The organism is Dactylosporangium sp. CA-233914, assembly GCF_050942935.1.
Taxonomy (GTDB): Bacteria; Actinomycetota; Actinomycetes; order Mycobacteriales; family Micromonosporaceae; genus Dactylosporangium.
The window spans coordinates 10782121-10838516 of record NZ_CP192030.1 but is presented as its reverse complement, the minus strand read 5'-3'; the positions used below and the strand labels follow the sequence as shown (position 1 = coordinate 10838516).

53 protein-coding genes and 4 tRNA genes (2 of these 57 only partly in view) are annotated in these 56396 nt (G+C 69.1%); 28 read left to right on the top strand and 29 right to left on the bottom strand.

Annotated features, from left to right (window positions below):
* On the bottom strand, nt 1-350 hold the 5' portion of the coding sequence (locus tag ACQPY0_RS48165) for a histidine kinase dimerization/phospho-acceptor domain-containing protein (protein WP_432976963.1). The gene continues 304 nt to the left of window position 1, outside the view; the window shows 350 of its 654 coding nt (coding positions 1-350); it begins with the start codon at nt 348-350; its stop codon lies off the left edge, out of view.
* A 137-nt stretch (nt 351-487) separates the two neighbouring features.
* On the opposite strand from ACQPY0_RS48165, the gene ACQPY0_RS48160 reads away from it, so the two are divergent.
* Nucleotides 488-1291 carry an ArsR/SmtB family transcription factor gene (locus ACQPY0_RS48160; RefSeq protein WP_432995695.1) on the top strand — a complete coding sequence of 268 codons (804 nt, stop codon included), beginning with the start codon at nt 488-490 and terminating at the stop codon, nt 1289-1291.
* A 118-nt stretch (nt 1292-1409) separates the two neighbouring features.
* Here ACQPY0_RS48160 and ACQPY0_RS48155 read toward each other — a convergent pair whose 3' ends face one another.
* The 5 genes from ACQPY0_RS48155 to ACQPY0_RS48135 form a co-directional block, all read right to left on the bottom strand.
* Complete coding sequence (locus tag ACQPY0_RS48155; protein ID WP_432976960.1) at nt 1410-1655, bottom strand: hypothetical protein; 246 nt, start codon at nt 1653-1655, stop codon at nt 1410-1412.
* 1347 nt (nt 1656-3002) lie between these two features.
* Nucleotides 3003-3860 (bottom strand): L,D-transpeptidase, encoded by an 858-nt coding sequence (locus ACQPY0_RS48150; protein WP_432976957.1) that lies wholly within the window; start codon nt 3858-3860, stop codon nt 3003-3005.
* A 36-nt stretch (nt 3861-3896) separates the two neighbouring features.
* The gene (locus tag ACQPY0_RS48145; RefSeq protein ID WP_432976954.1) at nt 3897-5306 is read right to left on the bottom strand and encodes a PLP-dependent aminotransferase family protein; all 1410 of its coding nucleotides are present in this window, start codon (nt 5304-5306) and stop codon (nt 3897-3899) included.
* A gap of 286 nt (nt 5307-5592) precedes the next feature.
* Nucleotides 5593-6036, bottom strand: coding sequence for a DUF5709 domain-containing protein (locus ACQPY0_RS48140; RefSeq protein WP_432976951.1), 444 nt, complete (start codon nt 6034-6036; stop codon nt 5593-5595).
* 70 nt (nt 6037-6106) lie between these two features.
* Nucleotides 6107-7456 carry a GH1 family beta-glucosidase gene (locus ACQPY0_RS48135; protein ID WP_432976948.1) on the bottom strand — a complete coding sequence of 450 codons (1350 nt, stop codon included), beginning with the start codon at nt 7454-7456 and terminating at the stop codon, nt 6107-6109.
* 327 nt (nt 7457-7783) lie between these two features.
* Here ACQPY0_RS48135 and ACQPY0_RS48130 point away from each other — a divergent pair, with 327 nt between their 5' ends.
* The 5 genes from ACQPY0_RS48130 (at nt 7784) to ACQPY0_RS48110 (ending at nt 12611) form a co-directional block, all read left to right on the top strand.
* Nucleotides 7784-8410: an ArsR/SmtB family transcription factor gene (locus ACQPY0_RS48130; RefSeq protein WP_432976945.1), complete on the top strand. Its 627-nt coding sequence runs from the start codon at nt 7784-7786 to the stop codon at nt 8408-8410.
* Nucleotide 8411: 1 nt separating this feature from the next.
* A complete protein-coding gene (locus ACQPY0_RS48125; protein WP_432976942.1) occupies nt 8412-9155 on the top strand; it encodes an SRPBCC family protein in 744 nt (247 codons plus the stop codon).
* 82 nt (nt 9156-9237) lie between these two features.
* Nucleotides 9238-10731 (top strand): MFS transporter, encoded by a 1494-nt coding sequence (locus tag ACQPY0_RS48120; protein ID WP_432976940.1) that lies wholly within the window; start codon nt 9238-9240, stop codon nt 10729-10731.
* Between the two features lie 231 nt (nt 10732-10962).
* Entirely contained in the window at nt 10963-11952 is a 990-nt protein-coding gene (locus tag ACQPY0_RS48115; protein WP_432976937.1) for a LacI family DNA-binding transcriptional regulator, read from the top strand.
* Between the two features lie 5 nt (nt 11953-11957).
* Nucleotides 11958-12611: a pentapeptide repeat-containing protein gene (locus ACQPY0_RS48110; RefSeq protein ID WP_432976934.1), complete on the top strand. Its 654-nt coding sequence runs from the start codon at nt 11958-11960 to the stop codon at nt 12609-12611.
* Between the two features lie 34 nt (nt 12612-12645).
* On the opposite strand, the gene ACQPY0_RS48105 is transcribed toward ACQPY0_RS48110, so the two are convergent.
* Nucleotides 12646-13761, bottom strand: a complete 1116-nt coding sequence (locus ACQPY0_RS48105; RefSeq protein ID WP_432976931.1) for a geranylgeranyl reductase family protein — start codon at nt 13759-13761, stop codon at nt 12646-12648.
* Nucleotides 13762-13846: 85 nt separating this feature from the next.
* On the opposite strand from ACQPY0_RS48105, the gene ACQPY0_RS48100 reads away from it, so the two are divergent.
* The gene (locus ACQPY0_RS48100) at nt 13847-14335 is read left to right on the top strand and encodes a beta-class carbonic anhydrase (protein WP_432976928.1); all 489 of its coding nucleotides are present in this window, start codon (nt 13847-13849) and stop codon (nt 14333-14335) included.
* Nucleotides 14336-14684: 349 nt separating this feature from the next.
* A complete protein-coding gene (locus ACQPY0_RS48095) occupies nt 14685-15326 on the top strand; it encodes a hypothetical protein (RefSeq protein ID WP_432976926.1) in 642 nt (213 codons plus the stop codon).
* Between the two features lie 94 nt (nt 15327-15420).
* On the opposite strand, the gene ACQPY0_RS48090 is transcribed toward ACQPY0_RS48095, so the two are convergent.
* From ACQPY0_RS48090 to ACQPY0_RS48080, 3 genes are all read right to left on the bottom strand, one after another.
* Entirely contained in the window at nt 15421-15849 is a 429-nt protein-coding gene (locus tag ACQPY0_RS48090; RefSeq protein ID WP_432976923.1) for a hypothetical protein, read from the bottom strand.
* A gap of 122 nt (nt 15850-15971) precedes the next feature.
* On the bottom strand, nt 15972-16781 hold the full coding sequence (locus tag ACQPY0_RS48085; RefSeq protein WP_432976920.1) for an isocitrate lyase/PEP mutase family protein: 810 nt from the start codon (nt 16779-16781) through the stop codon (nt 15972-15974).
* 103 nt (nt 16782-16884) lie between these two features.
* A complete protein-coding gene (locus ACQPY0_RS48080; protein ID WP_432976917.1) occupies nt 16885-17307 on the bottom strand; it encodes a hypothetical protein in 423 nt (140 codons plus the stop codon).
* A gap of 258 nt (nt 17308-17565) precedes the next feature.
* Between ACQPY0_RS48080 and ACQPY0_RS48075 the strand changes: the two genes are divergently transcribed.
* Complete coding sequence (locus tag ACQPY0_RS48075) at nt 17566-17907, top strand: DUF6980 family protein (RefSeq protein ID WP_432976914.1); 342 nt, start codon at nt 17566-17568, stop codon at nt 17905-17907.
* Here the strand turns inward: ACQPY0_RS48075 and ACQPY0_RS48070 are convergent.
* Entirely contained in the window at nt 17904-18314 is a 411-nt protein-coding gene (locus ACQPY0_RS48070) for a nitroreductase family deazaflavin-dependent oxidoreductase (RefSeq protein WP_432976911.1), read from the bottom strand. The genes ACQPY0_RS48075 and ACQPY0_RS48070 overlap by 4 nt on opposite strands.
* A 12-nt stretch (nt 18315-18326) precedes the next feature.
* Nucleotides 18327-19949 (bottom strand): RecQ family ATP-dependent DNA helicase, encoded by a 1623-nt coding sequence (locus ACQPY0_RS48065; protein ID WP_432995693.1) that lies wholly within the window; start codon nt 19947-19949, stop codon nt 18327-18329.
* Nucleotides 19950-20229: 280 nt separating this feature from the next.
* Here ACQPY0_RS48065 and ACQPY0_RS48060 point away from each other — a divergent pair, with 280 nt between their 5' ends.
* The 8 genes from ACQPY0_RS48060 to ACQPY0_RS48025 all read left to right on the top strand — a co-directional run bounded on the left by ACQPY0_RS48060 (nt 20230) and on the right by ACQPY0_RS48025 (nt 27516).
* Complete coding sequence (locus tag ACQPY0_RS48060; RefSeq protein ID WP_432976908.1) at nt 20230-21117, top strand: sigma-70 family RNA polymerase sigma factor; 888 nt, start codon at nt 20230-20232, stop codon at nt 21115-21117.
* A 97-nt stretch (nt 21118-21214) separates the two neighbouring features.
* Nucleotides 21215-21766, top strand: coding sequence for an RNA polymerase sigma factor (locus tag ACQPY0_RS48055; RefSeq protein ID WP_432976905.1), 552 nt, complete (start codon nt 21215-21217; stop codon nt 21764-21766).
* Nucleotides 21763-22551 carry a hypothetical protein gene (locus tag ACQPY0_RS48050; RefSeq protein ID WP_432976902.1) on the top strand — a complete coding sequence of 263 codons (789 nt, stop codon included), beginning with the start codon at nt 21763-21765 and terminating at the stop codon, nt 22549-22551. Before ACQPY0_RS48055 ends, ACQPY0_RS48050 begins: the two co-directional genes overlap by 4 nt.
* A complete protein-coding gene (locus tag ACQPY0_RS48045) occupies nt 22548-23243 on the top strand; it encodes a hypothetical protein (protein WP_432976899.1) in 696 nt (231 codons plus the stop codon). Before ACQPY0_RS48050 ends, ACQPY0_RS48045 begins: the two co-directional genes overlap by 4 nt.
* Nucleotides 23240-24070 carry a hypothetical protein gene (locus ACQPY0_RS48040; RefSeq protein ID WP_432976896.1) on the top strand — a complete coding sequence of 277 codons (831 nt, stop codon included), beginning with the start codon at nt 23240-23242 and terminating at the stop codon, nt 24068-24070. The genes ACQPY0_RS48045 and ACQPY0_RS48040 overlap by 4 nt, the downstream gene beginning before the upstream one ends.
* A gap of 14 nt (nt 24071-24084) precedes the next feature.
* Entirely contained in the window at nt 24085-24942 is an 858-nt protein-coding gene (locus tag ACQPY0_RS48035; RefSeq protein WP_432976893.1) for an ABC transporter ATP-binding protein, read from the top strand.
* An 89-nt stretch (nt 24943-25031) separates the two neighbouring features.
* The gene (locus tag ACQPY0_RS48030; protein ID WP_432976890.1) at nt 25032-25772 is read left to right on the top strand and encodes a YaaA family protein; all 741 of its coding nucleotides are present in this window, start codon (nt 25032-25034) and stop codon (nt 25770-25772) included.
* Nucleotides 25705-27516 carry a hypothetical protein gene (locus ACQPY0_RS48025; RefSeq protein ID WP_432976887.1) on the top strand — a complete coding sequence of 604 codons (1812 nt, stop codon included), beginning with the start codon at nt 25705-25707 and terminating at the stop codon, nt 27514-27516. Before ACQPY0_RS48030 ends, ACQPY0_RS48025 begins: the two co-directional genes overlap by 68 nt.
* 6 nt (nt 27517-27522) lie before the next feature.
* Here the strand turns inward: ACQPY0_RS48025 and ACQPY0_RS48020 are convergent.
* Nucleotides 27523-27595, bottom strand: a tRNA-Gly gene (locus ACQPY0_RS48020).
* 72 nt (nt 27596-27667) lie between these two features.
* On the opposite strand from ACQPY0_RS48020, the gene ACQPY0_RS48015 reads away from it, so the two are divergent.
* The 4 genes from ACQPY0_RS48015 to ACQPY0_RS48000 all read left to right on the top strand — a co-directional run bounded on the left by ACQPY0_RS48015 (nt 27668) and on the right by ACQPY0_RS48000 (nt 29098).
* Nucleotides 27668-28726, top strand: a complete 1059-nt coding sequence (locus tag ACQPY0_RS48015) for a CapA family protein (protein ID WP_432976884.1) — start codon at nt 27668-27670, stop codon at nt 28724-28726.
* Between the two features lie 105 nt (nt 28727-28831).
* Nucleotides 28832-28904: transfer RNA gene (locus ACQPY0_RS48010), tRNA-Gly, on the top strand.
* A gap of 15 nt (nt 28905-28919) precedes the next feature.
* Nucleotides 28920-28990 (top strand) — tRNA-Cys (locus ACQPY0_RS48005).
* A gap of 33 nt (nt 28991-29023) precedes the next feature.
* Nucleotides 29024-29098, top strand: a tRNA-Val gene (locus ACQPY0_RS48000).
* Between the two features lie 582 nt (nt 29099-29680).
* Here ACQPY0_RS48000 and ACQPY0_RS47995 read toward each other — a convergent pair.
* Nucleotides 29681-30064, bottom strand: a complete 384-nt coding sequence (locus tag ACQPY0_RS47995) for a hypothetical protein (protein ID WP_432976881.1) — start codon at nt 30062-30064, stop codon at nt 29681-29683.
* A gap of 14 nt (nt 30065-30078) precedes the next feature.
* Here ACQPY0_RS47995 and ACQPY0_RS47990 point away from each other — a divergent pair, with 14 nt between their 5' ends.
* The 4 genes from ACQPY0_RS47990 (at nt 30079) to ACQPY0_RS47975 (ending at nt 38494) form a co-directional block, all read left to right on the top strand.
* Entirely contained in the window at nt 30079-30303 is a 225-nt protein-coding gene (locus ACQPY0_RS47990) for a hypothetical protein (RefSeq protein WP_432976878.1), read from the top strand.
* A 414-nt stretch (nt 30304-30717) separates the two neighbouring features.
* Nucleotides 30718-32280 (top strand): hypothetical protein, encoded by a 1563-nt coding sequence (locus ACQPY0_RS47985; RefSeq protein WP_432976876.1) that lies wholly within the window; start codon nt 30718-30720, stop codon nt 32278-32280.
* Nucleotides 32277-33794, top strand: a complete 1518-nt coding sequence (locus ACQPY0_RS47980) for a hypothetical protein (RefSeq protein ID WP_432976873.1) — start codon at nt 32277-32279, stop codon at nt 33792-33794. Before ACQPY0_RS47985 ends, ACQPY0_RS47980 begins: the two co-directional genes overlap by 4 nt.
* A complete protein-coding gene (locus ACQPY0_RS47975) occupies nt 33791-38494 on the top strand; it encodes an ATP-binding protein (protein WP_432976871.1) in 4704 nt (1567 codons plus the stop codon). Before ACQPY0_RS47980 ends, ACQPY0_RS47975 begins: the two co-directional genes overlap by 4 nt.
* Nucleotides 38495-38498: 4 nt before the next feature.
* Here ACQPY0_RS47975 and ACQPY0_RS47970 read toward each other — a convergent pair whose 3' ends face one another.
* From ACQPY0_RS47970 to ACQPY0_RS47905, 14 genes are all read right to left on the bottom strand, one after another.
* Nucleotides 38499-40478, bottom strand: coding sequence for a Druantia anti-phage system protein DruA (locus ACQPY0_RS47970; protein WP_432976868.1), 1980 nt, complete (start codon nt 40476-40478; stop codon nt 38499-38501).
* A gap of 1 nt (nt 40479) precedes the next feature.
* Nucleotides 40480-42003 (bottom strand): ATP-binding protein, encoded by a 1524-nt coding sequence (locus tag ACQPY0_RS47965; RefSeq protein WP_432976865.1) that lies wholly within the window; start codon nt 42001-42003, stop codon nt 40480-40482.
* A 565-nt stretch (nt 42004-42568) separates the two neighbouring features.
* A complete protein-coding gene (locus ACQPY0_RS47960; protein WP_432976862.1) occupies nt 42569-45925 on the bottom strand; it encodes a LysM peptidoglycan-binding domain-containing protein in 3357 nt (1118 codons plus the stop codon).
* 228 nt (nt 45926-46153) lie between these two features.
* Nucleotides 46154-46582, bottom strand: coding sequence for a pilus assembly protein TadG-related protein (locus ACQPY0_RS47955; RefSeq protein ID WP_432976859.1), 429 nt, complete (start codon nt 46580-46582; stop codon nt 46154-46156).
* On the bottom strand, nt 46579-47025 hold the full coding sequence (locus ACQPY0_RS47950; protein WP_432976856.1) for a TadE/TadG family type IV pilus assembly protein: 447 nt from the start codon (nt 47023-47025) through the stop codon (nt 46579-46581). Before ACQPY0_RS47950 ends, ACQPY0_RS47955 begins: the two co-directional genes overlap by 4 nt.
* Nucleotides 47022-47360, bottom strand: coding sequence for a pilus assembly protein (locus ACQPY0_RS47945; RefSeq protein ID WP_432976853.1), 339 nt, complete (start codon nt 47358-47360; stop codon nt 47022-47024). Before ACQPY0_RS47945 ends, ACQPY0_RS47950 begins: the two co-directional genes overlap by 4 nt.
* Before the next feature lie 116 nt (nt 47361-47476).
* A complete protein-coding gene (locus tag ACQPY0_RS47940; RefSeq protein WP_432976850.1) occupies nt 47477-47659 on the bottom strand; it encodes a hypothetical protein in 183 nt (60 codons plus the stop codon).
* 41 nt (nt 47660-47700) lie between these two features.
* The gene (locus ACQPY0_RS47935; protein ID WP_432976847.1) at nt 47701-48540 is read right to left on the bottom strand and encodes a type II secretion system F family protein; all 840 of its coding nucleotides are present in this window, start codon (nt 48538-48540) and stop codon (nt 47701-47703) included.
* 23 nt (nt 48541-48563) lie between these two features.
* Nucleotides 48564-49508 carry a type II secretion system F family protein gene (locus ACQPY0_RS47930; RefSeq protein ID WP_432976844.1) on the bottom strand — a complete coding sequence of 315 codons (945 nt, stop codon included), beginning with the start codon at nt 49506-49508 and terminating at the stop codon, nt 48564-48566.
* Nucleotides 49505-50863, bottom strand: a complete 1359-nt coding sequence (locus ACQPY0_RS47925; RefSeq protein ID WP_432976841.1) for a CpaF family protein — start codon at nt 50861-50863, stop codon at nt 49505-49507. Before ACQPY0_RS47925 ends, ACQPY0_RS47930 begins: the two co-directional genes overlap by 4 nt.
* A 154-nt stretch (nt 50864-51017) precedes the next feature.
* Nucleotides 51018-51854 carry a ParA family protein gene (locus tag ACQPY0_RS47920; protein ID WP_432976838.1) on the bottom strand — a complete coding sequence of 279 codons (837 nt, stop codon included), beginning with the start codon at nt 51852-51854 and terminating at the stop codon, nt 51018-51020.
* 2 nt (nt 51855-51856) lie between these two features.
* Nucleotides 51857-52447, bottom strand: coding sequence for an SAF domain-containing protein (locus ACQPY0_RS47915; RefSeq protein ID WP_432976835.1), 591 nt, complete (start codon nt 52445-52447; stop codon nt 51857-51859).
* Nucleotides 52448-52542: 95 nt separating this feature from the next.
* Nucleotides 52543-53232, bottom strand: coding sequence for a hypothetical protein (locus ACQPY0_RS47910; RefSeq protein WP_432976832.1), 690 nt, complete (start codon nt 53230-53232; stop codon nt 52543-52545).
* Nucleotides 53233-53477: 245 nt separating this feature from the next.
* On the bottom strand, nt 53478-53696 hold the full coding sequence (locus ACQPY0_RS47905; protein WP_432976829.1) for a hypothetical protein: 219 nt from the start codon (nt 53694-53696) through the stop codon (nt 53478-53480).
* Nucleotides 53697-53849: 153 nt separating this feature from the next.
* On the opposite strand from ACQPY0_RS47905, the gene ACQPY0_RS47900 reads away from it, so the two are divergent.
* A complete protein-coding gene (locus ACQPY0_RS47900; protein ID WP_432976826.1) occupies nt 53850-54449 on the top strand; it encodes a hypothetical protein in 600 nt (199 codons plus the stop codon).
* 11 nt (nt 54450-54460) lie between these two features.
* Nucleotides 54461-55246 (top strand): transposase, encoded by a 786-nt coding sequence (locus ACQPY0_RS47895; protein WP_432976823.1) that lies wholly within the window; start codon nt 54461-54463, stop codon nt 55244-55246.
* Nucleotides 55247-55379: 133 nt separating this feature from the next.
* Here the strand turns inward: ACQPY0_RS47895 and ACQPY0_RS47890 are convergent, their stop codons facing one another.
* A complete protein-coding gene (locus tag ACQPY0_RS47890) occupies nt 55380-55574 on the bottom strand; it encodes a hypothetical protein (protein WP_432976820.1) in 195 nt (64 codons plus the stop codon).
* A gap of 639 nt (nt 55575-56213) precedes the next feature.
* On the opposite strand from ACQPY0_RS47890, the gene ACQPY0_RS47885 reads away from it, so the two are divergent.
* On the top strand, nt 56214-56396 hold the 5' portion of the coding sequence (locus ACQPY0_RS47885) for a hypothetical protein (protein ID WP_432976817.1). It continues 129 nt past the right edge of the window; only the first 183 of its 312 coding nucleotides appear in the window; it begins with the start codon at nt 56214-56216; its stop codon lies beyond the right edge, outside the window.

Genomic DNA, 56396 nt, shown 5'->3' with positions numbered 1-56396 from the left:
TCGACGGCGACGTGGGCGGCGTCGGGTACGTCCGCGTGCACGCTCACCGCGCCCGCCACCGCCACCCGCCGCGCCAGGTCCACCGCGTCGCGTACCACGCTGACGAGGTCCGTCGCGCCCTCGCGGCCGCTCGGCGGGCCGGTCGCGGCCAGGGGGAGGACCACGTTGTCGACGTACCGCTCCAGGCGCATGGCGTTGCGATCGATCGCGTCCAGGCAGGCCGCGCCGTCGCCGTGGGCGTCCGGCGTGAGGTCGTCGCGCAGCAGCCGGGTGTACGCCAGGATCGAGGTCAGCGGCGTGTGCAGCTCGTGCCGCATGCGGGCCGCGGGGTTATCACCGGTCGCGAACAAGGCAGGTCCTTCCCACTCACGGCGTCAAACCGGGCGCGCCGCCGCGAAGGTGCGCGTTTTCACTCGTTCGCGTTGACAGGCAGCTAAATGGCTGCCTAACATTGGCAACCGAAAGGCTGCATATTGGAGGCGTGCCGATGGGTGAGGCGGACGACGTGTTCCGGGCGCTGGCCGACGCCAGCCGGCGGGCGCTGCTCGACGGCCTCAACCGCGCCAACGGCCAGACCCTGCGCGAGCTGTGCGCGGGGCTGGACATGACCCGGCAGTCGGTCAGCAAGCACCTGGCGGTGCTGGAGGAGGCCGGGCTCGTGACCACGGTCCGCCGCGGCCGGGAGAAGCTGCACTACCTCAACGCCGCCCCGATCAGTGACATCGCCGAGCGCTGGATCAGCCGCTACGACCGGCGGCGGGTCGACGCGCTCGCCGACCTGAAGAAGGCCCTGGAGGGGACCCCGATGATCAAGCCCGAGTTCGTCTACACGACCTACATCCGCACCACGCCCGAGCAGCTGTGGCGGGGGATCACGGACCCGGCGTTCACCCGGCAGTACTGGGGGATCGAGTTCAACACCGACTGGCGCCCCGGCTCGACGATGACCTGGCAGCTGGTCAAGAGTGGCAGGCAGCTGGCGGACCCGGAGCAGGTGGTGCTCGAGGCGGAGCCCTACAAGCGCCTGTCCTACACCTGGCACACCTTGTCGCCCGAGTGGGCGAAGGCGTTCGACATCGACGAGGACTACCGGGCCAAGGCCGCGGCCGAGCCCCGCTCGAAGGTCACGTTCGCCATCGAGCCGCAGGGCGACCACGTGAAGCTCACCGTCGTACACGGCGGCTTCGAGCCGGACAGCGTGATCCTTCCAAGCCTGGGCGACGGCTGGCCGCACGTGATCGCGGGCCTGAAGACGCTGCTGGAGACCGGCGAGCCGATGACGACCGCCTGACCCGAAACCCGACGCGACGCCCGATAAGTCCGAACACTCCGTGTCCGGACTTATCGGATTTATGACCCGACAGGCGAAATATGGTGATCGTCGGTATCTGGGTCGCGGTTTCCCCTGGTCACCGGTTTTTGTCGTACCCCTGTTCTAGGTTCTTGTCATGGGCGAGGTGCTGACCGGGATCTCCGATTCGGAGTGGCGTGTTCGGTTGGATGCGATGCTGGCCGAGAGTCGTCGTCGTGTGGCCCACCGTCGCGCGGTTCGTGCCGAGTTCGCTGAGGCTCGCCGTCGTGGTTTGGAGGCGCGTCATGCCGAGCGGCTGGCCCGCTTGGACGCCGAGGCCCGCACTGCTGAGATCAGCGCTCATTGGGCTGAACAGGATGCCCGAGCCGCCCGCCGCCGTTCTCTGGCGACCCAGCCCAACCCGGACCGTCCGCCGACCCAGCCCAACTCCCGCCGTCTAGCCGCCCGGCCCGGCCCGGGCTGTCCGCCAGCCCAGCCCGCCTCCGGCGGTCCGGTGACTCAGCCCGATTCCCGCCGTCGGGCCGCCCGGCCCGACCCGGACTGTCCGTCGACCCGGCCCAATCCCCGCGGTTTGTCGACTCAAGCCGGCCCGGGCTGTCCGCCAGCCCAGCCCGCCTCCGGCGGTCCGGTGACTCAGCGCGAATCCCGCCTTCCGGGCCGCCCGGCCCAACCCGGGCTGTCCGCCCGTCCGGCCCGACTCTCGCCGTGCGGTGACTCAGCCCGACTCTCGACGTGCGTCGGCCCGGTCCAACCCGCGCTCCGATCCGTCCGCGCCCACCCCGCCCGGACCGTCTCGCCCGCATGACCTTGCCGCCCCGCCGGTGCAGCCCCCGCCGCCGACAGCTCGTACGCAGTCGCCGACGCCATCATCGCCGCCGACGTCCGTGCCATCGCCAGAGCCTTCGCCGGAACGTTCGTCAAGGCCTACGCCGTCGACGCATTCCCAGCCCGCACCGACAGCACCCCGCCCCCGACCAGTCCAATCACCGCACCCCCGACCGGTCCAGTCGTCGTGCTGTCGATCCGTAGCGCCGCCACCGCCGCACGGGCCAGATCGTTGCGACGACGCTGCGTTACCACCGCCGCAGCAGCGGGCGAGTCGTTCCGGCGACGCCGCGCCACCGCCCGCCGCCCCGGCCCCGGCATCCGCCACCGGTCGGCCCGCCGCCGCACTGGCGCAGCCCTTGCCGCCGCTGAGCCCCGCTGCGACCAGGCGGCGGCCGTGTGCTTCTTCCAGGCCGTGTCTACCTCGCCATCCGCGTACCCGATCTCGGCGGCCGTGGCCTTGGACCATCGGACGGCCTGGAGGCGGTCGCTGGACGTGCGGCTCTACGACATCGCCATGGCCGACGACGCCGGGTCGGTCGCGCCCCGTGTTCGCCGCCTCGGGTGGTAGGGGCCGAGCGGGAGTGGGAGCACGGTCGCCGCCGCCGTGGTCGTGGTGTCGTCACCGGGCGGGGTCGAGGCTCTGCTGTTGCCCTGGTTGCCGAGCCGGCCACCGGGCATCACCGGCCGATGAAAAGCCAGTTCATGCTGCGGGGCGTGAGCTGTCGCGACGCGGGCGGGCAAGCGCATGCAGGGCCTGTTTGCCGAGCTCCAAGTCGCCCGGCTGAGTTGATCGCGCTCGAAGTATTGAGCGACTTCGACAAGGGCGGGGTTCCATCGTCAATGGATCCCTTGAGAACACCGCCTATGGCAGCACTACCACGCTGGTGCCGGGGGTGATCTGCTCCAGGAGGACCTTCTGGGCCGCTGGGGGCATTCGTACGCAGCCGTTGGACTTGCGGTAGCCGAATTCGTTGCGGTACCAGGCGTGGATTCCGGTGTGCGCGTCTGACAGGCCGCTCGCCACGGCGTTCTTGTCGTCCGGCACCGCGCCCAGGGCCAGCACGTCCAGCCCCGCGTACACCTTGCTCGGCAGTGACGAGCGGCCGAGGACGAAGGTGCGGCCCAGCGGCGTCTGGGTCGCGGGCGCCCCAACGGTGACCGTCCAGGTCTGCTGCGGCACCCCGTCGCGCACCCATGTGAGGGTGAACGCGCCGCGCCGCACGACGATCTGGTCCCGCAGCGGGCGCGTGGTCCAGTTGCCCGGCGGCAGCCAGCCGATGCTGCGGTTCATCGACGGCAGCAGGACGGCGACCCAGCCGTCGCGGCGGGCGACGACCGGCATGACGAGGTCCACGCCGCTGATCTGCGGGGTCACGTACGCCCTGGCCTGCCCGCCCGGCGCGTCGTACACCGCGCTCTTGTCCCCGACCCGCAGCGCCTCGGCCAGCGGGGTGGTCGAGGCCTGGTCGGGGTCGGCCGGGAGCCCGGTCGCCGCCTGCGTGTACGTGATCGTGGTCAGGCCCTGCGCGGGCGGGGCGGCGCTCGGCGTGCTCGCCGCCGGGGCCGGGGACGAAGGGCCGAGCACGAGTGTGCTGGAGTCCGGCGCCGGCGACGTCGTGCCGGGGGTCGCCGGCGGGGAGTGCTTCGACGAGCAGCCGGCGAGCGGCGCGACCAGGGTGACCGCGAGCGCGGCGATGACGGCGGCGCGGCGGACGAGCATGAACAACACCGTAACCGGTGCCGGGTGCGTCCGCTGTCAGCCGGCCAGACCGGTCGCGGCCTCGGCGAGCCGGTCGAGGGCGGCCGGCAGGTCGGCGGAGGCGATCGCGCCGTACCCGATGACCAGCCCGGGCTCGGCGAGGCGCTCGGCGTAGAAGTGCTCCAGCGGGTCGACGGCGACGTCGGCGGCCCGCAGGCGGCGGACCAGTTCGGCGATGTCCAGCGGCGCGGTGCGGCGCAGGGCCACGTGCAGGCCGGCGCTTGACGGCACGGGCGCGAACCACGGGGCGAGCGGGCCGCGGGCGGCGCGCACGACGAGCTCGTGGCGGACCGCGTACACCCGCCCGACCGTGCGCAGGTGCCGCTGCAACAGCCCCTCGTCGATGAACGCGGCCAGGGCCGTCTGCGCGGCGGGCTCGCCGTGCCAGTCGGCGAGCCGGCGGGCCGCGCGCAGGGCCGGCCGCAGCGCCTCGGGCGCGACCAGGAAACCCAGGCGCAGCGACGGCAGCAGCGTCTTGGAGAACGAGCCGACGTAGATTACCCGGCCCGCCCGGTCGAGGCTCTGCAGCGGCTCCAGCGGCCGGTCGTAGTAGCGGAACTCGCTGTCGTAGTCGTCCTCGACGATCGCCGCGCGATGCTGTTGGGCCCAGGCCAGCAGTGCGGTCCGGCGTTCGAGGGACATCGCGGTGCCCAGCGGGTGCTGGTGGGACGGGGTGACGTACACCAGCCGCGCCGACGGCGGCAGCGCGCTCACCACGAGCCCGTCGTCGTCGACCGGAACCCCGATGACCCGGGCGCCGTGGCTCTGGAACAGCCGCCGGACCGGCCGGTATCCGGGCTCCTCGACGGCGACGACCGTCCCCGGCTCGATGAGCACCCGCCCGACCAGGTCGATCGCCTGCTGCGCCCCGGCCGTGACCAGCACGTCGTCGGCCGCGGCCCGCACCGAGCGAGATAGCCCAATATGTCGCGAAATAGCCGCGCGTAACGGTAAAAATCCGGACGGATCGCCGTAGTCGGCACTCGCCCGCACCGACCGGGCCAGCAACCGCCGCCAGGCCGCTAGCGGAAACAGGGAGGCATCGGGGTGCCCGATCCGAAGATCGAAGCGAGCCGGGGGCGAGGACGGCGGTTCCTCCAGCAGCAGCGAGAACCGCCGCGAGGGGCGCAGCGGACCGGCGGGAGCGCGGCGGGAGAGGGCCGGCTCGCCGCGGTAGGCGACGAATGTCCCGGCCCCGGCCCGCCCGCAGAGGAATCCGTCCCCGACGAGGCGGTCGTAGGCGGCGGCGACGGTGTTGCGCGCCACGGACAGGCCGCGGGCCAGCTCGCGGCTGGGCGGCACCCGCTCGCCGTGGCGCAGCCGCCCGTCGAGGATCGCGTCGCGCAGCTGCCGGTAGATCCGGTCGGTGCGGTCCCCGCGTCCGTCGAGGCTGATGTGCAGATCCACCGCGCTTGGCCCATTCGCATCGGAGCAGAATCGGCCCGTCAACCGGGCCAACCCCGACCCTAACGCCGGGATCGTGCTCACCGTCAAGCAGGGCGCCGCGCTCGGGTGCCTCTGATGCCGGCCGTGTCCGGCTCGTTCGTCGTGCTCTACGTGCTGGGCACGGCGGCGGCGGGCCGGCTGCTACCGGCCCGGTCGTGGGCCCGCCGGACCGCCGCGTTCGCGCTGGTGCCGACGCTCGGCCGGCTCGCCCTGACCGGGTGGTACGTGCTCTGGAGCGGCCTGGTCGCTACAGGTTGCGGTCCTCGACGATGTGCATGGCGGCCTCCTCGGCCGAGGCCGCGCCGCCGTCGATGCCCACGTCGGAGCCGACCTCGTCCTTCTCGTCGTCCTCGCTGAGGCCCTCGTCGGGCGCGACGAGCCGCCCGGCCCGGCGGTCGCCGACCTCGTCGGAGTCGAAGAACTCGCCGGACTCGGTGGTGTCGCCGTAGTTGTCGAGCTCCAGGCGGGCCGACGGGTCCGGCTCCTCCTGGCGCAGGCGCAGGTCCAGCGACTCGCCCCGCTCGGCCTCGGCCTGGGTCACGCCGAACGCGGTCACCCCACGCGGCTTCTCCGGCGGCGAGTACCCCTCGTCGAGGGAGTCGTCGAGCCCGCGGTCGGACAGGGTGTCCTGCGCGGACAGCTGGCCCTCGTCGTCCGGTTCCGGGTCCCAGCTGTCGGTTTGCTGCCTCATGTCGGTTTCCCCTCGATGGCTTGGTCCGGGCCCTGCCGTCCTCTATACCCGGCAGCGCCCGAATCCGAGCCTAATCGCGCGAGCGTTTGTGCGCGGTGATGAGGTCGGCGTACCGGTACCCGCTCGCCTTGATCGTGCGGACCTGGGTGTCGTAGTCGACGTGGATGAGCCCGAAGCGCTTGTCGTAGCCGTAGGCCCACTCGAAGTTGTCCAGCAGCGACCACGCGAAGTAGCCGTCCACGGGCGCGCCGCGCAGCACGGCGTCGCGGACCGCTTCCAGGTGCTGCTCCAGGTAGTCGGTGCGCTCCTTGTCCTGGATCTCGCCGCTGGACTCCACGGTGTCGTACCACGCCGAGCCGTTCTCCGTGACCAGGATGCTCGCCGGGTTGTACGTCTCGGTGACGCCGACCAGGATGTCCTGCAGGCCCCTGGCGTACACCTCCCAGGGCATCGCCGTCTCCACCGAGCCCGGCACCGGGATCTGCCGCGCGAAGGGTGCGGTGCCGGCCGGGTCGTCGACGACGATCTGGCGGAAGTAGTAGTTGATGCCGAGGAACTCCGTCGCCGACGCGATGACGTCGAGGTCGCCGGCGCGGACCGGCGGCTCGACGCCGTAGCACTCGATCATGTCGGCGGGGTAGCCGCGGCCGAACACCGGGTCGAGCCACCAGCGGTTGGTGTGCCCGTCGGCGCGCACGGCGGCGGCCACGTCCTCGGGCCGGTCGCTGCCCGGCTCGATCGGGCTGAGATTGCACACGATGCCGACGTTCGGCGCGAGCGGCGCCGAGGCCCGGATCGCCTGGTTGACCAGGCCGTGGCCGAGCAGCACGTGGTGCGAGGTGTGCACGGCGCGGGTCAGGTCGCGCTCGCCTGGCGCCATCCGCCCGTCGAGGTGCCCGATCCAGGACACGCACAGGGGCTCGTTGACGGTGTTCCAGTCGGCGACCCGGTCGCCGAGGCGCCCCGCCACGACGGCGGCGTAGTCGGCGAACGCCTCGGCCGTGGCCCGGTTCGGCCAGCCGCCGGCGTCCTGCAGGGCCTGGGGCAGATCCCAGTGGTACAGCGTGACGAACGGCCGGATCCCCGCGGCGAGCAGCGCGTCGACCAGCCGGTCGTAGAAGTCGAGCCCGGCCTGGTTCACCGTGCCCACGCCGTCGGGCAGCACCCGCGGCCAGGCGATCGAGAAACGGTACGCGTCGAGGTTGAGCCGGCGCATCAGCGCCACGTCCTCGGGCCAGCGGTGGTAGTGGTCGCAGGCCACGTCGCCGGTGTCGCCGTTGTCCACGGCGCCCGGGGTGTGGGAGAACGTGTCCCAGATGGACGGTTTCCGGCCGTCCTCGGCGGCGGCACCCTCGATCTGGTACGCCGCGGTGGCGGCGCCCCAGATGAAGCCGGGCGGTAGTGCGGACAGATCCAGCACGGGGCGGTTCTCCTCTTTTCGGACGGGGAGTGTCACGTCTTGCCTTCGGCCGGGCAGAGCTCGGTCTTGAGCACGTTGCAGAGCACCTCCTCCTCGGGCGTGCGGAAGGCCGTAACGCTGTACGCCGGGCGCACGGCAGGTCGAATCGACACCAGTCCGTGCCCTTCGCGGAATCCCGCTTTCTATCGAGACTTAATTAATGTCGTCATTAAAGTGGCGGTCACACCAGGCGTCAAGGCCCGTCGCGATCACCCGCCCGAGTGGTCCGAGGTACCGACAACTTTTTTTGTCTTGACAAGCGAAGTTGTCGGCGCCTACGGTTGAGTCATGTTCGAAGTGGGAGTCATCGAGGAGGCCGGGGCGGCCGAGGTCGCGCTGGACCCGATGCGGGCGCGGCTGCTCGCGCTGCTGGCCGAGCCGCACTCGGCGACCAGCCTGGCCGTGCTCGTGGACCTGCCCCGGCAGAAGGTGAACTACCACCTCAAGACGCTCGAGGCGCACGGGCTCGTGGAACTGGTCGAGGAGCGGCGCAAGGGCAACATGACCGAGCGGGTGCTGCGGGCCACCGCGGCGTCGTTCGTCATCTCGCCCGTCGCGCTCGCCGCGGTCCAGCCCGACCCGGCCCGCTCGCCCGACCGGCTCTCCGCCCGCTGGCTGCTCGCGCTCGCCGCGCGGCTGGTGAAGGAGACCGGGCAGCTCATCACCGGCGCGGCCAAGGCCGGCAAGCCGGTCGCCACGTTCGCGCTCGACGGCACGGTGCGCTTCGCCTCCGCCGCCGACCGGGCCGCGTTCGCCCAGGAACTCACCGCGGCCGTCGCCGCGCTCGTGAGCCGATACCACGACGAGAACGCCCCCGGCGGGCGCGACCACCGCGTCATCGTCGCCATCCACCCGAGCCTCAAGAACAACGCCGAACAGCCGAGCACGCCCACCATCGAGTCCGAGGAGTCCTGACATGACCGGCACCCACGAGTTCGAGCTCGTCCACGACATCGACCTGGCCGCGACCCCCGAGCAGGTCTGGGCGGCCATCGCCACCGGCCCCGGCGTCGATGCCTGGTTCATGGGCCGCAACGAGATCGAGCCCCGCGTCGGCGGACAGACCCGCATGTCGATGCCGGGCTTCGACGCCACCGCCACCGTGACCGCCTACGAGCCGGGCCGCCGCTTCGGCTACCGCAGCCCGGCGGCCGAGGACGGCTCCTTCATGGCCTTCGAGTACCTCATCGAGGCCCGCGACGGCGGCTCCACCGCGCTGCGGATGGTGCACAGCGGCATCCTCGCCGGCGACTGGGAGGACGAGTACGACGCGTTGCGCAAGGGCAACCCGCTCTACCTGCGCTCGCTCGCGCAGTACCTGGAGCACTTCGACGGCCGCACCGCCGTGCCGGTCGCCGCGTTCGGCCCGCAGCAGAGCGACCAGGACGCCGTCTGGGCCGCCGTGACCGCCGCGCTCGGGCTGGCCAAGGACGTGCGCGAGGGGGACGAGGTCCGGCTGCGCTTCGGCGGCGAGGAGATCCAGGGGGTCGTGGACACCGCGCTGGAGCCGAGCTTCCTCGGAGTGCGCACCGGCGACGCGCTGCTGCGCTTCGTCGGCCGCAACGGCTTCATCCTGACCGGCCACCACATCTTCGCCGACGTCGACCCGGCCGGGACCGAGCAGGCCTGGACCGCCTGGCTCGCGGACATCTTCGCCTGACCGATCGCCCGCAGGACCTGACGGCCGCCGGCGAGAAGCCGGCGGCCGTCCGCATCCCCACAACAGACAAAGGAGCCCCGCGATGCGACGCAACCCCTGGATCGGACTGGCCGTGCTCGCCCTGCCCACGCTGCTGCTCTCGCTCGACGTGAGCGTGCTGTACCTCGCCCTGCCCAAGCTCAGCGCCGACCTGCACGCCGACGCCACGCAACAGCTGTGGATCCTCGACATCTACTCGTTCATGCTCGCCGGGTTCCTCGTCACGATGGGCGCCCTCGGCGACCGCATCGGCCGAAGGCGGCTGCTGCTGATCGGCGCCGCGGCGTTCGGTACGGCATCCGTCGCCGCCGCCTGTGCGACCACCCCGGCCATGCTCATCGCGGCCCGGGCCGCCCTCGGCGTCGCCGGCGCCACCCTCATGCCCTCGACGATGGCCCTGATCCGCAACCTGTTCCCGGACCCGAAGCGGATGGGCGTGGCCATCGGCGCCTGGTTCTCCTGCTTCATGGGCGGCATGACCCTCGGCCCGCTCGTCGGCGGCCTGCTGCTGGAGCACTTCTGGTGGGGCTCGGCCTTCCTGCTGGGCGTGCCCTTCATGGTCGTGCTGCTCGTCGCCGGACCGCTGCTGCTGCCGGAGTACAGGCCGCAGCACCCCGGTCACCGCCTGGATCTGCCCAGCGTCGGGCTGTCCCTGGCCGCGATCCTGCCGGTGATCTACGGCCTGAAGTCCCTGGCCCGCGACGGTCTGGATGTCGTACCGCTGGTGGCGATCGCCGCCGGCATCGCGTTCGGCGTGGTCTTCGTCCGCCGCCAGCGCGCCCTGCCCGATCCGCTGCTGGACCTGCGTCTGTTCGCCAGCCGCGTGTTCAGCACCGCGCTGGGCGTCATGCTCCTCGGCGGCGTGGTGATGGCCGGGCTGTCCCTGGTCTCGACGATGTACCTGCAGAACGTCGCCGGCCTCACCCCGCTCGCCGCCGGCGCCCTGCTGATCCCGCAGAACGTCGCGATGATCCTGGGCTCCTCGATCGCCCCGAACCTGGCCCGCCGCCTCGCCCCGGCCACGGTCACCGCGATCGGGCTGGCCCTGTCGGCCGTCGGCCTGGCCGTCGTCACCCAGGTCGGCCCGCGCGGCACCGGCCTGCTGGTCCTGGGCCTGGTTCTCGCCTCGGCCGGGATCTCGTTCCCGATGGCCCTGACGATGAACATGATGATGGCGGCGGCTCCGCCGCAGAAGGCGGGCTCGGCCGCGTCGATCTCGGAGACCAGCGGCGAGTTCGGCATCGCGGTGGGCATCGCGGCCCTGGGCAGCCTGGCGACGCTGGTGTACCGCACGGTCCTCGACCTGCCGGCCGGTGCCCCGGCCGCGGCCCGCACCAGCCTGACCGGCGCCCTGGCCGTCGCCGACGCCTTCCCGGCCCTGCTGCAGCCGGCCCGGGCGGCCTTCACGACGGGCCTGAACGCGGTCGGCCTGGTCGGCGCCCTGATCTTCGCCGCCCTGGCGGTGACGGCGCTGGTGACCCTGCGGACCCGCGCGAGCGCGGCCGAGCCGTCCGAACTGGCGACGGCCGCCACCTGAGCGAGCGCTCGCCGTCGTTACGAGGACGGCGGACATCGGTACCCCGACCTCGAACTCACCACCAAACCCACCGACCGCCGCACCGCCTCCTGCGAACGACCGGAAGCCGGATGCGCCGGGCCACTGTGCCCGACATATCCGGCTTTTCGCGCTTGCCGGACGGGATCGCGAAGCCGGTTGTCCGTCGGCTTGATGGCTTAGGGCTTGATGGCCGGAGATATCGTGCGCGCTGTGCGTCGGGGTATGCGGGAGGTGGCGTCCGCCGCCGGGGTTTCGGTCAGCACCGTGGCCAACGTGCTCAACAATCCCGCGGTCGTGGCCGAGGGGACCCGCCGGCGGGTGGAGGCGGCCATGGACAGCGTCGGGTTCGTGCGCAGCGGGCCCGCGCGGCAGCTGCGGGGCCTGCCCAGCCGCCTGGTCGGATCGGTGACCCTCGACCAGGCGAACCCGTTCTACGCCGAGCTCAACCGCGGGATCGAGGACCATCTCGACGACGCCGGGTGCATGCTGCTGACCTGCAGCACCGACCTGCGGGCCGACAAGGAGCTGCGGCTGCTGCGGCTGCTGGAGGAACAGTCGCCGCGCGGGGTCATCATCACGCCGACCGGGGAGGAGCCGCAGCGGCTGACGGCGGTCGTCGCGCGGGGCACGCCCGTCGTGCTGCTCGACGCGCGCCAGAACAGCCTCGACCTGTGCGCGGTCGCCGTCGACCACGTGCTCGGCGGGCGGCTCGCGGGGGAGCACCTGGTGCGGCTGGGGCATCGCCGGGTTGCGTTCGTGACCGCGGGGCCCGACATCGAGCCGGTGCGGCAGCGCCACGACGGGCTGCGGCAGGCGCTGGGCGGGCCGCCGGTCGAGGTGCGGCTGGCGGCGGCTGGGTTCGCCGAGGGTACCGATGCGGCGGTTCGCGCGCTGGTCGAGGCCGCCGATCCGCCGACCGCGGCCGTCTGCGTCAACGACGTCGTGGCCGTCGCGCTCATCCGCGGCCTGCAGGCGCGCGGCCTGCGCGTGCCCGAGGACCTCTCCGTGGTCGGCTACGACGACCTGCCCTTCGCCGCGCACGTGCGGCCCGCGCTCACCACGGTCCGCCGACCGATCCGCGAACTGGGGCGGATCGCGGCCGAACTGCTGCTGGACGAGTCCGCGGCCGGCCACCGGCACCGGGAGCTGGTCTTCGCTCCGGAGCTGGTCACCCGGGCGACGACCGTGCGCGTAGGGTAGGCGCCATGGCCGTCGCGCAGTCGCTGGAGGAGCTTCCCTACGCCGCCTACCTGCGCCGCCACGAGGCCGGCGAGCCGCTGGAGCACGACGGCAACTACACCGAGGTGCACTTCGAGGGCCTCGAGCTCGACGGCGGCGAGGCGACCAGCGCCAAGTTCATCGAGTCGGCGCTGACCGGCGTGACGCTGAGTGAGGTCGGGCTGGAGCGGGCCCGGTTCAGCGAGGCCTGGCTGAGCCGCAACCGCTGGGTCGGGGTCCGTCTCGCCGACAGCGAGTGGCTCGATGTGTCCATGCTGGACAGTTCGCTGGCCGGCGTGCAGGCGTACAGCTCCCGCCTGCGCCGCGTCACGTTCCGCCGCTGCAAGATCGACACGCTGAACCTGCGCGGGGCGACGCTCGCCGACGTCGTCTTCGAGGACTGCGAGCTCAACGAGCTCGACTGCGCCGGCGCGTCGCTGACCGGCGTCACGTTCCCCGGCTCGGCGATCCGCAACGCGCGCTTCTCCCAGGTCAAGTGCAAGAAGGTCGACTTCCGCGGCGCCCGCGAGCTCGACGTCGCCGACGGCGCCGACTCCCTGCGGGGCGCGACGGTCGACGAGCGCCAGCTCATGGAACTCGCCCCGGCGCTCGCGCAGGCGCTGGGAATCCTCGTCAGGTAGCTGCGTCAGGACCGCTGGCGAACGCCTGGAACGCTCAGCCGAGCAGGCGCAGTGCCTGGCGTACGGGAAAACGCTCCACCGTGCGCTCGAAGGACGTCTGGCCGAGGCAGAAGCGCTCGAACATCCGCCACCCCGGTGGCGTGCGCAGCAGGTTGTGGAACAGGCGCGGATGGCGGCTGAACGCGGCCAGCAGCCGGCGCCCCGCGCGCATCGCCGGCATCAGGGTGGCCTCCACGTCGCGCTCGTACCGCGCCGGGTCCCCGTCCGCCGCGGCCGCCCCGGCCAGCGCGCCCGAGCGGGTGGCGAAGCTGATCCCCTCGCGCGTCCACGGCTCCAGCAGCCCGGCCGCGTCCCCGGCGACGAGGACGTTGCCGCTGCGCAGCGGCGAGGCGTCGGTGCGGCACCGCGTCAGATGCCCCGAGTCGTGCACGGGCTCGATACCGGAAAGGCCCAGGCGGGAGACGAAGTCGCGCAGGTACGCCTTGGTCCGCTCGCCCTGCCCGCGCGCCGCGATGACCCCGACGGTGAGCAGGTCGCCCTTGGGGAACACCCACGCGTACGACCCCGGCAGCGGTCCCCAGTCGATGAGCAGCCGCCCCCGCCAGTGTGCCTGCCGCGCCGCGTCGATCGGCAGCTCCACCTCCAGGCCGAGGTCGACCTGGTCGTACTCGGCCCCGACGTGCCGGGCCGTGATCCCCGACGAGCCGTCCGCCCCGATCGCGGTGGCCGCGGTGACCTCCTCGCCGCCGGCGAGCCGGACGACGACCCCGGCGCCGGTCTGCTCGACGGCGCGGACGGCCGTCGCCTGCCGTACTGTCGCGCCCGCTTTTTCTGCCGCGGTCCGCAGCGCGTCGTCGAAGCCCGAGCGGCGCACCATCGCCAGCAGCGGCGCCTCGCGCGCCGTGCGGGTGAAGCCCGCGGCGCCGTCGTGGGTGAAGTCGGCCCGCTTGATGTGGTCGTCGGCGGGGACGGCGATCCGGTCGGCGACCGCGGCCACCGTGAAGCCGATCAGCCCGCCGCCGCAGGTTTTGTACCGCGGGTGCACCGCCTTCTCCAGGACGAGCGTGCGCGCACCCCGCCGGGCCGACTCGTAGGCGGCCGAGAGCCCCGCCGGCCCGCCACCGATGATCGCCACGTCCCACTCAGTCACGGGAGAACCTTAATAGGGAGGTGAGATTGGACTCGTGTGACCAAGACATGAGCCGTTCAGGTGACGGATCTGCTTCACTTCGGTTATGTCCGCGATCGACCATCTGATTCACGCGAACGCGCAGTACGCCGAGACGTTCCCAGGCCCCCGGCCCCTACGCCCGAAGCTGCGGCTCACCGTCATTGCGTGCATGGACTCGCGGCTCGACCTCTTCGGCGCCCTGGCCCTGGAGATCGGCGACGCCCACCTGATCCGCAACGCGGGCGGCCTGCCGACCGAGGAGGTGCTGCGCTCGCTGGCGATCAGCCAGCGCATGCTCGGCACCCGCGAGGTGGTGCTCATCCACCACACCGAGTGCGGCATGGAGGGCTTCGACGACCCCGCGTTCCGGGCCCAGCTGCAGGCCGAGACCGGCGTCGCGCCGAGCTGGGACGTGCCCGGCTTCACCGACCTGCACGACACCATGCGCAGCTCGATCCGCACCGTGCGCGAGTGCCCGTGGATCCCGCACCGCGAGGACGTGCGCGGCTTCATCTTCGACGTCGCCACCGCCAAGATCGAAGAAGTGATCTGATCCCCAGGCGGGCCGAGCGCCCGCCCGCCGCCGCCCGCGTGGTGGTGCCACCGCGATCGAGTGCTCGCCCGGCCGGGCGGCCCGGCCCGTGCGCTCGCCCGTCCCTCCGCGCCGACCGCGTCCCCTCCGCGCCGACCGCGTCCCAGGAGCCGGACGCCGCCGTCCGCATGCTGGACGCCCCGGCGGCCTCATCTGCCGGCGGGCGACACTGCCCGTAGACGGCGGGCGTGCGGTGCGTGGCGAAGACCCCGAGGCGCGCCAACCCTTGCCGCGATTCGCAAACGGCGGGGGTTGCGCCGAGGGATGCGGGGTGTCCTGTTCGGGTGATCCATGCGGCACGATCGGACGCATGCGATACGGGGGGAGACTCAACCGGATCGAGTTCACGGCACTGATCGACCAGCAGGCCAACCGGATTCGCGCCAGCGCCACCGCGTTGCCGCTCTACGGCCCGGCCGGCTGGGGCGGCCCGTGCCGCATCGGCGCGTGGGGCTGGGAGGACGACCGCCTCATGCACGCCGGTCTGCTCTTCGGCGACCCCGCAGCCGGCCCCTGGATCGAGGTCATCACCACCGCCGGCCCCCCGATGCCGCTGTTGATCGACCTGCGCATGTCCGCCGCCCAGGCGGACCGTGCCGACACGGCCGGCGGCTCTGCAGTCGAGGGGGCCGAGGGGGCCGATCGCCGGGCTCCGGACCGGCGCGCGATCGAGCGGGCCCTGCGGGCCGCGTCCTCGCCCGCGCCGCAGCGGGTCGCCATCTCCGTCGACGGGCTGCCGCAGCCGTTCTCGCGCTGGCCCGACGAGCCGCTCGGCGACCCGCCCGGGCACGGCTGGCTGGCGATCCTCGACGAGGTCCCGGGCCTGCTGCTGCGCGTGTCGGGCCTGCTGCCGGCCGGGATCACCCTCGCGCGAGTGGGCGACATCGAGCCACACCTGACCGGCACCCGGGCTCACCTGCTGGCCGGCTACGACGCCTACGGGACCGATTGACGCACACTTCGGCCGGTGCCGTTCCGATCAACCTCACCGTACCATGGACACCCAAATCCCGGCCTCGCGGCGACCGCGGAGCGTGAACACGCCGCTACCGGCTCGCGAGGGCCTGGGCGAAGTTGACCCGCTGGATCGCCTCGGCCGCGTGCAGCGGGGAGTAGACGACCTCCTGGGCCATGTAGTGATACGGCCCGGACTGGATCGACACGATCAGCGGGCCCGACATCGTGTGCGTCCGCGCGGTCAGAAACAGCAGGCCCAGCAGCAGGAACAGGCTCAGCCCGCAGGTGAACGGGGCGAAGACGATCGCCAGGATCGCGCAGGCCACGGCCAGGCCGATGCCCCAGCCCGCGGTCGTGGTGATCGGGATCGGCTGCGCGATCACCATCCAGCGGCTGCCGCGGATCGGCCACACCCCGACCGGGGTGTAGATCGCCGTGCCGTCGACGCGGACGTCGCCGATTTGCACGTCGGGGCCGTTGTACGCCGGGGCGCCGCTGTACGGGATGGGCAGTGTCACCGGTCGATTGTGGCCCGTCGCGTGCCTGGAAAGCACCGGCCGGAAGGGCGGAATGCGTTCAACCCGCTGCCGGCACATCCTGTCGACGCACCTCCCGGCGTCGCGTCCCGCCGCGCGCTGATTCAGGACATCAGCGCGTTGAGCTCCCCGAAGTCGTAGGCATCGGCGAGGGAGGTGTACGTCCCGTGCTCGTACGCCTCCCGGGCCGCCCGGCGGGCCAGCGCGTAGGCGGCCTCGGCGATCCACGACCCGAGGCTGACCCGGGCCACGCCGAGCGTGGCGAGTTCGGCGACCGGCGGCGTGCCCGGCTGGGCCAGCACGTTCAGCGGCGCCGGGATCGCCCTGGCCAGCGCCCCGATCGTCGCGGCGTCGGCGACACCGGGCACGAAGATGCCGGTCGCGCCCGCCGCGAGGTACGCCTCGGCGCGCGCCACCGTCTCCTCGGCCCGCCCGCGGAAGTAGGTGTCGACGCGGGCGTTGATGTACAGCTCGACCCCGGCGTCGTCGGCCGCCCCGCGCGCGGCCGCGATCCGCTCCTGCTGCCCGGCGACGTCGCGCAGCCCGGCACCGCCCCCGTCACGGACGCTGTCCTCGAGGTTGACGCCGACGGCCCCGGCCTCCAGCACCCTGCGGACCGTCACGGCCACCTCGCCCGGCGTCCGCCCGAACCCGGACTCGATGTCGGCGGTCACCGGCAGCCCGTCCGGCACCGCGCGCACGATCCGGGCCAGGTGCTCCAGGGCCAGGTCCCGCGCGAGCACGTCCCCGTCGGGCGCCCCGAGCGTCCAGGCGACCCCGGCCGAGGTCGTGGCGACCGCCGGCGCCCCGGAGGCGGCGACGATCCGCGCGGAGGCGGGGTCCCAGGCGTTGACGAGCACGAGAGGATCGGCGGCGGAATGCAGAGCCCGGAACCGGGCGGCGCGGTTGGTCATGCCGCACATTCTTTCCCCGCGGCGTTGCGAGGAGCGACAGCCGGCACGTGGAAAGGCCGATCGGCGCTTGGAGGCGCCGACCGGCCCGGTCGTAAAGGTGTGGTCAGTTGGTGGCCGGGCCGAGCGAGGCCGCGCCGCCGTCGCCCTGCTCGATGACCGTGCCCTGCGCGAACGCGGTGTCGAACTTCTTCTCCAGGGCGTCGAGCTCGGAGAACTGGGCCTGGTGCGACGACTCGCTGCCCTCGGCGGCGAAGACGTGGTCGTCGACCTCCGCGTTGTGGCTGTAGTTGGTGTAGTCGTCGGACTCGAAGTGCACGGCGCCCGGCTGGTCGTACTCCGTGTGGTGGCCCTGCGAGAAGTCGGTCGACTCGGCGGTGTGGTGGTCCTGCTCGTACACGCCGAACTGCGACTGCGCGTCGGCCTCGCTGCCCTGCGCCTGGTGGAGCTGGTCGAGCTCGCCGCTCTCCTGGCCCGCCTCGTAGTGGCCGTAGTCGGTGCCCGTGTCGCCGGTCTCGAAGTCGCTCATGAAAGTGCTTCCCTTCAGGGATGTGCAAGTGTGGTCTATGTGGTGCCCGGCCTGACGCAGTCCACGCTATGCGGGCCCCGGAGGCGGGAAATCCCGGAAACGTGCCAGCGGCCTGACGCGTTATTTCAGCTGATGGCGGCAGCGTAGCCCCGCCGGGACCGGCGCAACTATCCCCGACATGACAGCTGATCAGCCATTTTTCGTCTCGGACCGGGAGCGGTGCATACTCCTGCGGTGCTACGACACTGCTGCGACGGTATGCGCGCCCAGCTCGACCTGTCCGGAGTCGCCTACGAGGATCCCTGGGACGACCCGGATGTCGTGGTCGTCTACACGGCGAAGTTCGACGAGTACGGCCTGCCCGTCCGCGACGGCGGCTCCTCGATGATCGTGATCGGCTACTGCCCGTGGTGCGGCGCCCGGCTGCCCAAGTCGCGCCGGGACGCCTGGTTCGACGAGATGGAGCGCCTGGGGCTGGACCCGTGGGAGGATGAGATTCCGGAGCAGTACCACTCCGACGCCTGGTGGAACCCGGACACCGGGGAGCCGGGCTCGGAACGGGAGTACGTCGAGCCCGAACGCGTCATCACACCCAGTTAGCGGATCAGCTCGACGACGGGGATCCGCCGGTCGGTGCCGCTCTGGTGGTCGGCGAAGAAGGGGTACTGCTCCACGATCCGGGCGAAGAGCGTGTCCCGGTCCTCGCCGGTCGTGGGGCGGGCCGTGGCCGGGTACTCCTCGCCGTCGGCCTCCACGGTCACCGACGGGTCGGCGACGAGGTTGTGGTACCAGTCGGGGTGCTGCTGCGCGCCGGCCGCCGAGGCGATCACGAGCAGCCGGCCGTCGAGGCGGACGTACATCATCGGGTTGGTGTAGCGCTTGCCGCTGCGCCGCCCGGTGGTGCTCAGCAGCAGCAGCGGCCGGCTCTCCAGGCGCCGCCCGTGCTCGCGGAACTCGGCGATCAGCTTCCGGTTGGCCGCGTTGAGATCGGCCGGAATCTCAGCCATGAGACAAACTCCCTACACCCGCTCCAGCAGCTTCGACCGGCGCACGATCGGCACGCTCAGCGTCTTGTACCCCACCTGCTCGAACAGCACGACGACCCGGTCCTGCTCGTACGCCATCACCGTACCCGTGCCCCACGCGGTATGCCGGACCTCGCTGGAGACCGGGAACGGTCGATCCTCGTCGTCGACCTTCGCGACTTCGACGACGGTTGCCGGCGCCGGCGGCCGGCGGCGGAACAGCTTCTGGTACCACCGCAGCCTCGGCACGACCGGCTCCACGACGAGCGTGCCGTTCGCGCAGTTGTCGCAGTGGCCGCAGGGGCGTTCGGCCTGCTCGCCGAAGTAGGCCAGCAGCGCCTTGCCGCGGCAGCCGGCGCTCTCGGCGTACTGCCGCATCATGTCGATGCGCGACCTGCGCAACGTCTGGTGCCGCCCGAACTGGGCCAGGGCCAGGCGGGCCGCCTCGGCCGGCGTCGGCGCGAAGCGCGGCGCGGTCAGCTTGTTGCCCGCGCCCACCTCGACCGCGCCGACCTGCTCCAGCAGGCTCAGCAGCGACGTGATCCGCCGGGCCGGCAGCCCGCTGCGGGTGGCCAGCGCGGTGCGGGTCACCGGCCCCTCGCGCAGCGCCGCGGCGAGCTGCGTGAGCTCCTTCGCGTCGGGCGAGCCGGTGGCGAAGAAGCGCTGCAGGGCCACGTCCTCGGGCCGGAAGAACAGGATGGTGCGGGCCGGGTCGCCGTCGCGGCCCGCGCGGCCGATCTCCTGCAGGTAGCTGTCGGGGGAGTCCGGCAGGGCGACGTGGTGGACCCAGCGGATGTTGGGCTTGTCCACGCCCATCCCGAACGCGCTCGTGGCGACCATGACGGGGATCTGGTCCGTCATGAATTCGTCGTACCGCCGGTTGCGCTCGCCCGCCGCCAGTCCGGCGTGGAAGGCGACGGCCGCGATGCCGCGCTCGGCGAGGCGCTCGGCGTACTGCTCGGCGATGGCGCGCGTCGGGGCGTACACGATCCCGGGGTGTTGCTCCTGCTCGACCTGGGCCAGCAGGCGCTGGCAGCGCTGCTCGTCGCTGGTGCAGTGCACCGCGGCGAGCTCCAGGTTGGCCCGGTCCAGCCCGGCGACCAGGGTGAACGGGTCACGCAGTCCGAGCGTGGCGACGATGTCGGTCCGCACCGGCGGCGAGGCGGTGGCGGTCAGCGCGACCACCGGCGGGCGCCCCAGCTCCCGGATGAGGTGTCCGAGCTGCAGGTAGTCGGGGCGGAAGTCGTACCCCCACGCCGACACGCAGTGCGCCTCGTCCACGGCCACGAGCCCGGGCCTCAGCGCGCGAACCTCGGCGAGGCGCTCGGGGTTGCTCAGCTGCTCGGGCGTGATGAACAGGAACCGCGCGGTGCCGGCGGCGAGCGCCTCCAGCGCGGCCCGCTGCTGGTTGGGTGTCTCGGCGGAGCTGATCCGCACCGCCTGGCCGGCCCGGCGCCGGTTGAGACCGGCGATCTGGTCCTGCTGGAGGGCCAGCAGTGGTGAGATGACGATGGCGGGCCCGGCGATCAGGGTCGCCGGAACCTGGTAGATGGCGGACTTTCCGCCGCCGGTTGGTAATACAACGAGGGCGTCGCGCTTCTTGAGCAGGGCGCGCATCGGCGGTAGCTGTCCGGGTCGCAGCGTCTGCCAGCCGAACTCGGTGCGGGCCGCGCGGCGCAGGCGGGACGCGTGAGGCACGAGATTCATCGGGCGCGACTGTACCGGTGTTCGATTCGTTCGGCGCGCTGAGCGACACGCCGAGCCTTGAGGACTCTCACCGTCTCGCAACCAAGAAGCACCCGAAAGTGACGGCGCAAGCACCCTTCGTAGTCGAAAGTTCTTCGTGTCGGCAGGTGGACCGCCTGCACGGGGTCCACCCGGACACGAGGGGGAACCGATGACAACGACCCTTGAGGGTGCCACGCTCAAGGTCCAGTTGGAAGGCCGCGAGCTCGAGGACCTGATCCGCGAGCACCTGCCGCTCGTCGGGCATCTGGTACGCCAGACGCTCGGCCGCCTGCCCGCACACGTCAGCCGCGAGGACCTGGTCTCGGCCGGGATGGCGGCCCTGGCCGGCGCCGCGAAGGCGTTCGACCCGAGCCGCGGCATCCCGTTCGGCAGCTTCGCCACGACCCGGATCCGCGGCGCGATCCTGGACGAGCTGCGCGGCCTGGACTGGGCGAGCCGCTCGGTGCGCGCCCGGGCCCGGCAGGTCGACGCGACACAACAGGAGCTCACCGCGGCGCTCGGCCGCACCCCGACGAACCACGAGCTCGCCGAGGCCCTCGGCGTGAGCGTCGACGAGCTTCAGGCGATCGACGACGACGTGCAGCGCGCGGCCGTACTGTCCCTGCAGGGCTTCGCCGCCGGCAGCGCCGAGGACATGGTCCCCGAGCGCGCGGCCGGCCCCGAGGACCTGATCCTGCACCGGGAGCGGATCGGGTACCTGCACAACGCCGTCGAGGCCCTGCCCGAACGCCTCGGCAAGGTCGTCAAGGGGTACTTTTTCCAGGAGCGCCCGATGATGGAGATCGCCCACGAGCTGGGCGTGACCGAGTCCCGCGTCTCCCAGCTGCGCGCCGAGGCCCTGATGCTCCTGCGCGACGGCCTGAACACGCACCTCGACCCGGACCTGGTCTCGGCCAGCGACAAGCCGACGGGTTGCGTGGCCCGGCGCCGCGAGGCGTACCACGACAAGATCGCCAACGCGGGCAACCTGAACAGCCGCCTGGCCCAGACCAACCACCACGGCATGCCGTTCATCCAGACCGGCCGCCACGGCTGACACCGTCCTCCTCCGCCTCCCGCGCCACCCCGCCCGGGAGGCGGAGGATTCTTCGTGGCCGTGAACCGCCGGCGGTCCGGGCTGCTACCAATCTGGCATGGAGCCCGGCGGTGACGAGGCCCTGCTGCGTTCGATCGCGGCCGGGGACGCCGGCGCGCTCGGCCGGCTCTACGCGCAGTACAGCCACATGCTCTTCGGTTATCTGCACCGGCTCGCCGGGGACCGGATGGTCGCCGAGGAGATTCTTCAGGACACCATGCTCGCGGTCTGGCGATCGGCCGGTGCCTTCCAGGGGCGGGCGAAGGTGTCGACGTGGCTGTTCGGGGTCGCCCGGCGCCAGGCCCACAACCGGTTGCGTGGCCGCAGTGCGCCCGAGCCCGCCGGGGTCGGCCTGCCCGAGCGGGCCGATCTGAGCGCCGGGCCCGAGGAGCTGGCGATCCTGGCGGCCGGTGGCACGCCCGTGGCCGCGGCGATCGACCGGCTGCCGGAGCACCATCGGGACGTGATCGCATTGGTGTTCGTGGCCGGGTTGCCGCTCGCCGACGTGGCCGAGGTGCTCGGCATCCCGGTCGGCACGGTGAAGAGCCGGCTGTACCACGCCCGGGCCGCCGTCGCCGCGGCGCTCACCGCCCAGGAGGTGCCAAAATGAAGGACTGGCCGCCCGAGAACGCCGCCGACCGCGCCGCCTGGCAGACGATCGCTGACGCCGTCGCCCCGGCCGTGGCGGCGCCGGACCCGCAGCGGCTCGTGCGGGCGGTGCTGACCCGCAGCGCGCTCGAGGAGCCGATGGTGCGCGGACGGCCGATCCGGCGGCTGCGATACCTCGTCGCGCTGGTGGCGGCCGAGGCTCGGCTGATCCGGCGGCCCGTGCCGGTGGCCTCGGCGCTGGTGATGGCGCTCGGGGTGGCGATCGTGCTGCTCCAGCGGGCCAACGGGGTCGGCGCCGACCTGGTGCTCGCGCTCGTCGCGCCGATCGTTGCGGCCGCGGGGGTCGCCGGCACCTACCGGTCGCGGCGCGATCCGGCCGCCGAGCTGGTCGCGGCCGCCCCGGTCGCCGGCCGGCTGTTGCTGCTCGTGCGGATCGCGCTCGTGTTCGGATACGACCTGGTGCTCGCGCTGGCGGCCTCGGCCGGGCTGCACGGGCTCGTCGGGGCCTGGCTCGGGCCGATGGTGCTGCTGTCCTCGCTGACCCTGCTGCTCGCCGTCCGGTTCGGGCCGGACGTGGCGCTCGGGGCGGCGGTCGGGCTGTGGGCCGTTCGCGTCATGGCCGACAGCATCCTGACGCACGACGCGTGGCCGGCGCGGTTCATCGTGGCCGCCTGGTCGACGAACACGCTCGTGCTGGCGATCAGCGCCGCCGCCGCGATCGCCGCCGTAGTCGTGGCCGGACGCAATGAACCTCGCGACGGGTGGCGCGCAACCAACCCGATGTGAGACCACTGACCCTCTGGCGGTACGAGGCCCGGCGGGCCGGCTGGGCGGCGCTGCTCGGCCCCCCGATCGCCGTCGCCCTCGGCGTCGCGGCCGCGCTGGCCAACCCGCTACCAGGCGACACGAACACGGCCCGCATCCTGCTCGGCGGCCTGGAGATGGCGGTCCCGCTCGCCGCCGGCGTCGCGTGCGCCTCGCTCGTCGGCCGGGACCCGGCCACGGAGATCCAGCTGACCGCGCCGACGCCGTACCGCGTCACGCTCCTGCGGCGGATGGCCGTCACGCTGGGCTGGACCGCGGCGGTCGCGGTGCTGACGGCGGCGGTACTGATCGCGACCGGCTGGTGGTCGCGCTGGCCGGCCAACCACGGCGTGCTCGCCGGGCAGCTCACCTGGGCCGCGCCGGCCGTGGGCCTGAGCGGTCTGGGCTTCGCCGCGGGCGCCGTGTTCCGCAGCCCGGCCGCGGCCGGCGCGCTGGTCACCACGCTGTGGGCGATCCAGCAGTTCTTCGCCGGTCTCGCGCAGGAGCATCTGCCGGGGCGGCTGCTGTACCTGTTCGCGACCACCCGCGGCACGGTGCCCGGCGACTGGACCGCGAACCGCCTGGCGCTGCTCGCCGCCGGGATCGCGTTCACCGGCCTCGCCCTCGTGGTGCTGCGCCGTCCGGAACGGCTGATCAACGAGGAGGACGAGTGAGCCGCGCGACGCTGCAGGTGTTCGGCGCCTGCCTGCGGTACGAGTTCCGCATGCAGGTCCGCAAGCGCTCGGTCTGGATCGTGCCGGCGCTGTCCATCCTGCTGTTCATCCTGATCGGCGGGAGCCTCCTGCGCGACCTGTTCGACCCCGGCGAGCGGCCGCCCGAGGCGCGGACCGCGGTCATCGGCCTGGCGCTGCAGGTCCACGCGCTGTTGTCGATCGGCTTCGGCTGCCTGCTCGCCGACCGGCTCGTCCGCGACGACCGCCTGCGGGTGGCCCCGATCCTGGACGCCACCCCGGCCGGCGCGGGCGCCCGCGTGCTCGGCAAGTACCTGGGCACGGCCGCCGCGACGGCGATTCCGATCCTTGTCGTGTACTTCGGGTTCGCCGCCGCGTACGCCGTGGACACCGGCGCACCGCAGGCGCTCGGCTGGGCCCTGGCCGCCAGTGGCGTGGTCATGGTGCCGGGGCTGCTGTTCGTTGCCGCCTTCGCGCTCGCGGTACCCCTGATCATGCCCGCTCCGCTCTTCCGCGTGCTCTTCGTCGGCTACTGGCTCTGGGGCAACCTGGCGGGCCCGGACATGATGCCGACGCTCGCCCGGACCCTCGTCCATCCGCTCGGCGGCTACCCCCTCGCCGGGCTCCTCGGCTTCCACGGCATCGACGGCGAGGAGTCCTGGGCCGGCCCGGTGCCCGGCGCGGCCCTGAACTTCCTGCGACCGGACCCGACGCCGGCGACCGCGTGGCTGTCGATCGGCGTGCTGCTGGCCCTGGCCGCCGCCGCCCTCGCCGGCGGCGCCGCGCTGCGCGCCCGCCAGACCCGTTGAAAGGACTGCCAGACATGCGGATCGAGATTTCCGGCCTGACCAAGACGTACCGCGGCGGGGTCGCCGCGCTCGACGGCCTCGACCTGGTCGTGCCGACGGGCATGTTCGGCCTGCTGGGCGCGAACGGCGCCGGCAAGACCACGCTGATGCGCATCCTGGCCGGCATCGCCCGCCCGACGGCGGGCCGCGTCACCGTGGGCGGCCACGACCTGGCCACCGGCGCCGGGCGGACGGCCGTGCAGCGCGAGCTCGGCTACCTGCCGCAGGACCTCGGCGTGTACCCCGACCTGACCGCCCGCCAGTTCCTGGACTACGTCGCCCTGCTCAAGGGCATGGACGATCGAGCGGTACGGCACCGGCGCGTCGGTGAGCTGCTGGAGGTGGTCGCGCTGACCGCCCACGCCGACCGGCGGCTGCGCGGCTTCTCCGGCGGGATGCGGCAACGGGTCGGCATCGCCCAGGCCCTGCTGGCCGACCCGCAGCTGCTGATCGTGGACGAGCCGACCGCGGGCCTGGACCCGCAGGAGCGGATCCGCTTCCGCACCCTGCTGTCGCAGTTCGCCGGCCGCCGCACCGTCCTGCTCAGCACGCACATCGTCGACGACATCGCGCAGACGTGCCGGGAGGTGGCGGTGCTCGCGCGGGGGCGGCTCACCTTCCGCGGTACCGTCGCCGAGCTCACCCGCCGCGCCGAGGGCCGCGTCTGGTCCGTCGTCACCGCCGGCCCGCCGCCAGCCGAGGGCACCGTGGTGTCGGCGCTGCCGGATGAGGACGGGATGCGGTACCGCATTGTGGCGCAGCGGGCCCCGAGCCCACTGGCCCGCCCGGTGGAGCCGAGCCTCGAGGACGGATACCTCTCGCTGAGTGGGTAGCGTCGATGGCGTGGGAACTGGCCGGGGCACCTGTGATCGCGAGGCGCGGCGTGACGGCCGGCTGACGAGGGCGCGGTAGGGTCCGCGGGGTGTTCATCCTGCTGCCACCGTCCGAAGGCAAGGCCGACGCTCCCCGGCGCGGGGCGCCGTTCGACCTGGAGCGGCTGACCCTGCCTGAGCTGCGTGACGCCCGCCGGGCCGTGATCGACGATCTGGTGAAGCTCGGCGCCGATCCCGCCGCCGCGATCGAAACCCTCGGGATCGGCGCCGGGCAGGTCGGTGAGGTGGAGCGGAACGCGCGGCTGGAGACCGCGCCCGCGATGGCGGCCTCCAAGGTGTACACGGGAGTGCTGTACGACGCGCTCGGGCTGGCCACGCTCGAGGCGGGCGCGAAACGGCGGGCCGCGAAGCAGCTGCTGATTTTCTCCGGGCTCTGGGGGGTTGTCGGGGTCGGGGACCGGATCGCGCCGTACCGGTGCTCGATCGGCATTCGGCTGCCCTCCGTCGGGCCGCTCGCGGCACATTGGAAGCGGGCGCTCCGCGGGGTCGTCGACGGGCTTGCCGGGGATGAGCTCGTGCTCGATCTGCGCTCGTCCGCGTACGCCGGAATGTGGACACCGGTCAACGGCGTCACCGTTCGGGTGTTGCACGGCGGAAAGGTCGTCAGCCATTTCAACAAGGCGACCAAGGGGCGGATCGTGCGGGCCCTGCTCGAATCCGGGGCCCGGCCGCGGACGGCGGTGAAGCTCGGGGAAACGCTGCGTGAACTCGGGTATCGGGTCGAGCAGCCCCGTCCGGGTCAGCTCGACATCCATGTGGAGCAGCTTTAGCGAAACGGCTGCGGGGCGGCGCGTTCGTCGTGGAGCGTCAAGGAATGTGGACCACACGCTGACCCGCCGTACCGTACTGACCACCGCCGGGGCCGCGCTCGCCGCCGGAGGAATGCCACTCCCGGGGCCGTCCGCCGCCGGGAATGTGCGGGCGGTCAGCATGGCGATGCACATTCACGGGCCGTTCAGCGAGGGGCTCGCGAGCTTCTCCGCGCACCTGGAACAGGCCCGCGAACACGGCGTCGACGTCATCTGGTGGACCGACCACGACTTCCGCATCGCCGCCTTCGAGCACCGCCGGGCCGTGCATTTCGACGGGGTGTCCGAGCCGGAGCACGGCCTGGACTGGAAATGGTCGAAACAGGTCGAGGGAAAGGTCACCGGCGCCGTCACCGCGTTCGTCGCCGCGCCACACTCGCCGCAGGACGGCACCGGCAAGGCCCTCCGGCTCGCCTCGAAGGGCAAGGGCGTGCTGTGGTACGCCGGGCAGGCCTGGAACCAGACCGCGAACGCCTGCATCGCCGACACACAGCTCACGCTGGACGTGCTGCCGGAAACGCTTCCGGCGGACGGGTCGCTGTTGTTCGAACTGCAGCTGTCGAATCAGCCGGGAAAGGGCGTGCTGCGGATGCGGTACCAGATCGGGCCGTTTCCCGCCGTGACGCACACCGCGGACGGGACGACCGGGACGGTGCGCCTGCCCGTGAAGCCCGCACAATGGCAGCAGTTCACGTTTGTACCGCGTGACGACGTCGCCCGGCTCTGGCCCGACGTCGTCGCGGACGACAATGCGTTGACCGGGCTGCGGATCGGCGTGCGGAACGCGGGATTCGTCGTCGACCGGCTCACCTTCCGCCGTTCCCGCCGCGCCGGTCAGGCCGGTGAGCAACTGCGCGCCGAGGTCATCGCGGCCGCGGCGGCCGGGCACGGAGCCGGCGTGACGCACTACCGCGCGATGGAGGTGTCGCTGGTGCGGCACCTGAACTGGTTCGGCGGCGACCAGACGTTCCCGTCGTTTCCGAGCCCGCCGATCCGCGACGACGATCCGGCGCTGACCGCGTCGATGGTGCGATACCTCAAATCGCACGGCGGACTCGTCAGCTGGAACCATCCGATGGACGTGGCGAAGAAGGACGAGCTCGCCAAGCTTATGATCGAGCGGGACTTCCTCGGCGTGGACATCGTCGAGATCGGCCGGAAACCGTACGACGAGCTGCTCTGGGTCTTCGACGTGGCGGCCCGCAACGCGTTGTTCTTCACCGCCGTCGGCAGCAGCGACGACCACGACGCGACGAATTGGGCGAAGGAGTCCGAGCACGCCGTCACCTACGTCTGGGCCGCGTCGAGATCGCAGGCGGATCTGCTCGCGGCGCTGGCGAAAGGAGCGGCGTGGTTCACCGACCTCGCGCGGTACCGCGGCACCCTCGATCTTCGCATCGGCGGCGTTTCCTTCATGGGCGCGGTGCTGATGACGAAAACCCCGGCGAAGGTGGACGTCGTGGCGACGGGGGTCCCGGCCGGGGCCAGGGTCGAGGTGCTCGTCGGCGCGGCCGACGAAGCAGCGGCCGTGCCGTCGGCGAAAGTCGCGAAATCGAGAACCGTCACGGTGCCGCCCGGCCATTACGTCCGGGCGCAGGTCCGCCTCGCCGGGGGCGACGTGGTGGGCGTGTCGAATCCGCTGTGGGTGCTGGACAAGGCGCCGAGGCGGCCGATTCCCGCGGTGCGACTGCGAAACGGGCAATAAAGAAAGAGCGGACGACGGGATTCGAACCCGCGACCCTCACCTTGGCAAGGTGATGCGCTACCAGCTGCGCTACGTCCGCACTGAGAACCAACTCTAGCGCATCGTGCGACGGGGCCTTCGCGCGGGGGACATCACCCGTTAGCGTGACGCCGTGAAGGTGCGCGTTCTGGCAGCGGTACTGCTGCTCGCGGGCTGTGGCGCAACCCCCGCGCCCCCGGCCCCGCCGCCGCATTCCCCGCCCGCCGCGCCCGCGTCGCCGTCCGACTCGCCATCGGCCTCGCCGGCCCCGGCAGAGCTGCGGCTCGCATTCGCCGGCGATGTGCACTTCATGGACCGCACGGCGGCGTTGCTGAAGAATCCGGCGACCGCGTTCGGCCCGATCGCGGACACGCTCGGTGACGCCGACCTGACGGTGATCAATCTCGAAACGGCGATCACGTCGCGGGGAACGCCGGAGCCCAAGACGTACCATTTCCGCACGGAACCCAGGGCGATCGATGCCCTGAAGGCCGCCGGAATCGACGCCGTCACCATCGCGAACAACCACATCCTCGACTACGGCCGCGTCGGCCTGCTCGACACCCTCGACGCCCTCCAGGCGGCCGGCTACCCGTATTTCGGCGCGGGGCGCGACACGGACGACGCGTACCGGCCGCTGTACACCACCGTGAAGGGCGTCCAGATCGCCCTGCTGGGCTTCAGCCAGGTCCACGAGCTCGCCTCGACCTGGGCGCCGGCTCCCGACCGACCGGGCGTGGCCCTGGCCTTCGACGTCAACCGCGCGACCGCCGCGGTCACCGCTGCCCGCGCCGAATCCGACCTCGTGATCGTGTTCAATCACTGGGGCGAGGAGGGCAACGGCTGCGCCAACGCCGAGCAGAAGACCTTCGCCACCCAGCTGGCCAAGGCAGGCGCCGACCTGATCATCGGCGCGCACGCCCACACCCTGCAGGGCTCGGGCTGGCTGGGCAGCACGTTCGTGGCCTACGGGATGGGAAACTTCCTGTGGTACGGCACCTCGAAGAGCACCGAAACCGGCATCCTGCGCCTGACGGTCCGCTCCCGCACGGTCACCAGAACCGAGTTCCTCCCCGCGATCGTCTCCGACACCGGCCAGCCCGTCCTGCTGACCGCCACCCCGGCCACGAAGCTCAGCCAGCGGTACTCCGGGTTGCGCACCTGCGCCGGCCTGTCCCCAACCCCGACGTAAACGCCCTGGTCAGCGCCCTCGACGCGCCGGAGGGGGATATCGGTTTGGCATGGGGGGTGACGGTCGGCTAAAGTTTGCATCCGTCGCCAGGAACGAGCTGGCGGTGCGGACGTAGCGCAGCTGGTAGCGCATCACCTTGCCAAGGTGAGGGTCGCGGGTTCGAATCCCGTCGTCCGCTCGGGAAAGTCACCACGGTGGGGTGGCCGAGAGGCGAGGCAACGGCCTGCAAAGCCGTGTACACGGGTTCAAATCCCGTTCCCACCTCGGAGTCGCCATACCAAAATGTGGCACCCCAAAGGGCGATTGGCGCAGTGGGAGCGCGCTTCCTTGACACGGAAGAGGTCACTGGTTCAAACCCAGTATCGCCCACCACGAAGTACCAGGTCAGAGGCCAGATCCGGAAGTCACGGATCTGGCCTCAAGATTTTTTGACCGTCATTTGACCGTGGACCCAGCCCCAGACGGTGGCATAGATCACCACGTCGTCCGGTAAGTGTTGCCTCGTCCGCGCAGGGTGCAATGCCCTGGCCTCGGCGACGGCCTCCATCTCCTGCGTCGTGGAATTGGGCATCCCGCCCTCCGAAAATACAATCCCGTCGATTTATGCCCAAGGAGCAGATGCACCATCTCGTTTGAGACGTTCCACCGCCAGCGGTGGGGGCGGTGAGAGGCGAGTCTGAGGGGTAGAGGTGTAAGGAGCCTCGCGGAACACAGTGCCGGGCCTCCTCATACGCCTCTAGTGCTCCTTGTGCGGCCCGTCGGGCACGGGTGTCGCAGGCAGGCCGATGCTCGGCTGTACGGCGAGTTGGCCGGCGGCGAGAAGCAGGAGGACCGGTCCGGACACTCGGCGGATATAAATGATCGCTGACGACCGACTATCATGTTGGGATGTCAGCGACGGAGTCGGCGCCGTTGGTGGGCATGGGGTGCTTACGGCTGGGCTAGGAGCAACGGTCAGCGACGACGCACGGCGAATGTAATTCGCTTTGTCTTTGCCGGCTCCTTGAAGTCAAGTCCGGTGCCGTCGTCGAAAATGAGTCGGCCGGTCGGCATAGGCCCGCCACCGGCGGGGTTCCACACGCCAGCCTCGCGCAACGCCGCTAATCTTCCGGTCCGCGCGAGGTCGATGTCGATGATGTGATCGCGGCAAACCAGTTCGACCCGACGAGCGTCGTCCTGAGCGAGGAGATCCACGATCTGATCGCCGGCGAGATTGTCCAACCGCGGGTCCAAGGTCTTCAACGAGTTGATGCCGTATACGCGGAGGGATTCGATCCTCTTACCCGCCACCTGCTCACGTACTACCTGGACGTCTTGTGAGACCGGCGTCTCACCCATGGCGCTCTCCGATCTTGAACACGGCAACCACTGGACTGCAGCCTACGCCCCATCCCGGCTGGACCTTGCGGCCGACATCAGCCGGCATCATCTGGTTGTACACAGCACAGCTGGATCGCCTGAGCAGTCACGTTTGGACGCTGGCCGGCCACGATGAGGCCGACGCCCATAACGTCGGCACCAATGTAGAAGCAAACATGATCGAGGCAATAGTGGCGATCACCACGGACACTCCGTGACTCCGCCTGGTCGCCTCACCTGCCCAGCGGTGCGGCTGGGCGAGCGAGGCGACCAAGCGATGACTGACCGACGTCAAGATCTGCAGATTCCGTTGCCGGTGTACACCGAATGTCGGAGGTGGGCGATAGCGTGTGGGGACTACTCTGTCGAGCGTGCGCTGGCCGCTGTTTACAGCGGTCGGCCCTCGTTCGTCAGCCCCTCTGCAGCAGCGAGAAGCCTATGGTGGTGACCCCGATGACCTGTCCGCATGAGCCGCCTGCTCATCGGAAGCGGTTGGCCGACCTGTCAGCGTGTCCCTGGGAACTGGCGGTCACCGGGTGACGCCGAGCGATAAGGGTGCGTCGATTTCAGGCGATATGGGCGGTCTCGGGTCCCCGGGAAGCATCCCCGCCTCTGTTCGCACCAGCGAGTTCGTGGAACGTCTGTACCGCAGCACCAACAGCTATGCGGACCGCTTGAATGCCGAAGAACTCGCATGGATCGATGTAGATCTCGGTCTTAATGCTCATGTTTTGCGACTGACTCAAGCCCACCGCCAGATCATCGTGACCGGCAACCCCGGCGACGGAAAGACCCACCTCATCGAGCGGCTCAGGCCTGAGCTAGAGGCGGCCGGGGCAGTTGTTGTAACCGATGCCAACGAATTCTCCGATGACGGTATCCTCACTTGTTGGCGTGACTGCGACCGCGATCGTCGAGCCATGGTGTTGGCTATCAATGAATGGCCGCTCTTTGTGTTACGCCGTCACCCTTTGGCTGTCGAATTCGAACCACTTAAGGCAGCGCTTCGGCAGGTTCAGCAGGCGGTGTCTTACGGTCGGGAGTCTGTGGCGGAAGTTGCAGGTCCCGTCCGAGTCATCGACCTGAGCCTGCGCAATGTGCTTGCTATGCCCATCGCGCTGGGGGTCATCGAGCGCCTGACCGATGATCGTTTTTACGCCAGCTTGTCGCCGACAGATCCGGCCGTCGTCAACCGCGACGCATTGCGCCACCCTCAGGTTCGGGAACGGATCGCCTTGCTGCTGGCGGAGGTTGCCAGGCGAGGGCATCACGCGACCATGCGGCAGTTGGTCGGCTTCGTTGCTTTCCTGATCGCTGGAGGTGCGACGGCTGCGGTTCGGCTTGCGAGCCAGGGCTCGCACCGGCACCACTACGCACAGCTTGCCTTTGAAGGCGGAGTTGGACCGCTGTTCGATGCTGTCCGGGAGGTCTTTGATCCGGCTGCGGTAACGCACCCTCGGCGGGACACGGAACTCTGGCAGGGCACCACAAGGGCCGAGGACTGGATCGATGGACGCCGCCCGTCTGCCGTCCAACCGATGCCGACGGACGACCAAAGTAGCGAGTACCGGGCGCTCAAACGGCGGTTCTTCTTCGAACACCGCGATGGCCGGTCACTTGTGGACCTCTTGCCCAGCGATGAGCGTAGCTTCGATACGCTGGTCACCGAGGGCAACGCAGGGGGTGGAGGCATTGTCCGTCATCTCCTTCTTGCGATCAACAGGTTCTACGAGCCGGACTGCCTCGATAGCGACCGCGAGCGCCTTGTCTTGTGGCAAAGCCACCGCTTCGACGTCAGGGCTCCAAACACCTTCCTCTCGCTGCACGAGGTTCTTCATGGCCGGTTCGAGATAACTCCACCCCAGTTGGCTCCGTGGGTCGATGAGTGGCTACCGCCGGAGCAGCGTCTCGTCCGAACCTTTGCGCTCACCGCTAACGACGAGCACGGTGTGGAGATTGCCAGCCTCTTGGTTGACCGCGCCTTGTATCTCACGCTTACCGAGGCCCGATGGGGTCTTGGTCGGACGAGTTGGTCGCGTAGCGCAACTCGACGCGTCACACGGTTCGTCGATAGCGTGCACAATTCCGTTGGGCCGAGCAAGACGGACGTTGTTGATGTGCGCATCCGAAACGTGGAGAAGAACATCGAAGCGAGGTTCGAAATTCAGCGTGACCCGGCGAGGTACCGACTGTGACAACGGATCTGAAAGCGTTCCTGAACGAGCTCTACATTGACGAGTTCGGACTCATTCCTACCAACAACTCGATCAAACCCGTACACATAGCGAACGGTCTAGGGCGGGCGTTGACAGGACGTGCATACGATTCCGACGCACTGGCCGAGTTCCTTCGGCCATCAATTCTGAACCAAAAGACACGCGAGAGGGTCGAGCGTAATCCCAACAGTGCCATCCTTGAGCGTTACGGCGAGGCGATCACCGGTCGCGACAGCGACATCATCGATCGAGACTCACTTAGCACACTGCGTAACCTCGCCGAAGGCGTGCTGGGGACGGACAAGGCCGTGTTCGGCGAAGCGGCGCGTTCGTCCTACACCTTGTCCAACGAAACTCTCCTCACTCGTGACCCATCGGATAATCGTTGCGGAATCTTTCTCGCCCGTTTGCTGACCGCCGGGCACGAGGCGGATGCCGCCATCCATATCCGCACGCTGTTGTCGACTGATGACGACCCTTGGTCGATCCTTGCAATGCCAATGACTAAGCTTGCGAAACCGCGGGACGTTGAGACACCAACCGAAGCTGCGGCGCAACACTTCTATGCGCCCATGATCGCTACTGATGCAAGCACGCCCGCTGTACCGGCTCTCGCTTCACCTACCCTCACCAATCTTCGCCGTTCCTTCGACCGTCTCGCCCGCTTCGAGCGAACCAGCGGTTCCAAGCTGAACTCGCTTCGGCGGCTGGTGACGTTTGCCTGCTTCGCCGTACACGTGCATCTGATATCCCGTTACTCCGAGGCCCAGGAAGGCACTCCGCGCTCACCGATCCTGCTCGACATGTTCGATGGTTCCCGCACGTCGTTGCGTAACGCGTCGAGAGCATCGTTCCGGGCTGCGGGTGACACGATCGAGGCGTTGATGCTTCTCCGTATTCGAGAAAAGCTCGAGCCACAGGTCAGCGCCGCTGGGGCCGAACATGTGATCGCAGACCTGCCCGCCAAGATCCAGGTCCGGATCCGGCAGGGCTTCGATGCGTACCGCCATGACGACCAGGTATCCGAGTTAGAAGCCATCGCCGAAGCGTTCTGGCAAGTCGCGGCGGAGGAGAAGAACCATCCCCGAGGCTTCCTAGCCGACCTTGGGCGCCGCGCTGGTTACCTCACTCCTTGGTCGGTCGCCGGCCGTGGCGGCAAGCAGCAAAAACGCTACGGGGTCAACGCTGAATTTCTAGAAACTCTCGTTGCGGCTACCGTCGATCCGGATAAGCCGCTGGACTTTCCGGAATTTCTCGACGAGCTTCGCAGGAACTATGGCATTGTCGTCGGCCAGCGCTCCGATGACCAGATCGTGCGGTGCAATAACCTTGCGCAGAAGCCGTTTGGGACGCCAACTTCCATAAGTGAGGAGGAGTTGCGACTCAACGTGGAAATGTTGCGCAGGGCACTGCTTGAGGCTGGCTACGCGAAGGCGTATGCCGACGGACAGACCGTCATCACCACAGACCCGGAGAGTTTGGCACTGCTATGACGACAACCGACCCTCGTGTGCAGTTGGTCAGCGAACTGCTGTGCCGCAAGGTCCTTGAGTTGTCCGGCTCCGTAGGCGTCCTCGTACGAGACATACCGCATTTCGACTCGCGTACTGTGCTGGCCGGATTCGGTGAGATCTTGGACACGGTGGACCTGCGTGTTGCGCTGCTGTCGAGTGATGGCGTGACCGAGGCCGGCATCCCCCCGGACAAGTTCACCAACAGCGTCCAACAGGCCGAGCAGTGGCGTAACGACAGGGGCCTCAAGGCGACGATCGTCGTCATCGCGGCCGGGGACCAGGCACGGCTTTCATCGCTGCAAGACTTTGCCCCAATTGGCCCAGCAGAACTCAAGGGCCTACTCATCAGGCAAGCTCAGCAGCAACTCGCCGGCGCCAACGACGTACTCGTCAGTTGGTGGAAGAAGCTCGGCGTCGACCGCAACATCTCCTTTGGCCAGTTGCTCGATTACTACACCTCGTTGCCAGCCGGACCTGAGCAGGCGATGGAGTTCAAGCTGAAGTCAAGCCGGGAACTCCCGCGCTTGGGCTTGCTGGCCGACCCGAAGCTGTTCGACGACGCGAGCGACCGGGCGATTACCAGCCGCATCCAGCGAAACCGTGATTTGGTCGGTCGGCTGCAAACCTTGACGGAGAAGGACCGGCGCGCAATCGCGGAGAACATCGCCAAGGAGACCGACCCGAATCGGCGGATGGCTCTTCGGCGCAGTCTCCGCCTCCTCCGGCAGCTACGCCGCGGGGATTCGGCGGATCAGCTCACCGTCGCCGACGCCGAAGATCTCTTCTCGGTCCGCCGGTGGCAACCCCCGTCCGAGCCTGCAAGTCACGATTCGGAACCGCACCCCAGTCAAGTTCCATCGTCAGACCCAGGCACTCAGGGTTCCGACCTTGTGGACGACGTTGGGGAGGAGGATAAGAGCGGCAACCGGCCACTCGACACGCCGGTTTCGGCCTCGGCCGTCGCCGCCGACGCATTGCTGTCCGCCGACGAGTCTCTCCAAGATGATCTCGACGCCGCGGTGGAGTCCGCTGCTGAGGTCAGTGAACTCGACAGCGGGGGATCCCTCGTAGGCACGGAGCGATGGGAAAACGAGCTTCCGTCCGGAATCATCGTTCAAGGCCAGGTATCCGGCGAGGTCGTGGACATCGTGACCCGGCTCGTCGGCATCGGTCGTTACGGCGGCTGGATCGACGGCAACGACGGTGACATCGACGGTGACATCTGGGCGAGAATCCGCGGCTACCGCGGTGAAGACGACCTCAGAGAAGAGTGGACCAGCCAGCAGATCCTCGAGTTCCTTGACAGCCTCGACGACGATGCTGGCCGGGAACTGCGTGGACGGTTCGAGGCGTTCGACGATGCCCGTGACAAGATCGTGGGATACACGGGACGACTGACAGTCGAACCCCTCGCAGTGGCCGCCGCGCGGCATTCGAGGGACGCCATTCGTTACTACGTCGAGCGGTATCACGACCTGCTGAAATGCATCAGCGACACGTACGGAAAGCTGTTTGCGGAGTACACCCAGGACGTCAATCAGGTTATCTCGCATATCCTGAAGCTCGACACAATCACGTTCGGTTCTGGCATGACGACGATCGCAATGCTCACACCCCTGCACCCGCTGTACCTTTGGCGGTACTCCGAGTTCGCACGCATTGTCGTTGCTCAGCGCGACCGGCTTAGTGCAAGTGACCTCCGGCTGGTGAGGGACTCTGCGGGCAAGCTGCCGAACTTCCTGACCAGCCTCTGCTTGCCAGATCTGACACCTGACACGCCGCAGGTTCTGCCTCACGTCAGCGACATCGGTCACCTTCCGTACTTCGCGGTCAAGCAGGAACGTAGCGTAGGGCAGGACGGCTACGCCCAGATTCGTCGCATCGTCGAGGCATTCCTTGAGGCGCACCCGCCAGCTCGCCACGGGCTCCGCCTGGCGTTGCTGGACCCGCCCGGTCCAGGGCCCTACCTGAAGCTGCTGACCGACCTGGCGTACAGCGAAAAGATCCAGGGCGCCCACCTCACCGTGCTCTACAAAGGCCGCAACGCTGGCATCCAGTCGCTCGAGCTTGATGACGACGACGAGGCACGGGTAGCGCAACTGTTCCACGCAACCGCAGACGATCGACGCTTCAGTTTCGAGGTGCGCGCCCTGCCGGCCGACACGCTGAAGCCTCCGGCAGGCATGCTCGCTCACATCATGGTGGCTTTCGACCAGTCGGCAGGCAAGCAGGATTCGCTCAGCGTTATAGAGCAACCGGTTCAGCCGCTCGCGATGCCCCAGCGGCTCAAGTACCGCGTCTTCGCCAAGACTGTCGACCTGGAACCAGCACCAGGTGGGCCTTTCGCCGCCTACTTCACTGTTGCCCAACTGGTTGCCAAGCAGGCACCCGCATCACGCCTCGCGGTGAGGCAGGACGGCGACGTGCGGGAACGCCTCAAGGCCGTAGCGGCAACGGCACCGTGGTTTGTCCTAGCCGATCGGCACGTCGACCGGGACCTCCTGCTCGGCAAACTTCAGGTCTTCAGCGGCCGCGACCGCACCCGTGAGGTGGTCGCATTCGCCGACGCCACCGACCCGTTCCGCCGAGCGCTGCGCGAGATTGTTCGACAGTACAACACTGCCGTCAGCGACGCAGACCTTGACGATCTCCTGCAGGAGCTGACGGAACTCCTCGACGTCGGCGCTTTGACACTCACGCCCGATCTCGAGCGCCAAGTCGACCAGAACAGGACCAAAGGCCTGCTCGGCACGCTCATCGTGGCGCGTTGGTACAAGAAGAACTGCCCCGCCAACCGCAAGCGCCTGCTGATCAGCCTTGACGATGATATGGCCCGCCGGTGGCTGCACCTCCGTGAAGACGCCCGGCGGGCCGACCTGCTGGGGATCGAGTACGGCGAGGATGCGTGCATCATCACCGTCTTCGAGGTAAAGACGATGCAGGACACGTCGGCGGAGTATCACATCGCTGGCGACATTGCCTCGGGACCGGCGGTGGACCAGACGCTGTCCACCGGCATGCTGCTTCGTGACGTGTTCAATCCCGACCGGGCAGACGAGCTCATCACCACACCAGCTCGCCGGGAGATCCTTCGAGCGCACGTCTATCGCGAACTCGCGAAACGCGGCCACGACACCGATGAACGACGGACCTGGGCAAGTGCCTCGCAACGCCTGTTCGAGGGTGAGGTCCCTTTCGCCATCGAGTTGCATCTCGTCGAGGTTTCCATCGGTGTGGATACGGAGTCATTGCGGCCGTCCAGGCGGGTAAGCGCCCAAACCGATACGGGCCACACGTTCCCGCTCACCGTTACGCAACTGAACGAATCCGGCGTAGGTGCGCTCCAGCAAGCCGCTCTGCCCGTGCACGAGTTGCCAAGTCCGCCAGAACAAGGAACACCACCAAGTCCGGAAGCTGGCAGCCCCTCGTCGCCTGAGACGGGGCAACCAGTCTCTGCGCCGGCCGAAAGGCCCCTTGCGAGGACGGCATCCACCACGGTTGCTGCATCTGAGACGTCCGTAGCGGCGCCGTCGGCGGCTGACCGACCGCGGGCGTATCTCGGTGAAGCTGTCGGGCAGTACGGCAGACCGGTTGAGGTCTGGTACGACCCACAGCGTCCCGACCGTCCGCTCGCCAACGGTCACATCGCAATCACCGGCGAAACCGGCAGTGGCAAAACTCAGGCCACCAAAGCGGTCCTGCACGAACTCATGGCTGCGCCGAACGGTCTGCCGGCCCTTATTCTCGACTTCAAAGACGACTACGCCGGCGTCGAGTACACACGTACTGAGCAGTTGTCCATGTTCGATGCCAGCATCGGCGGGCTGCCATTTAACCCTCTGGTACCGCCGACCGATCCCACCTCCGGCCGGGCAAACCCGATGTCGCACGTGCATCAACTCGTCAACATTCTCAAGCGGATCTATCGCCTTGGAGATCAGCAGGCGTATCACTTGCGCGAAGCGATGAAAGAGACCTATACGATTCTGGGCCTCGACGGCAGAGCCTTCACACCAGCATCTGATCAGACCTACCTACCGTTCGACGCCATCCGTGAGGTGCTCGAACGTGAAGGCCACGGCGCACTCATCGGACGTCTATCGCCCATCTTCGATCTTGGCCTGTTTGCCGGCGATGGGGACGGCGCCACTCTCGAGCATCTACTCGACGGACGTTCCGTCGTCCGCCTCAGTCAACTGCCCGGCGAAGAGGTCAAGAACGCGGTGGCGGAGTTCTTGTTGATGGCCCTCTACAACCAACTCATTCGGCGCCCACAGCCGCGAGTGTTGAAGCGGCTTGTCGTGCTGGACGAGGCATGGCGTCTGGTTCAATCGCCTTTCCTGGAACCTCTCATGCGGGAGGGCCGGGCGTTCGGCGCGGGTGTCGTCATCGCCACGCAGTACCCGAAGGATCTCCCCGAGGCGGTATCCGGCGCCACAGCGACGAGGCTGTTCTTCAGCCAGACCCAGGTCGATCAGATCCGCACGGTCCAGAAAGCGCTGATCGGCAAGACCAGCGGGCCTGAAGCCGAGCGCTTGGGTGAGGCGGTGAGATCGATGCCTCCGCTTACCTGTCTGGTGCAGAACGCCCACCAGACGCCGTACACGCGGACCACGGTTCGTCCCTACTACGAGCGCGTCATCGATGTTGAGCCAGTGCCACACGATCGGCTCTTCTAGGAAGTCAGTACAGCTCCAGTTGCTCGTGCCTGCCGCGTTCCAGCGGCAGGTCCGGCAGTTCGACACGCGCGCCATGAATGACCGGCCTAGTCAGACGGTGCGCCGTTACCGCCTCCAACACCGCTGGCGACTTGCTGCGCGCGTGCAGCCAGCGGTGTATCCACCATCCGGTGATCGCCTCCACATCGTCCAGGGTTGGCCGGCGGCGGAATCTATAGCTCGGCTCCGCGTCGATGCCAAGCAGGTACGGCAGGAGGTTGTCGACCAGGCTGATGCCGTAGATAATGCGCTGACGCCCGTGCTGCAGCAAGGTGTCCGAGGGCCACTCCAATAGGTCGAAACCATGGCGGACCTTGCGGAACTTCGGGTTCACCCCCTCGCCGAAGATGCTGTTGACCCGCGCACCGCCGGCGGTCTGCTCCGCAAGGCGCACCAGCGCCCGTACCGATTCCGCCGACAAGTGGGAGGTTCCGAACGACTTGGAACGGCCAAGTTGACGGAATTCGATGGGCAGAGACCCGTCGAGGACCTCGGGAGGAATGCGGATGCGGTTGTACTGGCTGGCACCTGAGCCGTAGAGCGAGGTGGTGCCGACGAACACCAGGTTCGATCGGCGGCGGATCGGCCGGCCCGCCATCGAGGACGCGATCTCGCTGGCATACGTCGCATAGCGCTGGCGGTATGCCTTCACCGCTGTAGGGCTGACAGCCAGCATGCTGACGAGCTTGCCGCCCAGCAACGCGTTGTACGGCGCGATGGCTCCACAGACCGTGAGGTCGGCGATCTCGGTGCCGACCGCGTCGGCTTTTGCCCGCCGAAGCACGGACATGATCGCCCGCCGCGCCTTGACATCGTCGAGCGCCTGGGAGAGCCCGCCGCGGGTCGCCTTCGGATACAAGTAGGGCGCGAGCGCCTGGCGGGCGCTGAGCAGGTCAGCCAGGGCGAGGCAGCGCTTACTACGGAACAGATCGGACTCTGCGCGCCGACGCCATCCGGCAACATCGTCGGGATCGTGAACCTTCTTGAAGTCCGTCGCCTTGACGAACCTGTGGTGATCTCGTCGCCGGCTTTCGGCCTCTTTCAGCAGCCGCTCGATCGCTTCGGCGGCTGGGTCCTCCCACAAAGTGGGCCAGTACAGGCCATCCTTGACAAGATCGTCGACATACAATTCGTCCAGCGAGGTCTGCAGCCGTGCCGCAATCCAACGTGCCATCCGTAGTGTTGGGGCCGCGCGCAGGTTCTCAAGGAAGACCGTCGACTGCCAGCCGATCCAGTCATCCCGTTCGGCCATCTGCACCACAGCACTGCCGAGTGCAGCGATCCCAATGATTGGGTGAAAAGCGGCTGCACGGTCCCGGATCAGGATCATCATCGTGCGTCCAGGAGTGCTGGTGTACTGGTTCGACCAGGTCAGCCGAAAGTAGCGCCAGATGTCCATCAGCTTGAGCCCGGTCTGCGCGCACCTCTCGGCAGACACCACCTGCACGTATGGGTCGATCACCTCGCGGAGTCGGGCCGGGTCCACCTCTTCACGGTCACCGACGGCCAGCAGCGCCTCCGCAAGTTCGTTGCCGTCACGCATAAGGCTGAAGATCGACACGAACTTGCCGTTGAATTCCCGAGGTTTTTCCATGGCGAGGACGAACCGACGTACCGACGGTGTGGCCAGTTGCTCGTTCCGCTTGATGAGTTCCTGTCGCCGAACCCGGCGCTTCTCCTCAACGGGATCAGCGAAACCCAGCGGCGGAGCGACGGCCACTTCGTCCCCGTCGACCCGCACGTTCCAGCCTTGACCTACAAGATCAAGCAGTACGTGACAGGCGGCCGTCAGGGCGGCGTTGTCGGAGGCAAGGCACCGTTCACGCGTTGCTTCGCGCGCCGAACCGTCGGCGCTCGCGAGCGCGCGACCGAGCGCTTCGAAGGCGCGTCGCTCCGCGGCGCGACACCCGGGAGGGCTCGGCAATCGGTACCACACCTCGGTCATGCTAAGCATTCATGAAAGTGGCGAGAACGTCGGCTGACACTTGGCGGAGCCTCTGCGCATGCCCGCGCTCGCTGGCTCGCTGTAGTGCTGCCTCAGCGCGAGCTGTCGCGAGAACCGTGAGCGCCACGTGGCGGGCAAGATCACGGTCCCTGCTCGACTCACTCATGGCCAGCGGGCCATAGAGGTCGCGGTACCACGGATGCTTGGCGTTCAGGAGGACGACGACCTGGCGGCCCCGCATGACTACCTCGTACGCGCCCATGGACGGCAACTCTGCAACCGCAATCTGATAGGGGGCGTCGTGCTGACTCAAGCCGTTCACCAGGTCCTTGAGTTCGTCGGGAACGACGCGTCGTCCGCGTGGCAGGGATGGCAGCGACGCCTCCGCCCTGGCGGCCTGCTGCTCGGCGGCACTCAGGGGCTCAGCCGCTTTGACCAGCATGAAACGCTGCCGAACTCGGCTGTTCAACGCGCGAGCGATAGTCTCCAGATCCGGTGCGATGATCTCCAGCAACTCCGGACGTGGCGAGATCGCTTGCTTGGCGTGCGTGATTCCGAACAGTTCGTCGAGGACTGGGTTGAACCTGATCTCGCATCGCCACCAGTCGTCGTAGTTCTCGCGACGCTTGCTCCCCATGAAGAACCACCCGCGGTCTATCTCGCGGCCAGCCCGGACGACGGACACTGGAGCGCCAGCTGTGACACCCATGGTTCGCTTCTCTTCAGAGGACAAGGCATGCCAGCGATCGATCGGCAGCTCACTGAACGTAACCGAAACAATGCCATTCGTCGAACCTGCGGGTATCTCGTAGAGCAGATCGTCGCCGAATTGGCTGCCGCCGGTGATCTTCGAACCGGGCTGGAGGCAGAGAGGGTCGTTGGCCGTCACGGGTTGACCATTCACCTGCAAGATGACACCGTCGGCTAGGAAGTGTCGGTAGATCCGCCCCAAATCGTCTCGGAGCCTCCGGGCGAGCGCCGATGAGCGCTTGTACTCGACCCTGTCGCAGCGGGTCAGGCGCACTACCGTACCGGAGTCGGAAACCGGAACAAAGTGCGGGCGGTCGATGCGCTCAACGGCGGGCAGAGTAGCCTCGCCCGTCTTAGCCAGTTCATCGATGTCCAACCTTGACCAGAGGACGCCGGCACCGCGTCGCCAGGTGAAGACCTCAACCCGCCGGCTGCGGCTGAGCGCACCGTTCGGGAGTCCCATTCCGTATCGGCCAAGAGAGCTCCGGTCGTTGAACCGGCTGGTCCCGCCGAAGGTCAGGGCCTCCGCGAGTGAACCAGCGTCCATACCTTCGCCATCATCGACCACCATGATTTCGATCGGCTTGCCGGGGCCCGGCGCGGCGCCGACCTCAACCGCAATGCTTCTGGCTCCGGCCTGAAGCGAGTTGTCGATCAGTTCCGCGATCGCCAGTCCGGTCGTTTTGTAACCGGTGTCACGGGTGGCGAAGAGGAAGTTGGCGGGGTTCACCAGCCGGGGCCGAGTGGCCGGATCGCTCTCGACCTGCATCGCCATGACCTAACACCACCTCCTGCCGGCTTGTTCGCCGGATGCGAGATCCTACATCGTCGCGAATACGCGCGATAGACATGTTTTAGACGCGCGTCTCGGCGATAGACTACCTTGGTGTCCGGAGCAGGTGCATGACCACGCGGCGACGAATTAGCGCCGACACACCTCTGCCCGAATGTCCAGAGAAGCGCATCGGCCTGTCGCTGCCGGCACCGATCAACGACCGGCTCGACGACCTTGTAACGCTTGCCGAGCAAACAGGCGAACGGACGAGCCGCAAAGAACTTGTTGCCTCGCTGATCCTCGCAGCACCGACGGGAGGCGCGAACGTCGCAGACCTTCTGCGAAACTATCGTCTAGCTAGCGCGCGGGCTGCGCGGCTCGGTAGTAACGGCGAAGAGTCGACCGTAGCGATCCGGTCACACCGCCCCGGGCCCCGTCCGCGACGCAGGCAACAGTAAGCGCAGCCACCAGCACCGAACTCGGCCGCTGTCGCGACGCCGGGTCATGGTCGCCATCGCCGTATTGGGAAGGCCATTCCACTGTTCGTCCCGTCGGTGGAGATGACTTAGCGGACGCCGGCCCGCATGCGTTCCGGCATGACGTCGCACAGCAGCCGGTAGGTCTCTTTGTCGAGGTCTTCGGGGACTTCGGCATCGCGGGCGGTCATGAGTTCTTCGAGGAGGTGGTCAAGTTCCGCGGCGTTGCCTTCTGCTGCGGCTACGCGGAGGAGGTCTCGCCAGGCGATGTCGTTGGCTCGTTCGGGGTCGGCGAGCCAGGCTTGCTCGACGGCCCATCGGGCGCCGGGGATGTCGCCGCCGTCGAGACTGAGTTCGACGAGGCGGTGTGAGGTGTCCACGACGGCGGCGGCGAGGTGGTGGGGCTGGATCTCGGAGGTTGGCAGCCACACGAAGGGGTTGCGGGCGACGGAGGAGTACGCGATGTCTGCTCCGGCGAGGGGTGCACCGCGGACGAGGGCGAGAGCGTTGCGTAGGTCGCTGATGCCTGCAGGCCCCCGGCTCTCACCTCGGCTCCGGAGCCGCCGGAACAGTGTCCAGTCGAGGAGGTAGCCGTCGCGGAGCCGGTATCGGCGGTCGGCGGTTGCGTCCGGTAGCCAGGGATCGCCGTTGGGGGTCTCTCCGAGCCAACGGCGTGCACGGGCGACGGCGACACGGCGGGTGTTGGCTTTGACCTGTTGTTCGGGCCAGATCGCATCGTCGAACTGGTCGGTTGTGACGCCGTGCTGTCCGCGGACTGCAAGGTAGGTGATGATCTCGGCGTAGAACCGGAGGCGTTCGTCGGGCAGTTGCCCGGGTGCTTCGACGGTGACCGGGCCGAGGATGGCGATGCGCGGTCGCGTCGGATCGGCGTCGGTCCAGGAGTGCAGGTCCGCGTCAAGAGTGGGGTCGTGGTGGCGATGTCCTCGTACGGCGGCGTTGACTCGTTTGCGGGCCGGCTGCGGCCCGACCAACGCGATCACCGCCGGTCGCCCAACGGTGCTGCCGCGTTCGAAGTCGCCCCCATTCGGGGGCGAATTGGCTGTCGCGGCGTCGGTTGTGGTGGGTTGAGCTGGATGCTCTTCCTCGGAGGACGGCCGCAATGCCAGATCGTCGGGTTTTGGGGCGTCATCGTCGGCAGGATCTGCTTCGTCGTCGTATTCGGCCGTTGTGTCGCTGCTGGTGTCGATGAGTGCCCCGGCGGTGTCGGTGCCGCGTGCCCAAGCGTCGGTGTCGGTGGCCGGGGGTGCCGCTGCCCACTCTTCTGCGGCTTCACCGTCGGGCTCGGTTTGGCCAGGCGTTGGGACACCTCGACGGGCTGTGGTGAGTAGGTCGGCGAGCGGGCTCAATTCGGCACGCGGCAGCTGGGCAGCGTTCACGCCGTCCTCACCGTCCATACCGAGAAACGCAATGCCCAGCGCGCCGCCGGCTTCGACAGCTACCGGCCAGCGCCCGATCGGGCCGCTGCTGGCCACGGCTACGGCGACAGCGCACCGGCCAATAGCAGCAAGATCGCTGTCGAGGGCCTCCAACGCGGTGACGTCGTCTGCCTTGGGCTGGTTGATGAGGAGGACCTGCGGCATCCACGCGTCGGCGGCAACGTCGGCGACGCGCCCGGCCATCGGATCGCCCGCGTCGAGATGGTCGAGTGACTGTACGACCTGCCCAGCGCGGCGCCGGATGCGTTCGATGGCGGCTGAGACGCTAGGCGCGGCGGTGAGGCGGTCGCTGCTCAGCGCCAGCAGCTCGCCGGTTTCTTCGCCATCAAAACCGGCGATGTGGACGTCGACGTGGTCGCTCCAGCTGTTGAGGGCGAGTTCGGCCGCGAGGTAGCGCAGCAGGTTGCCGCTGGCGGTGGGGTCACCGGTGATGGTGAGGAGGCCAAGGCGTTCCAGGTCCAGTAACAGGTGCATGCCGGGGCGGGAGCCGACTGCGACAAGGACGGGTAGCGGTGCGAGCTGGCCGTCGCATTCTGGTAGCGATGCGTCACCCGGGAGGGTCCAGGACAGGCCCTCGCTGATCCATGGGTGGGGTGCGTCCGTGTTCGGGCTGGTGAGGAGGAGGTTTACCTCGGTGCCGCGGAGCCAGGCGCCGACGATGTCGGGCATCCGGTCGGCGGCGCGGCCGGCGAGCTGCATTGCCAGGGCGCGCAGTGCGTGATCCAGGCGGTCTACCGCGGCCGGCTCGGCTACGACGCGCATGTGTGTCTCCGTTGTGGGGCTGGCCGGTTCGGGCAGACGGCGTCCGACGGGACGGTGTTGCTGCTGGCGGGAGCGGCGGCGGCTGAGCACACGCAATGTGAGGGTGGCGAGCAGGGCGGCTCCGATAAGTGGCGCACCGATGCGCAGGACGGTGTCGAAGAGTCTGGTGTCATCGGCGTGTTCCGGTTGGGCGGCATCGGCGATTGCCGTGGATCCGTCCGGCTGGCTGGTACTCGCTGCGGCTGATCCTGGTTTTGTGGTGGTACTCGGTCGTGGGCTCGTCGCTGGACTCGCGCTCGTGCTCGCCGATGCGCTCGGCGTAGCTGTCGCGCTGGCTGCCGGACTCGCTGTGGTGCTGGGCGCGATGGCGGGTGGTGAGGTGGTGGTCGACGGATCGGAGCCGGAGTCATCCGATCCGGCACTGGGTTCGCCGGGTTGGGTGATCGGTGGGGTTGGCTGCGGAACTGTGAGGGTGCCGGTGGCGTGGCGGTTGGGGCCGCGGTCGTGGGCGTCCGCGGGGAGGGTGAGTTGCCAGCCGCGTTCGATGTGGTCTGGTCCTCGGACGCCGGTGGTGTCGGTGATGAGGTTGGGGTTGAGCGCTGCGATCTCGGTGTAGCGTTCCGGGTCGCCCAGGAAGCGTTCGGCGATGTACCAGAGCCAGTCACCCTTGTGGACCTCGTACACCGGTGCGGCGCTCGGCGTCGACGTGCTCAACGCGACCGGCACCATCGCCGCCGGTGCTGCTGCGCTGGTGGGGATTCGGACGGTCCAGCCAGGATAGACGCGGGTGTCGCCCGGTTTGAGGACCTGGCCGCCGGGTTGGGCGACGCCGTAGGTGGCCTCGGCGATGGTTCGCCACTGGTAGCGGTCGCCGAGATACCGTTCGGCGAGGGTCGGCATCTGTTCACCTGGCTGGACGACGTGCTCGACGTACCGGTTCGCCACGTCCAGGTTGCCGACGGTGGTGGTGCTGTCTGCGTTGTCCGTGGCGGCTGGCAGGGTCGAGACAACCGCGGGCGGTGTCGCGACGGGTGCTGCTGTCGCGGCCACAGCTGGGGAGCTGAACATCATTGTGACGGCGGTGACGAAGCTGGCGGCGGTGCGTCGTTGCCAACCCCAGACGGGGATCTGCCAGCCGCGCCATTGGGCCATGACTTCGGCGAACACCGACCAGGTGAACAGTGCCCAGGCCAGCCAGCCGACGAGGCACAAGGTCCGGACGAACACGGTCCCGTCGTCCGGGCCGGTCAGGTCGTGGACGGACGGCAGTGGCGACCCGAGGGCGCGCCACGCGGCCATCAGTACCAGCGGTACGACGACGAGGAACGCTGCGATGGCGGTCAGTGCAGCAAGGCCGGCCAGGATGCGGTGGACGTGGTGCCCCCGCCGTCGCTTCCGGGTGATGTTGCGTGGCACGGTCTGCTCCTCTCCTGGACTTGGCGTTGTCGAGTGCTGTTAGGTGGCGACCAGCACGGTTGTGGCGTGCCCGGTCGAGGTGAGGGTGTTGATGCCGATCAGGCCGAGGAACAGGGTGGTGTAGGTGATGGTGACGGTGACGGTGATGTGTTTGCGGTCCGGGGCGATGTCGACGACGCCGGTGACTCCGGCGGCGGCCAGGTAGTTCTGTGCGGCGGCCACTGCTGCAGCGGGGTCGACGACTTTTTCGCCACCTTCGATGGCTTGCGGCGCGAGGATCGCCTGGGCGGCGGCGCGGGCGGCTTCGCTGGCGACGTTGTCGGCCCGCTCCATCGCCCGGATCTTGCCGCCGCCGTCGACGGAGAGCCCGATCATCATGAGCACGGCGAAGGCCAGCACGAGTGCCAGCAGAGCGATGCGGCCTTCGTCGTTTCGCCGGGAGCTGCCCGGCCGCGAGCGCAGGGTCATGTGCGGGTCCGGAAGGTGTCGAGGACGCTGACGAACGTCGCGTTGATCGTCCGTGAGCCGGGAAGACCGTCGACGACGATGTCGCTGAGGTCGACGACGCAGGTAATGGACGCGGCGACGGTGGCCGGCTGGCCGACCGGTACTGCGAAGCCGCTGGTGTCGACCACGACTGTGAGCTGCGAGCAGTGCAATCCCTGCTGGTCGAGAGTGGCGCTGGCGGCGCGGTACGCGTCGGTGCGTGCCTGGCCTTCGGTCCGGGCGATCGACGCGGCACGGGCGGCGTCGTGCGCGGGGGCCTCGATGGCACCGCCCGCGACTTGGATGCGCCCGCCCGCGATGGCCAGACCGATCAGCGCGAGGAGGACCGGTGCCAGGATCGCTGCCTCGATGGCTGCCGAGCCTCTGTCGCCGCGGCAGCGCTGCTGGCGGTGCCCTGTGATCATGGACTGGTCACCCGCTCGACGGTGCCGTGGACGGTCGCGTGGACGCCGACCGTGGCGCAGAATCCGGGCACGATCGACAGGCAGCGTCCGTCGACGGTTGCCTGGACGGTCTGGCCGTCGCTGGTAACGGTGATGCTCACGTCGGACAAGCTGTCGCCGGTCGACGCGATGAACGCCGACGCTTTGGCCTGGCCGGCTCCGGGTGCAGCGTTGTAGGCCCGTTGGGCGTTGACGGCTTCCTGGGCGGCGGCCATGGCAATGGAGCGTGCATAGAAGTAGTTGGCGGCCTGGATGGCCAGGAACACGAGGGCAAGCACCGCGGCGGCGGTGATCACGAACTCGATCGAGCCTGAGCCGCGGTCGTCGCGCCGGCCCCGCCGGGGACGGGGGCTCTCCCGGCGGGGTGCTTGCGCGGCATCAGTTGCTGCTGGGCGTGCCGATTCCATGCTGACTACTGGATTCCGGGGATCCGGTTGTTGATCGCCAGAATGATGGCGCCGACCACGAGGCCGGCGACGAACAGGGCGAGCAGCGCGAACATGGCCCATTCAATCGAGGTTGCGCCGCGGTCGTCGGTACGGGCGGCGCGCCAGCGGCGACGCAGTACGAGGGTCATCGGTGCCTTCTGCTTCATCGTTTCTCCTCTCTTCCCCCGTCGCGTGGCGGGGGAGCTACTCAGGTGGTGACGAGCCGGTACAGGAACGGATAGGCGCCGGCAACGAAGAGGACGAGGACCATCAGGCTGGTCGGCATGTACAACACCGTGGTCGCCGTCTTCGCGCGTGCCTTGTCCTTCGCCAGCAGGGCAGCGTTGAGGGACTTCGCACGGCTACGCAGGGTGTCGTAGACCTGGGCACCCTCATCACCGGCGAGGGTCATGATGTCGCCGACATCACCGAGATCGGGGACACCGATCTGGATGGCGACATCCTTGAGTCCTTCCCACGGTGGTTCGAGCCGGAGCCGGGACACGCGCAGGGACTCGCGGATGCGGTCACAGACCCAGCCGCCGCGGGCGGCTGCGGCTTCCAAGGCTTCCGACGGCCCGCGGGAAGCGGCCATTTCCAGGGCGACGAGATTGAGGTACACCGCGACGTGCCGGCTGAACTCCTCGCGTGCCTCTGCCGCCTTCTGGCGGACGGAGACGTCGACCAGAAAGAAGAACACCACAGCCAACAGCAGACCGACGACGGCCGGGATGACGAGGCCCAAGTGCACCCCGGACAGCGCAAGGATCAGCGAAAACACCGGCGGAAACAGCAGACCGATGAGCGGGAACACCAGCTTTTCGGTGAGGTACCGCTCGGGGCTGTATCCGATCAAGGCAAGCTCGGCAGCAGGGATGCGTAGCCGGCTGGCCAGCACACCCAGTGGACCACGAACGTGGACCATAGGCCGGCGGTCATCGGCCGTGGGTGCACGCAGCTGACGCAGCGCAGGCCCAAGGGCGGGCGCCGCAGGTCGCACGGCCCGGACGATGACCAGGATGCCGAGCCCGATCACCGCACCGGTCAACAGGACGAAGAGGACTCGGGGACTCATCGTGCTGCCGTCCGTTCCCGCCGAACTGACGGAGTTGGCGTGTGCGGGGATGCCGCGCCGCGACGTTGTGCCGCCGGGACAAGGAACCGACCGTGTCGGGTCGGTCGGGTCAGCAGCCGCACCCAGGCGAGCAGCCCGGCAAGGACCAGCATGTTGGCCGTCAGCACGAGCTGCCCGACGAGCATCCCGTACGGCTTCGCGTAGTCGGCGCTGAGGAACAGCACGGCCAGCACGAGGAACGTCAGCGTGGTCATGAACCTCGCCACGAACCGCGGTTCCGCCCGGTCCGCAGCGATGTCCCGGCGCATCGCGACCTCGTCGGCAGCTGACGTGGCAACCGAGTCGAGCACGTCGGACAGGCGCTGGCCCCGGTCGCTGACGTGCAACATCAACGAAGCGATCACCTCGTCGGCCCGGAAGTCGTCAAGCCTGTCAGCGAACCGTTCCAGCGCGCTTTCAGGGTCAGTACCGGCCTGCAGGTCAGCGGCCAGATCGGCTACCTGAGCGGCGATCGGGGCCGGTGCGGTCCGCGCGCTGTTGATGATCCCCGAGATGAGGCCGTGGCCGGTGTGGACGAGGTTCTTCAGCCGCCGGGTCCAGATCTCCAGCCCTTCCAGCGCATCGATCACCTCCCGCTCCCGGGTGCCGACGCTGTACAGCAGCGGGGTAACCAACACAGCAGCTCCAGCGGTCAACCCGCCGACCGGCCAGCCCGTGTAGAGCCACACCGTGACGGTCGCGCCCAAAGCCAGCCCGATCAGGAGTTGTCGGGAGCTCCGCTCCCGAGCAGTGAGCCCGAACCCGAGCACAGCCTTGAATCTGCTGACCGTCGCCGAAGGAGGCCGAGGAGGTTGGTGCGTTCCTACCGCCGCGACGACGATGACGACCACGCCGGCGAGCAGCACTGCCGCCGACAACGCTGCCAGCACTGCGGGACTCATGCGCCACCGCCGGTGATGGTGCGCAGCGGCTGTGTCCACATACCGTCGCTCTGATTGAGCCAGGCGAGGTCGAACCCGGTTCGGAGCAGTTCAGCGCGAGTGCGCTGCGGGTGGACCTTCGGTCGTGCCCGCCCGTCGGGCCCGGGGCCGAAGATTGCCTGGGTGGTGGGTTTGGCGCCGTCGCCCATACCGACGACTTCGATGACGTGGCTGACGAATCGGTGCTGCTGACCACCTTGCGGTCGCTCATCGATGACGTCGCAGTAGATGATGTAGTCCAACGCGTTGACCACCGTGAGCCAGGCACCGGTCAGGGAGTCAGCAGCGCCGTAGCGCATCAGCAGCTCGGCCAGGCGCAGCAGCACGCCGTCGGCGTGACGAACATGCAGCGTGCACATGGAGCCGCGCATCGTGTTCATCGCGTCGAACATCGGCACGATCTCGTCCGCGCGGACCTCGCCGACCAGGACTCGCCGCATCGACAGCCGCAGCATGTCCGGGAAAAGCCGCGCCAGTGACACCTCACCGGCCGGGCGCCCGTCCGGCCCGAGGTCGCCGTGGCCTTCCCGCGCTTCGACCGGCACCACCCAGTCGAACTCACCGGTCTCGTGTAGGCCCAGTTCGAGTTCGGACTCCATCGTGGCGAACCACTCAGTGCGCGGGATCTGCGTCGCCATAGCCCGCATCAACGTCGTCTTTCCCGAACCTGGCGGCCCGGCGATGATGACGTTGAGGTTGGCCCGGACGATCGCGGCTATGAACTGCCGCAACACCGGGTCGATGGCCACGAGATCGACCATGTCGTCGAGATTGACCTTCTTCGTCCTGTGCCGGCGGGTCACGATGACCGGTGCCGTGGTGACCACGTGCATCGCCGCGAGCCGGCTACCGTTCGGCAGCCGCATGTGCAGGGTGGGTTTCGCCGCGGTCAACGCCCGCTCGTTGCGCTGGCCGACGGAGGCGATGCGCTGAATCATCTGCAGCAGCTCATGGTCGTTGGTGGCCGCAGGCGGCCCAGTTTCGACCCGCCCGTCGGCGTACTCGATCCGTACCCGGTCATAACCGAGCACCATGACGTTCTCGACCTCGGGATCGTCGGTGGCCGCCTGCAGGCGACCCAGCCCGAAGAGGTAGGCCAGGACGGTGTCGAGGAGCCGCTGCTCGTACTCGTCGGTGACCCGCTCGCCGGTCTGCCGGCGCGCGTCGACGTGGGCACGCACTACCTGTGCCGAGATGTCCTCACCGATCGCGCGTCGGTCCTCCGGGCTTTGGTCGGCGTTGCTGCGGAACTCCGCCGCCAGCAGCAGCGCTGCCTGTTCATGCAGGGCGCGAACAACCGCCTCCTCGAGCGGCACGACGGAACGAGATGGCGGCACCGGTTCCTGAACTGGCACCGGTGGTGGGGGCGGCGGAGTGGTGAAGCGGCTGTCGATCTGAGCGCGGACGGCTGCGCCCAGCACTGACGGGTCGGGGCGGTGTCCGTTGCTGTTGCCGGAGCCGCGGCGTGCGTTAGCGGACAACGCCGGCCTCCTCGCTGACGCGACGACGGCCCAGCACCGCTGGCGTTGCGGAGCGTGTGTTGTCCTCGCCGTACATCCGCCGGACTGCGGGCTCGGCCCGACTGGCTGCGCGGAGCAGCCGGCCATGGCGGGGTGCGGTGCCACTGTTCAGGGCAGTAGCACTCCTGGAGTCGTCCGGCAACGCCGCAGCGACGGGAGTGCGAAGCTCCAAAGCCAGTTCCTTGATGCCGTAGCTGCCGTCGCCGACCGTGATAAGGCCGACTGGTGGGTGGCCCGGCTGGAGCAGTTGCTGGAGCACCGTGGAGGCGGCGCGAGCGCTGATGAGCGTTGGGCGCAGGACCAGCAGGACGAGATCGGCCTGTGTGACGATTGGGGTCGCCGGGTGAGCCGCTGCGAGTCGACCGCAGTCGGCGATGACGTCGTACTCCTCTGCGCCGTCGCGGAGCAGCGGCAACCGTGCCGCGAGCTGGTCCCAGCCAGCCGTTTGACCCCGCCGCTGCGGCTCACCCCAAATCGCGGCCTGCGCCGGGTCAGCCAACCCAGGCAGCAGCAACCTGGTCATGGCCGATTCACCGCCGGGCGTCAGGTCGACCAGTTCGTTCCACAGCATGCCGTCGGTCAGCGGCTGCCGGGCCAGCGCCGAGGTCAACCGGTCCAGCCCCCGACCGTCGAGGGCCACCTCACGCAGGAACCCCGCCGCGAGGTCACCCCCGGCCGGGTCACACTCGGCCAACAGGACACGTCGTTGCCAGTTCAACGCGAACGCGAGCGCCGTCGTGGTCGCACCGGGCGAACCTTTCGCTGAACACACCGCAATCAGCGCCATCGTCAGCCCCTCGTCGTCACGACGAGCACGATGCGGCCGGCCGCTGCCATCGCCGCCACCACGGATCCGTCGGCCGTTGACACCGCCACGTCCACCCGCACGTTCCCGTTGGTCGCAGGCGCCGTGGTCCCTGCCACGGTGGCGGGGATGCTGGACGGTTGCGGCGCCGCCGTGCTCTGCGGATCCGGTACGCCGGCCAGGCCCGTCGGCGGGACAACCACCAGCACCACTGCGTCGCCCGGCTTCAGCGTCCGCGCCGGCAGCTGACCGGGCTTCAGCTCGATGCCGATCAACTGCTGGCCCGGCGCCGGAATAGCCGCCTTGGTGAGCTGGTCACGGATCAGTAATGTGCCCGGGTAGAGGTCGGCCGCCGCGTGCTGCCCGACCACCTGGGCACGCTGCGCCGCAGGAATAGGGTCCAGGCCCACGGCCGCGTTAACGTTGATCACGGTGAGATCGCTGTCCTGGATAGCGGCGCCGTACGCCACTTTGTGACTCACGGCCAGGTACGGATGCGTCATGCCGTCCTGGAGCACGAGCACGTACGCACCGACGGAGCCGAGCACGACCAGGACGATGCCGAGCGCCCACATACCCAGGCTGCGTCGTCGAGGCAGATGTGCCAGCGATGCCGCCGCCGCAACTGGAGGTGCGCTCGCCGCGTCGGCGGCACTGCGTTGGATGGTTGTCATTGGCTCACCGCCTGAATCTCGCCGATCTCGATGCTGGTCTGCGCTTGGCTGGTTGGGTTGAGCACGCCGGTCTGCCCGCCGCCGGCCCAGGTGACCGTCCAGTACGTCGTGGCGGTGAGCTGGTATCTGCCGTGCGGATGCGTCGTGGTGCTCGACGGCTCGGCATAGCGGTAGCCACACGTTGGCGAGTCGGTGTTGCCGTAGTTCGCGGCGTACGGTGTGCCCGGGTTGGTGCAGGTCGTGGTGTGTCCGTCGCCCATGTTCCAGACGATGCGCGACGCCTTCGCGGTGATGGTGACGGTGATCGCTCCGCCGCTCGCGCTCGCCGACTGCGGACCCCACGTTTCCGGCGTGACGGCCGTCCACATCCACACCGGCAGGCCCACAGCACCGCTGCCTCCTGGCTGCGGAGCGACGCCGATCTGCGCGCCCCGCAAGTGCAGCTTCGCCAGCGCCTGTTGCGCCAGTTGCGCCGGGGTCGGCCCGGCGTCCGGCGGGTTGGGGTTCCAGTAGTAGACCTGCGTGACATAGTCACTGCCGGGGCTGTGGTAACAGGTCTTGGTACCCCAAGCGCCGGTGGCAGGATCCTGGCCGCCGGGCGGCGGCTCCAGCGGCGGCGGGACCATCGCTTTCCAGTAGCAGCCGCTGCCCATGTAGGTGCCGAACTGTGGGTCGGTACATGGCATCTTCTGCCCGTTCCAGGTACACCCGGACCCGCCTCCTCCGCCACCGTCCCCGCCGCCACCGCCTGGACCGTGGCCGTCGGACCAGCACCACGGGTCGATGCTCGTATCGCAGCCCCCGCCGCCGCTCGGACCTGCCAAGGAGACCGGCTGCACTGCCGCCGCGGCGCTTGCACCGCCAATCGCCAGCAGCGTGCCGGCGACAGCCGCACTGACGATCACGCCCAGGGCCGGACGAACCCGCGCCGCTAGCATGGATCTGTCCCGCTTTCAGCTTTGTTGACCAGCCACTGGCCGGTCTGGTAGCGCCACACCGTTGCGATGGTGGAGACCTTCGGGTCCTTGATTGCGCTGTTTGGCACGGGGCTGCTATTTGCCCTGTAGACCAGCTTCAAGGCGCTGTAGTCCAGACATGCATGGATGGTCACGGACGGCTGGGCGGCGTCGAGATCGGCCTGGGTACTCACAATCCTTGCCGTCTGACCCGGATCCGTGGATAGGGATACAACACGGCGTGGCATAGATGAACGGATGCCTTGTCAGCAGGGATGATTGGACTTGTCTAGGGACCAATCCGTCGCTGTGAGAAGGACACCCGTTCGGTGCAGAGGATACCTGGTTTGGCAGGTCGGGTGCGTGTCGGCGCACCGGACGCGTCGTTGACGCCGGTGTCGGGTGTGGTCGCGGTGGCCGAGTTGGTCGGCCGGTTGGGCGTGACCGCCGCGTTGGACGACGCAGTCGGTGCGATCAAGCAGCGGGACCGGGGCCTGTCCGCGGGGCAATTCCTGGTCGCGGTGGCGCAGGCGCAGATGTGCGGTGCGCAGTTCTGGACCGGGCTGGACCGCCGCCGTGCCGATCCGGCCGGGGAGGCGCTGTCGGCGGTGGCCACACCGGCCTCGACCACCGCGGTGCAGCTTGCTGACCGGTTCGGCCCGGCCCAGGTGGCCGGGGTAGAGGAAGGCATCGGGGAGATCGTGGGCCGGGTGGTGGGACTGCTGCCGGCCAGACGGCGCGCGGTGCTGCGTACGGGTGGGGCCACCATCGACCTGGACGGCACCGATGTGGAGTGCTACGGGGCCAAGAAGGAAGGGATCGCCTACAGCTACAAGGGTGCCCGGGCCGGGCGTCCGCACGTGGCCACGTGGGCGGAGGCCGGCCTGGTCACCGCGGCGGACCTGCTCGCAGGGGACGAGGACCCGCGCCCGGGGCGGGGTCGCTGATCGAACGCAGCGTGGCCACCCTGCGCGTGGCCGGGGTCAGCGTGCGGCCGAAGGTGCGCGGCGATGTGGGCTACTTCGCCAAGGACATCGCGGCCGCCGCAGTGGCGGCTGGTTGCGACTTCTCCCTGGGGGTGACCCGCAACCCGGCGGTCTGGCGGGCCGCCGCCGCGGTCCCGGACACGGCGTGGCACACGGCAAAGCGGATGAAGGGTGCCCAGGTTGCCGTCTGCGACTACGCGCCGGCCGGGTGGCCACCGGGCACCACGTGCGTGGTGCGGCGGGTCAAGGTCCGCGCCGCCGACGTCTCGACCGATCCACGGGCCCGTCGCCGGCGCACCATCCCCAAGGACCAACTCGCCCTGGCTCTGGACGGCCTCGTCGGCCACGTGTACGCGTACTCGTTCATCGCCACCAACCTGGACGTGTCCACCCCAGCCAGGGCGGTCGCGGTCGAGGCGTGGCACCGGATGCGCACCGACATCGAAGACCGCATCCGCGACGCCAAGCACGGCGCCGCGCTGCGGCACCTGCCCTCAGCCAGCCGGGCAGCGAACACGGTGTGGATGTGGGGTGCGCTGCTGGCCGTGAACCTGTCCGCCTGGCTGCAGGAACTGGCCGGTCTGGACGGCGGTGACGGACGCGGCCGGGCCCATCTGGGCACCCTGCGGCATCGGCTGCTGACGGTCCCGGCCCGGCTGGTCCGCCACGCCGGGCAGCTCACCCTGCGACTACCCCCAGACCAACAAGGTCTCACCGAAGTTCTGCCCCGACTGCGCCGACTACCGATCTGGACCTGACCACCAGGCCCGACCGGCCCGAACACCCCACCGAGACCAGCGAACCCGGCGCCACCGGGCCACAACCATACCCACCGGCAGAAACACCGCATCACCCATCGCCCATCAGCGATATGCGTCAATCACGCCGCCGCTATCCACGGATCCGGGTCTGAGCGCCGAGCTGGACCTGCCCGTTGTCGCGCAACCGCTGAATGTTGTGCCGGGTCAGGCTCAAGAGCGGATCGGCGACATAGCGTGCAAGGTCGGCGTTGTCCGGGTCCGCCGCCTGCGAGGCGATTGCCCAGTACTGGATGTAGCCCTGGTACGCCCCAGTCGCCGACTGCACCGCCTGTGCGACGCTCGGGTCGACTGTCGGCGTGGGCGACGTTGCGCTGGCCGCCGGGCTTGCGGTCGCTGGCGCAGACGGACTCTTCCCTGTGCACGCGGTCAAGCTGGAGCCGACCATCGTGAGCGCAACCAGCTCAGTCACAAGGTGCGAGCGGCGAATCATGTGAGCCTCCCCGACAGAACGGTGAACGCAGCGCTGATGCGCTTGCGAGCAGCCCGGCACGAGGACCGCAGTCGTCCGTCGCCATGCCGGGCCATTCCGCCATCGTGCCCGTTCGATGCGCACCTGACCGGCCCAGACCAGAGCCGGACTGTCACATCGGATCGCATCGGTCTGTGCGCCCTCATCCGGCCGGACAGGTCCCCCCGCGCGAGCATCCATCCACCTCCAGCTGCAAGTTGCAACACCGCTACAAGGTCATACCTCGCAACGCAGTCGAGCCGCCACGGTCCGCAATCGCCGTACCGAGAAGTACGGTTCTGCAGGTGCGCTTCCAGAAGCGCGGAAAATCTGCGGATTCACTCACCTTTTCGGGTGTTGCCCATCCGTGCTGCCGAGGTCCACACTGGCCGCAACGCGGCGCCGGGGATTTACCGCCGTACATGGACAGTCCGACACCGACTAGGGGGCCGCTCGGTGGCCGAGCCCATCACTGTTGAGGTTCTGGGATCAGCGCTGGACCTGATCGGGCGACCGTTGATGCTGGAGGCGCTTGCCACGGTTGCCGACGGGAGGCCGCTGTCGGACGCGGCGCCGGGCGGCGCGGATGCCGGGCTGTTCCTCGATGAGTTCAAGGCGCTTCGCGCGCTGGGGATGGTG

Bases quoted from the DNA above. Each gene is read 5' to 3' on its own strand.
- ACQPY0_RS47950 (WP_432976856.1), bottom strand. From the start codon at position 47,025: ATGATCACAGGGCACCGCCAGCAGCGCTGCCGCGGCGACAGAGGCTCG.
- ACQPY0_RS48110 (WP_432976934.1), top strand. From the start codon at position 11,958: ATGGCCGTCGCGCAGTCGCTGGAGGAGCTTCCCTACGCCGCCTACCTG.
- ACQPY0_RS47955 (WP_432976859.1), bottom strand. From the start codon at position 46,582: ATGACCCTGCGCTCGCGGCCGGGCAGCTCCCGGCGAAACGACGAAGGC.
- ACQPY0_RS48080 (WP_432976917.1), bottom strand. From the start codon at position 17,307: ATGAGCGACTTCGAGACCGGCGACACGGGCACCGACTACGGCCACTAC.
- ACQPY0_RS47965 (WP_432976865.1), bottom strand. From the start codon at position 42,003: ATGGCGATGCAGGTCGAGAGCGATCCGGCCACTCGGCCCCGGCTGGTG.
- ACQPY0_RS48130 (WP_432976945.1), top strand. From the start codon at position 7,784: ATGTTCGAAGTGGGAGTCATCGAGGAGGCCGGGGCGGCCGAGGTCGCG.
- ACQPY0_RS48065 (WP_432995693.1), bottom strand. From the start codon at position 19,949: ATGCGCGCCCTGCTCAAGAAGCGCGACGCCCTCGTTGTATTACCAACC.
- ACQPY0_RS48085 (WP_432976920.1), bottom strand. From the start codon at position 16,781: ATGACCAACCGCGCCGCCCGGTTCCGGGCTCTGCATTCCGCCGCCGAT.
- ACQPY0_RS48150 (WP_432976957.1), bottom strand. From the start codon at position 3,860: ATGCTCGTCCGCCGCGCCGCCGTCATCGCCGCGCTCGCGGTCACCCTG.
- ACQPY0_RS47915 (WP_432976835.1), bottom strand. From the start codon at position 52,447: ATGTGGGCGCTCGGCATCGTCCTGGTCGTGCTCGGCTCCGTCGGTGCG.
- ACQPY0_RS48055 (WP_432976905.1), top strand. From the start codon at position 21,215: ATGGAGCCCGGCGGTGACGAGGCCCTGCTGCGTTCGATCGCGGCCGGG.
- ACQPY0_RS47920 (WP_432976838.1), bottom strand. From the start codon at position 51,854: ATGGCGCTGATTGCGGTGTGTTCAGCGAAAGGTTCGCCCGGTGCGACC.
- ACQPY0_RS48070 (WP_432976911.1), bottom strand. From the start codon at position 18,314: ATGGCTGAGATTCCGGCCGATCTCAACGCGGCCAACCGGAAGCTGATC.
- ACQPY0_RS48100 (WP_432976928.1), top strand. From the start codon at position 13,847: ATGTCCGCGATCGACCATCTGATTCACGCGAACGCGCAGTACGCCGAG.
- ACQPY0_RS48125 (WP_432976942.1), top strand. From the start codon at position 8,412: ATGACCGGCACCCACGAGTTCGAGCTCGTCCACGACATCGACCTGGCC.
- ACQPY0_RS47970 (WP_432976868.1), bottom strand. From the start codon at position 40,478: ATGACCGAGGTGTGGTACCGATTGCCGAGCCCTCCCGGGTGTCGCGCC.
- ACQPY0_RS48155 (WP_432976960.1), bottom strand. From the start codon at position 1,655: ATGAGCGCTGATCTCAGCAGTGCGGGCCTCGGCGTCCAAGCGGGCCAG.
- ACQPY0_RS47910 (WP_432976832.1), bottom strand. From the start codon at position 53,232: ATGCCATGTACCGACCCACAGTTCGGCACCTACATGGGCAGCGGCTGC.
- ACQPY0_RS48060 (WP_432976908.1), top strand. From the start codon at position 20,230: ATGACAACGACCCTTGAGGGTGCCACGCTCAAGGTCCAGTTGGAAGGC.
- ACQPY0_RS48140 (WP_432976951.1), bottom strand. From the start codon at position 6,036: ATGAGGCAGCAAACCGACAGCTGGGACCCGGAACCGGACGACGAGGGC.
- ACQPY0_RS48160 (WP_432995695.1), top strand. From the start codon at position 488: ATGGGTGAGGCGGACGACGTGTTCCGGGCGCTGGCCGACGCCAGCCGG.
- ACQPY0_RS48120 (WP_432976940.1), top strand. From the start codon at position 9,238: ATGCGACGCAACCCCTGGATCGGACTGGCCGTGCTCGCCCTGCCCACG.
- ACQPY0_RS47940 (WP_432976850.1), bottom strand. From the start codon at position 47,659: ATGAAGCAGAAGGCACCGATGACCCTCGTACTGCGTCGCCGCTGGCGC.
- ACQPY0_RS48035 (WP_432976893.1), top strand. From the start codon at position 24,085: ATGCGGATCGAGATTTCCGGCCTGACCAAGACGTACCGCGGCGGGGTC.
- ACQPY0_RS48050 (WP_432976902.1), top strand. From the start codon at position 21,763: ATGAAGGACTGGCCGCCCGAGAACGCCGCCGACCGCGCCGCCTGGCAG.
- ACQPY0_RS47975 (WP_432976871.1), top strand. From the start codon at position 33,791: ATGACGACAACCGACCCTCGTGTGCAGTTGGTCAGCGAACTGCTGTGC.
- ACQPY0_RS48075 (WP_432976914.1), top strand. From the start codon at position 17,566: ATGCGCGCCCAGCTCGACCTGTCCGGAGTCGCCTACGAGGATCCCTGG.
- ACQPY0_RS47930 (WP_432976844.1), bottom strand. From the start codon at position 49,508: ATGAGTCCCGCAGTGCTGGCAGCGTTGTCGGCGGCAGTGCTGCTCGCC.
- ACQPY0_RS47995 (WP_432976881.1), bottom strand. From the start codon at position 30,064: ATGGGTGAGACGCCGGTCTCACAAGACGTCCAGGTAGTACGTGAGCAG.
- ACQPY0_RS48095 (WP_432976926.1), top strand. From the start codon at position 14,685: ATGCGATACGGGGGGAGACTCAACCGGATCGAGTTCACGGCACTGATC.